General features: G+C 34.9%; 43 protein-coding genes and 8 tRNA genes (1 of these 51 only partly in view). 33 read left to right on the top strand and 18 right to left on the bottom strand.

Going from position 1 to position 47179, the window contains the following annotated elements; all coding sequences use genetic code 11:
• The first annotated feature begins 401 nt into the window (after positions 1-401).
• The 13 genes from rpsF (at position 402) to ACP5SP_RS00775 (ending at position 6877) form a co-directional block, all read left to right on the top strand.
• The gene (gene rpsF, locus ACP5SP_RS00835) at positions 402-770 is read left to right on the top strand and encodes a 30S ribosomal protein S6 (protein ID WP_424587096.1); all 369 of its coding nucleotides are present in this window, start codon (positions 402-404) and stop codon (positions 768-770) included.
• The gene (locus ACP5SP_RS00830) at positions 763-1161 is read left to right on the top strand and encodes a single-stranded DNA-binding protein (RefSeq protein ID WP_424607132.1); all 399 of its coding nucleotides are present in this window, start codon (positions 763-765) and stop codon (positions 1159-1161) included. Before rpsF ends, ACP5SP_RS00830 begins: the two co-directional genes overlap by 8 nt.
• 11 nt (positions 1162-1172) lie before the next feature.
• Positions 1173-1421 (top strand): 30S ribosomal protein S18, encoded by a 249-nt coding sequence (rpsR, locus tag ACP5SP_RS00825; RefSeq protein WP_416084937.1) that lies wholly within the window; start codon positions 1173-1175, stop codon positions 1419-1421.
• 4 nt (positions 1422-1425) lie between these two features.
• Positions 1426-1869: a 50S ribosomal protein L9 gene (rplI, locus tag ACP5SP_RS00820; RefSeq protein ID WP_416084938.1), complete on the top strand. Its 444-nt coding sequence runs from the start codon at positions 1426-1428 to the stop codon at positions 1867-1869.
• Positions 1869-3185: a replicative DNA helicase gene (gene dnaB, locus ACP5SP_RS00815; RefSeq protein WP_424587098.1), complete on the top strand. Its 1317-nt coding sequence runs from the start codon at positions 1869-1871 to the stop codon at positions 3183-3185. Before rplI ends, dnaB begins: the two co-directional genes overlap by 1 nt.
• A gap of 57 nt (positions 3186-3242) precedes the next feature.
• Positions 3243-3318, top strand: a tRNA-Lys gene (locus ACP5SP_RS00810).
• 2 nt (positions 3319-3320) lie between these two features.
• Positions 3321-3395, top strand: a tRNA-Glu gene (locus ACP5SP_RS00805).
• Between the two features lie 18 nt (positions 3396-3413).
• Positions 3414-3488, top strand: a tRNA-Val gene (locus ACP5SP_RS00800).
• A gap of 47 nt (positions 3489-3535) precedes the next feature.
• A tRNA-Asp gene (locus ACP5SP_RS00795) sits at positions 3536-3612 on the top strand.
• A 23-nt stretch (positions 3613-3635) separates the two neighbouring features.
• Positions 3636-3710: transfer RNA gene (locus ACP5SP_RS00790), tRNA-Gly, on the top strand.
• Between the two features lie 24 nt (positions 3711-3734).
• Positions 3735-3809: transfer RNA gene (locus tag ACP5SP_RS00785), tRNA-Thr, on the top strand.
• 26 nt (positions 3810-3835) lie between these two features.
• Positions 3836-5836 carry a sodium-translocating pyrophosphatase gene (locus ACP5SP_RS00780; RefSeq protein ID WP_424587099.1) on the top strand — a complete coding sequence of 667 codons (2001 nt, stop codon included), beginning with the start codon at positions 3836-3838 and terminating at the stop codon, positions 5834-5836.
• A 90-nt stretch (positions 5837-5926) separates the two neighbouring features.
• On the top strand, positions 5927-6877 hold the full coding sequence (locus tag ACP5SP_RS00775; protein ID WP_428075858.1) for an LCP family protein: 951 nt from the start codon (positions 5927-5929) through the stop codon (positions 6875-6877).
• A 774-nt stretch (positions 6878-7651) separates the two neighbouring features.
• Here the strand turns inward: ACP5SP_RS00775 and ACP5SP_RS00770 are convergent.
• Positions 7652-8569 (bottom strand): DMT family transporter, encoded by a 918-nt coding sequence (locus ACP5SP_RS00770; RefSeq protein ID WP_424596372.1) that lies wholly within the window; start codon positions 8567-8569, stop codon positions 7652-7654.
• A 120-nt stretch (positions 8570-8689) separates the two neighbouring features.
• Between ACP5SP_RS00770 and rplS the strand changes: the two genes are divergently transcribed.
• From rplS to ACP5SP_RS00750, 4 genes are read left to right on the top strand one after another with little or no spacing between them, the layout of a single operon-like run.
• Positions 8690-9088, top strand: a complete 399-nt coding sequence (gene rplS / locus ACP5SP_RS00765; RefSeq protein ID WP_416084402.1) for a 50S ribosomal protein L19 — start codon at positions 8690-8692, stop codon at positions 9086-9088.
• Positions 9089-9622: a signal peptidase I gene (gene lepB / locus ACP5SP_RS00760; RefSeq protein ID WP_424586464.1), complete on the top strand. Its 534-nt coding sequence runs from the start codon at positions 9089-9091 to the stop codon at positions 9620-9622.
• Entirely contained in the window at positions 9606-10214 is a 609-nt protein-coding gene (locus ACP5SP_RS00755) for a ribonuclease HII (RefSeq protein WP_424586465.1), read from the top strand. The genes lepB and ACP5SP_RS00755 overlap by 17 nt, the downstream gene beginning before the upstream one ends.
• Positions 10195-10533, top strand: coding sequence for a YraN family protein (locus ACP5SP_RS00750; RefSeq protein WP_424586466.1), 339 nt, complete (start codon positions 10195-10197; stop codon positions 10531-10533). Before ACP5SP_RS00755 ends, ACP5SP_RS00750 begins: the two co-directional genes overlap by 20 nt.
• Here ACP5SP_RS00750 and ACP5SP_RS00745 read toward each other — a convergent pair.
• Positions 10534-10608: transfer RNA gene (locus ACP5SP_RS00745), tRNA-Gln, on the bottom strand.
• Between the two features lie 41 nt (positions 10609-10649).
• Between ACP5SP_RS00745 and ACP5SP_RS00740 the strand changes: the two genes are divergently transcribed.
• Positions 10650-12314: a ribonuclease J gene (locus ACP5SP_RS00740; RefSeq protein WP_424586467.1), complete on the top strand. Its 1665-nt coding sequence runs from the start codon at positions 10650-10652 to the stop codon at positions 12312-12314.
• 3 nt (positions 12315-12317) lie between these two features.
• Positions 12318-12401: transfer RNA gene (locus tag ACP5SP_RS00735), tRNA-Leu, on the top strand.
• Between the two features lie 2 nt (positions 12402-12403).
• On the opposite strand, the gene ACP5SP_RS00730 is transcribed toward ACP5SP_RS00735, so the two are convergent.
• A complete protein-coding gene (locus ACP5SP_RS00730) occupies positions 12404-13204 on the bottom strand; it encodes a metallophosphoesterase (protein WP_424586468.1) in 801 nt (266 codons plus the stop codon).
• Between the two features lie 110 nt (positions 13205-13314).
• Here ACP5SP_RS00730 and lexA point away from each other — a divergent pair, with 110 nt between their 5' ends.
• Entirely contained in the window at positions 13315-13908 is a 594-nt protein-coding gene (gene lexA, locus ACP5SP_RS00725) for a transcriptional repressor LexA (protein ID WP_416084407.1), read from the top strand.
• Here the strand turns inward: lexA and ACP5SP_RS00720 are convergent.
• The 7 genes from ACP5SP_RS00720 to ACP5SP_RS00690 are packed head-to-tail and all read right to left on the bottom strand — an operon-like array spanning position 13901 to position 20794.
• On the bottom strand, positions 13901-14692 hold the full coding sequence (locus ACP5SP_RS00720) for a PD-(D/E)XK nuclease family protein (RefSeq protein WP_428075855.1): 792 nt from the start codon (positions 14690-14692) through the stop codon (positions 13901-13903). The genes lexA and ACP5SP_RS00720 overlap by 8 nt on opposite strands.
• The gene (locus ACP5SP_RS00715) at positions 14658-16616 is read right to left on the bottom strand and encodes an NB-ARC domain-containing protein (protein ID WP_428075853.1); all 1959 of its coding nucleotides are present in this window, start codon (positions 16614-16616) and stop codon (positions 14658-14660) included. Before ACP5SP_RS00715 ends, ACP5SP_RS00720 begins: the two co-directional genes overlap by 35 nt.
• Positions 16595-17260, bottom strand: coding sequence for a hypothetical protein (locus ACP5SP_RS00710; protein ID WP_424586471.1), 666 nt, complete (start codon positions 17258-17260; stop codon positions 16595-16597). The genes ACP5SP_RS00715 and ACP5SP_RS00710 overlap by 22 nt, the downstream gene beginning before the upstream one ends.
• Positions 17261-17269: 9 nt before the next feature.
• Positions 17270-17782 (bottom strand): cysteine hydrolase family protein, encoded by a 513-nt coding sequence (locus ACP5SP_RS00705; protein WP_428075851.1) that lies wholly within the window; start codon positions 17780-17782, stop codon positions 17270-17272.
• The gene (bcp, locus tag ACP5SP_RS00700; protein ID WP_416084412.1) at positions 17779-18252 is read right to left on the bottom strand and encodes a thioredoxin-dependent thiol peroxidase; all 474 of its coding nucleotides are present in this window, start codon (positions 18250-18252) and stop codon (positions 17779-17781) included. The genes ACP5SP_RS00705 and bcp overlap by 4 nt, the downstream gene beginning before the upstream one ends.
• A gap of 20 nt (positions 18253-18272) precedes the next feature.
• Positions 18273-19223 carry a P1 family peptidase gene (locus tag ACP5SP_RS00695; protein ID WP_424586473.1) on the bottom strand — a complete coding sequence of 317 codons (951 nt, stop codon included), beginning with the start codon at positions 19221-19223 and terminating at the stop codon, positions 18273-18275.
• Positions 19223-20794, bottom strand: coding sequence for an OPT/YSL family transporter (locus ACP5SP_RS00690; protein WP_428075849.1), 1572 nt, complete (start codon positions 20792-20794; stop codon positions 19223-19225). Before ACP5SP_RS00690 ends, ACP5SP_RS00695 begins: the two co-directional genes overlap by 1 nt.
• A gap of 134 nt (positions 20795-20928) precedes the next feature.
• Here ACP5SP_RS00690 and ACP5SP_RS00685 point away from each other — a divergent pair, with 134 nt between their 5' ends.
• The 8 genes from ACP5SP_RS00685 to htpX are packed head-to-tail and all read left to right on the top strand — an operon-like array spanning position 20929 to position 29329.
• Entirely contained in the window at positions 20929-22098 is a 1170-nt protein-coding gene (locus ACP5SP_RS00685) for a hypothetical protein (protein WP_424586475.1), read from the top strand.
• A gap of 13 nt (positions 22099-22111) precedes the next feature.
• On the top strand, positions 22112-24148 hold the full coding sequence (gene ligA, locus ACP5SP_RS00680) for an NAD-dependent DNA ligase LigA (protein ID WP_428075847.1): 2037 nt from the start codon (positions 22112-22114) through the stop codon (positions 24146-24148).
• Between the two features lie 2 nt (positions 24149-24150).
• The gene (gatC, locus tag ACP5SP_RS00675) at positions 24151-24432 is read left to right on the top strand and encodes an Asp-tRNA(Asn)/Glu-tRNA(Gln) amidotransferase subunit GatC (RefSeq protein ID WP_416084417.1); all 282 of its coding nucleotides are present in this window, start codon (positions 24151-24153) and stop codon (positions 24430-24432) included.
• Position 24433: 1 nt separating this feature from the next.
• The gene (gene gatA / locus ACP5SP_RS00670; protein WP_428075844.1) at positions 24434-25861 is read left to right on the top strand and encodes an Asp-tRNA(Asn)/Glu-tRNA(Gln) amidotransferase subunit GatA; all 1428 of its coding nucleotides are present in this window, start codon (positions 24434-24436) and stop codon (positions 25859-25861) included.
• Positions 25854-27305 (top strand): Asp-tRNA(Asn)/Glu-tRNA(Gln) amidotransferase subunit GatB, encoded by a 1452-nt coding sequence (gene gatB, locus ACP5SP_RS00665; RefSeq protein ID WP_424586478.1) that lies wholly within the window; start codon positions 25854-25856, stop codon positions 27303-27305. The genes gatA and gatB overlap by 8 nt, the downstream gene beginning before the upstream one ends.
• The gene (locus ACP5SP_RS00660) at positions 27302-27814 is read left to right on the top strand and encodes a nitroreductase family protein (RefSeq protein ID WP_424586479.1); all 513 of its coding nucleotides are present in this window, start codon (positions 27302-27304) and stop codon (positions 27812-27814) included. The genes gatB and ACP5SP_RS00660 overlap by 4 nt, the downstream gene beginning before the upstream one ends.
• 41 nt (positions 27815-27855) lie before the next feature.
• Positions 27856-28404: a LemA family protein gene (locus tag ACP5SP_RS00655; protein WP_416084421.1), complete on the top strand. Its 549-nt coding sequence runs from the start codon at positions 27856-27858 to the stop codon at positions 28402-28404.
• Positions 28405-28429: 25 nt separating this feature from the next.
• Positions 28430-29329, top strand: coding sequence for a zinc metalloprotease HtpX (htpX, locus tag ACP5SP_RS00650; protein WP_416084422.1), 900 nt, complete (start codon positions 28430-28432; stop codon positions 29327-29329).
• A gap of 79 nt (positions 29330-29408) precedes the next feature.
• On the opposite strand, the gene surE is transcribed toward htpX, so the two are convergent.
• From surE to ACP5SP_RS00630, 4 genes are read right to left on the bottom strand one after another with little or no spacing between them, the layout of a single operon-like run.
• Entirely contained in the window at positions 29409-30188 is a 780-nt protein-coding gene (gene surE / locus ACP5SP_RS00645) for a 5'/3'-nucleotidase SurE (RefSeq protein WP_428075842.1), read from the bottom strand.
• Entirely contained in the window at positions 30185-30904 is a 720-nt protein-coding gene (locus ACP5SP_RS00640) for a glycosyltransferase family 2 protein (RefSeq protein WP_416084424.1), read from the bottom strand. The genes surE and ACP5SP_RS00640 overlap by 4 nt, the downstream gene beginning before the upstream one ends.
• 39 nt (positions 30905-30943) lie before the next feature.
• Positions 30944-32269 (bottom strand): type I glutamate--ammonia ligase, encoded by a 1326-nt coding sequence (glnA, locus tag ACP5SP_RS00635; RefSeq protein ID WP_424586481.1) that lies wholly within the window; start codon positions 32267-32269, stop codon positions 30944-30946.
• 52 nt (positions 32270-32321) lie between these two features.
• Positions 32322-33224 (bottom strand): asparagine synthetase A, encoded by a 903-nt coding sequence (locus ACP5SP_RS00630; RefSeq protein ID WP_424586521.1) that lies wholly within the window; start codon positions 33222-33224, stop codon positions 32322-32324.
• Positions 33225-33530: 306 nt separating this feature from the next.
• Between ACP5SP_RS00630 and ACP5SP_RS00625 the strand changes: the two genes are divergently transcribed.
• Positions 33531-34535, top strand: a complete 1005-nt coding sequence (locus ACP5SP_RS00625) for a DUF5666 domain-containing protein (RefSeq protein WP_424606457.1) — start codon at positions 33531-33533, stop codon at positions 34533-34535.
• Here ACP5SP_RS00625 and ACP5SP_RS00620 read toward each other — a convergent pair whose 3' ends face one another.
• The 3 genes from ACP5SP_RS00620 to gyrB are packed head-to-tail and all read right to left on the bottom strand — an operon-like array spanning position 34536 to position 39950.
• The gene (locus ACP5SP_RS00620; protein ID WP_424586483.1) at positions 34536-35552 is read right to left on the bottom strand and encodes an AI-2E family transporter; all 1017 of its coding nucleotides are present in this window, start codon (positions 35550-35552) and stop codon (positions 34536-34538) included.
• Between the two features lie 4 nt (positions 35553-35556).
• Positions 35557-37992: a DNA gyrase subunit A gene (gene gyrA, locus ACP5SP_RS00615; protein ID WP_416084428.1), complete on the bottom strand. Its 2436-nt coding sequence runs from the start codon at positions 37990-37992 to the stop codon at positions 35557-35559.
• A gap of 8 nt (positions 37993-38000) precedes the next feature.
• On the bottom strand, positions 38001-39950 hold the full coding sequence (gene gyrB / locus ACP5SP_RS00610) for a DNA topoisomerase (ATP-hydrolyzing) subunit B (RefSeq protein WP_428066194.1): 1950 nt from the start codon (positions 39948-39950) through the stop codon (positions 38001-38003).
• Positions 39951-40142: 192 nt separating this feature from the next.
• Between gyrB and ACP5SP_RS00605 the strand changes: the two genes are divergently transcribed.
• From ACP5SP_RS00605 to hemW, 3 genes are read left to right on the top strand one after another with little or no spacing between them, the layout of a single operon-like run.
• Positions 40143-42587, top strand: a complete 2445-nt coding sequence (locus ACP5SP_RS00605; protein WP_424586486.1) for an ATP-dependent Clp protease ATP-binding subunit — start codon at positions 40143-40145, stop codon at positions 42585-42587.
• Positions 42580-44376 (top strand): translation elongation factor 4, encoded by a 1797-nt coding sequence (gene lepA, locus ACP5SP_RS00600; RefSeq protein ID WP_424596391.1) that lies wholly within the window; start codon positions 42580-42582, stop codon positions 44374-44376. The genes ACP5SP_RS00605 and lepA overlap by 8 nt, the downstream gene beginning before the upstream one ends.
• Positions 44357-45517 carry a radical SAM family heme chaperone HemW gene (hemW, locus tag ACP5SP_RS00595; RefSeq protein ID WP_424586488.1) on the top strand — a complete coding sequence of 387 codons (1161 nt, stop codon included), beginning with the start codon at positions 44357-44359 and terminating at the stop codon, positions 45515-45517. Before lepA ends, hemW begins: the two co-directional genes overlap by 20 nt.
• Here hemW and ACP5SP_RS00590 read toward each other — a convergent pair.
• Positions 45510-46274, bottom strand: coding sequence for a DUF4388 domain-containing protein (locus tag ACP5SP_RS00590; protein ID WP_428075838.1), 765 nt, complete (start codon positions 46272-46274; stop codon positions 45510-45512). The genes hemW and ACP5SP_RS00590 overlap by 8 nt on opposite strands.
• A gap of 99 nt (positions 46275-46373) precedes the next feature.
• On the opposite strand from ACP5SP_RS00590, the gene rapZ reads away from it, so the two are divergent.
• A protein-coding gene (rapZ, locus tag ACP5SP_RS00585; protein ID WP_424586522.1) for an RNase adapter RapZ crosses the window boundary here: on the top strand, positions 46374-47179 show its 5' portion. It continues 67 nt past the right edge of the window; the window shows 806 of its 873 coding nt (coding positions 1-806); it begins with the start codon at positions 46374-46376; its stop codon lies beyond the right edge, outside the window.

The following is a 47179-nucleotide window of genomic DNA, read 5'->3' as shown; positions in this document are numbered from 1 at the left end:
CTCAGTCGCTTATGCTCCTTCGAAGTGACAATCATTGGAAGAGGGCATATCTACCTTCGAACTTCCCCAAAAGAGGAGATTTCTCCTCGCTACGTTCGTCGAAATGACAATTGATGGAAGGGGGCAAATCCCCCATTGAACTTTCCCCTAAAAACAGTATTTATTTTTGGGGGGTATTGCGAGGGACGTGGGAGGTAATAAGTTTGCAAATAAGAAAGAAGTGTTTATAGATTTTTGTATAGATTATCCTAATTTGGAAAGTTAAACGCAACTCAATTTAATCTTCTTCTCTCCTTATACTTGATTAACATATCAAAATCTGTATAATAGTTTTGGTATGGAATACCTTCCTTGTAGGGATTGCCCTACAAGGCATAAATTTAATGTCCAGGAGGTAAAAGATGAATTACTACGAAGTGCTTTACATTGTAAGCGCTAATCTTTCAGATGAAGAAAGAGCAGCGCTTGTATCAAAATTCCACGAATTTGTTGAAAGAAACGGTGGAAGTTTAAAAAGTGAAAGTGAATGGGGTTTAAAGACCCTTGCTTACCCAATCTTAAAGCAGGATAGAGGTTATTATTATCTTGCTTATGTTAATCTTCCTGCAAGTGCCGTAAAGGATCTCTACTATTTCTTTAGGGTTACTGATGGTTTTTTGAGAGCAATGATTGTAAAGAAAGTTGAGAAAGAAGTTGAGTCCGCTCCAAAAGAACCCGAAGTAAAAGAAGAACAAGCCGGTGAACCCGAAGAGGTACAAGAAAATGTCTGATGTAAATAGAGTTTTTTTAACTGGGCGTCTTGTTGCAGATCCTGATATCCGTTATACTCCAACGGGTAATGAAGTTGCCCAATTTAGGATTGCCGTAAACTTAAAATACAGAGGCAAGCAGGATCCGACAAATTGGCAGGAAGAAACATCATTTATAACGATCGTTGCTTGGAATAGGCTTGCAGATAAGGTTGAGAAGACTATGAAAAAAGGCGATCTTATTTTTGTTGAAGGTAGACTTCGAATTCGTGAATACGAAGTGGATGGAAACAAAAGATATGCAACAGAAATTGTTGCAAGAGATATAAAACTCATCGTAGCAAAGGGCGCAAAGGAAATTGAACTTGAAGAGGCTACTGATGAGTCAGAACCTGATGTACCATTTGCATAGAGGAGGCAAAGATGGAAACACCAAAAAAAGTTGCAAAAAAGGGATATTTCTTTAGACAGAAGAAAAAAGTTTGTGTTTTTTGTGCAAGGAACGAAGAGATAGATTATAAAGATGTTGCTAAACTTTCAAAATTCATAAGCGAGAAGGGTAAAATTCTTCCAAGGAGAAATACGGGGCTTTGTGCAAAACACCAAAGAGAACTTGCAAGAGCTATTAAGCGTGCTCGTATAATGGCACTTTTGCCCTTCGTAAGAGTGTAAGATAATGAAAGTTAAAGTCCTTTTATTACAGAATGTAAAGGGCTTAGGAAACGCAAAGAGCATAGTCGCTGTTTCAAAGGGCTATGCTCTTAATTATTTGGTTCCTAAGGGTCTTGCAAAAATTGTCGACGATGATACCGCAGAGACAATTGTAGATGTCGGAAAAAATATTGAAGAGCGAAGGATTACACAGGCAAAAAATGACAAAGAAATTTTAGAATCAAAGGAACTTGTTTTTAAGGTAAATGCAGGAGCAGGAGATAAACTCTTTGGCTCGATAACCGCTCAGGATATTGAAGATAAAATTAAAAAGGTATTTGGTCTTGAAATCGATAAAAAGAGGATTGTCTTAGATACTCCCATTAAAAAGCTCGGTGAATATAAGATTCCTGTAAAACTTTATAAAGAAATTCAAGCAGAGTTAAAAGTAAAAGTTGAAAAAGAATAATGGCTGAAGAAATCAAGAGGTTGCCCCCTTATAGTATCGAAGCAGAGCAGTCAGTAATTGGCTCAATGCTTATTGATGATGAAGCAGTCCTTAAAGTGCTTGAAATTTTGCGCCCCGAGGATTTTTATCGCCCTGAGCATGAAGAGATAATGAGGGCAATTTTTGAATTAACAACTGAAAATGTTCCCATAGATATTGTTTCTGTTACAGATAAGCTTAAATCTATGGACAAACTCGATTTTGTTGGTGGAACAACTTACATTATGCAAGTTGCATCATCTGTTCCAAATGCAGCAAATGTTGAATACTATGCAAAGATTGTAAAGACGAAGGCACTTTTAAGGGAGCTTATTAAGGCTGGGGCTGAGATTTCTGAACTTGGTTTTAATGAGTCAATGGATATAGATGAAGTTTTAAATCTTGCAGAGCAAAAAATTTTTAACATATCACAGAGGAAATCCCAATCGTATTTTCTTAGGGTAAGAGATTTTCTTCATGAGCACTTTTCAGAAATTGAAAACAGGCATAAAAAAAGGTTAGGGCTTTCTGGAATACCGAGTGGCTTTCCATCCCTTGATAAAATTACAAGCGGATTTCAAAAATCAGACCTTATTATAATTGCAGCTCGCCCAAGTATAGGAAAAACTTCTCTTGCGCTTAACATAACAGAACATATTGCAATAAAATCAGGAAAACCTGTTGGTTTTTTCTCACTTGAAATGTCGAAAGAGCAACTTATAGAGAGGATGTTAGCAGCTGAGGCAAAAGTTGATATGATGAGGTTAAAGACGGGTTATCTTAGAGATGAGGATTGGCCGAAGTTAACCGAAGCATACTCTAACCTTTATGAAGCACCAATCTATATTGATGACTCACCTGATGTAACGCTTAATGACATAAGGACAAAGTCAAGGAGACTAAAAATTGAAGCAAAAGTTGAGGTTATTTTTATAGATTATCTTCAATTAATTCGATCTGAGCAAAAAGTTGAAAATAGAGTGCTTGAAATATCACAAATAACACGTGGTCTTAAAAATCTTGCAAGGGAACTCGATATTCCACTGGTTGTGCTTTCCCAGTTAAGTAGGGCTGTTGAGAAACGTGAAGATAAACGCCCAGTTCTATCTGATTTAAGAGAATCAGGTTCAATTGAGCAAGATGCAGATGTTGTTATATTCCTCCATGTGCCAGATGAAGACAATAAAGAGGAAATAGAACTCATTGTTGCAAAGCAGAGAAACGGACCTCAGGGAAGTGCACGTCTTCAATTCCTTCAGGAATACACAAAGTTTGTTGAAAGAGCTGAAGAGTATTAATTTGCCACTTGACAGAAATTAATATTTCTGTATTATATTATTGCTATACCCCTATGGGGGCCGTTAGCTCAGTAGGCAGAGCACCGGCCTTTTAAGCCGGGTGTCGCAGGTTCGAATCCTGCACGGCTCACCAGAGCCCTCGTAGTCTAACGGTTAGGACACCGCCCTTTCAAGGCGGCGATAGGAGTTCGACTCTCCTCGAGGGCACCATTTTTTATGGTGGGTTGTGGGCGGATGGCTCAGCGGTAGAGCACTTCCCTCACACGGAAGGGGTCACAGGTTCGAATCCTGTTTCGCCCACCACTTGGGATATTGCAAAAAATTGTAAGTTTAAATATAATACATTTAGCGGGGTCGTGGTGTAGTGGTCTAACACGCTGGCCTGTCACGCCGGAGACCGTGGGTTCGAATCCCATCGATCCCGCCAATTTTATGAAGATGATGAAAAAAGCGGGAGTAGCTCAGGGGTAGAGCACTGCCTTGCCAAGGCAGCTGTCGCGGGTTCGAATCCCGTCTTCCGCTCCATTTTTATTTTAGGTTATATTTGGTGCCGGCGTAGCTCAGTGGTAGAGCAGCTCACTCGTAATGAGCGGGTCGTCTGTTCAAATCAGATCGCCGGCTCCATAAGATAGAATAAGAAGGAGGCGAAAATGGGAATTTTTCTTGCAGGGATCTTTGGGGTGTTATCACTTGTGGTTGCAGTCATTTTATCAATCTCAATCCTTAAGCGTGATCAAGGAACCGAACGAATGAAAAAAATCGCAAAGGCAATCCAAGATGGTGCTCTTGCGTTTCTTCTTGAAGAATACAAAACAATGTATCTTTGGGTTGTAGTCTTTGCAATTGTTATTGGCGTTGTTATTTCTCCCTATGTTGCTATATTTTTTGTCCTTGGAACGATATTCTCAACGCTTTCGGGATTTTTTGGTATGTATATTGCAACAAGGGCAAGCGTGAGGACAACAAATGCCGCAATGAAAAGCACAGGCGAAGCTTTGTTTGTTGCATTTTCAGGTGGCTCTGTAATGGGACTAACGGTGACAGGGCTTGGAATAATAGGATCTCTTATAACATATTTAGTCTCATCAAAGTATTTTCCAGGGATTAGCCCACTTGTTGCAGTAACAGGTTATTCAATTGGTGCAAGTTTTGTTGCATTGTTTGCACGTGTGGGTGGGGGTATATACACGAAAGCTGCAGATGTTGGTGCAGACTTGGTTGGAAAAGTTGAAGCAGGCATTCCAGAAGATGACCCAAGAAATCCTGCAGTCATTGCGGATAATGTTGGCGACAATGTTGGAGATATTGCAGGAATGGGGGCTGATTTGTATGAATCTTATGTAGGTTCAATTACTGCTGCAATAATTCTTGGAGTTCTTGCACTTGGAAATAATGCAGCAACTTACATATATCTTATTGTGGGTTATGGTATTCTTTCGTCAATCATTGGGGTAGCTTCTTCACTTATTGCTTCCAAGCTTAATATTGAGCCTCAAAAAGCACTAAATCTTGGTTCTGTCATTGCAAATATTATTGCAATTATAATCTTTTATTTTGTTTCAAAAGATATCCCAAACGGTATTAGCTATTTTGTGTCAATAATAACGGGTCTTCTCATTGGACTTGCAATTGGTTTTATAACCCAATATTACACAAGCTCAAAACCAATTATTGAAATTGCAAAATCTGCCTCCGAAGGCGGTGCTGCAACAACAATTCTTTCTGGAATGGCAGTTGGTATGGAAAGTACATTTATACCCCTTCTTCTTATTGCAATAGGAATTATTATTTCATATCACTTTAGTGGGCTTTTTGGAATTGCTCTTGCTGGTTTAGGAATGCTTGCAACTCTTGGGATAAGCCTTAGCGTTGATGCATACGGACCTATTGCAGATAATGCAGGTGGTATTGCTGAGATGTCGCATCTTCCGCACGAAGTAAGAGGAAGGACCGATACCTTAGATGCTCTTGGAAATACAACTGCTGCAATGGGAAAAGGTTTTGCAATTGGTTCTGCAGCGTTAACCGCTCTTGCACTTTTCTCCTCATACATTCAGACGATGGGTATGTCCTCGCTTGATATAATGTCTCCTTATACAATTTCAGGAATGTTTGTAGGAACTTCACTTCCGTTTTTGTTTTCTGCACTTGCAATTATGGCTGTTTCAAGAACGGCAGGTTATATGGTAGAGGAAGTGAGAAGACAATTTAGAGAAATCCCCGGACTAATTTCTGGTAAGGCAGATCCTGATTATAAAAAGTGTGTTGCAATATCAACTAAAGGTGCTTTAAAAAGTATGATTCTTCCGTCTTTAATTGCGGTTATTTCTCCTTTTGCGGGTTTAATCATTTTTATGTCTTACGGAAAAGAATTTACAGGTGGGCTTCTTGCAGGGGCAGTTCTGTCTGGCGTTATAATTGCAATTTATATGGCAAACGCTGGGGCTTCTTGGGATAATGCAAAGAAATACATTGAGCAAGGAAACTTTGGAGGCAAAGGTTCTGAAGCACACAGGGCAAGTGTTGTGGGAGATACAGTTGGTGATCCTCTAAAGGATACAGCAGGTCCATCAATTAATATTTTAATTAAGTTAATGACTACAATTTCTCTTTTGTTTGGACCATATATTGTTAAATTAATTTTAAAGTGAGAAAATTCATAATTTTCTTAAAATTTTTGATTATAATAATACTTGTAATAATTTTAGCAGCATTTTTTGATTGAAAGGAAGTTTGAAAAGATGGATGTAAATACAAAAAAAATTATAAAGCAGATTATAATTGTAGTACTGGTAGCGTTTTTATCGGTTTTGGGGTATTATGTTTATATTACGGCAAAAAATTTGAGTTTAATTAATGAACACTCAAAAGGAGAAATTCCGCTTGATACTTCAAAGCCAACAAACATTCTCATTTTAGGGACTGATAGGCGGACCAAAAATGAAGCAGGTCGCTCTGATGTAATGATTCTTGTTCACCTTGATCCTGTGAATAAAAAGGTAACTTTGCTTTCAATTCCAAGAGATTCAAGAGTGTTAGTCCCAGGGCATGGATATGATAAGATTAACTCCTCGTTTAATTCTGATTATTTTGACGATGGTGGTGTAGATCTTTCGATTAAAACTGTTGCAAATCTTCTTGGTATTGATAGTAAAGATATCCCGTATTATGTAATTGTTAATTTTGAAGGATTTGCAAAGGTAATTGATGCAATTGGTGGTGTTACTATCGATGTAAAAGAGCCAATGCATTATCACTCCTGGGCAGGTGATGTAAAAATAGATTTAAATCCGGGAGTGCAACATCTTGATGGCGTCAAGGCACTTGAATATGCAAGATTTAGGTATGACCAATGGGGAGACTTTGGAGTTGACGAGGAAGGTAATATTCATGGTCGAGTTGAGAGGCAACAAGAACTTATAAAAGCAATTATTGACCAAACTAAGGATATACGTAATATCTTTAAACTTCCTCAAATTGCACAAGAAATTGGAAACGCAGTTGATACTAACTTGACTGTTGCACAGATTACCAAAATTGGTCTTACCTATAAGGATCTTACAAGCAAGGATTTACAGATTGTAAATTTTCCTGGTGTTCCTCAAATGATTGATGGAATTTCTTATGTTGTGCCAAATTATGATAAGTTGAAGGAGATTGGTGCAACCTATTTTAAATTATCAAATCAGTAATTTATAAAAGTAAAATGTGATTTAGTAAATATTTTTGATGATTTTAAAATCGTTTATGGCGGGATTTACCCGCCTATTTTTTATTTAAGTATTGCCCTAAAGTAAAAGGAATTTTTCGGGTAGAGTTCTGGGAGGGATACCCTAATTAGAGGGGGACTTGCGATTCTCCCCCTCAAAATGTTTGTCATTCCGAAGGCTTGAGCCTGAGGAATATCTCCTCAGTTTTGGGGGAGTTTTGAGGGGGAGGTGTGTTGCCCCCTCAAAATGGTTGTCATATCGAGCGAAGCGAGATATCTCCTCTGTTTATATTGGAGAGATTTACAAGTCTCCCCTTAAACTTCCCCAAAAAGAGGAGATTTCTATTAATCGAAGGGGTAAAAGTCCCCCTTCGAACTTCCCCAAAAAGAGGAGATTTCTCCTCACTACGTTCGTCGAAATGACTCGTTGTGTCATTCTGAAGCCGATTTTTCCGTGTCATTCCGAAGTGGCGTAGCCACGAGGAATCTCCTCTGTTTCGGGGGAGTATTGAGGGGGGTTGTTGCCCCCTCAAAATATGGTGATTTTTCCTCATTTTGATGAGTATAATAACGAAAGAAAAATCAGCACTTCCCCACATACCTTTTACCAATACCTGAGATTATTTTTAAAAGTTATGTTCCTCTATCTTATTACCTATGCTACTAGATACTTTGAGAAACATTCAAGAATTATAAATAGTTAAATATTAACCTTTTTAACACCTAACATACATTCTTAAATCTAAAAGTGATTCTTTTATTTGTTTTCAAAAGACTCTTGTCTTTTGATTTCCATTTTTAATGGATTTACAAAGAAAAGACCAAGAATAATTGTAATTCCTCCAATTATCATAACAATGTTCATTGGCTCTTTTAAAAAGATAATACCACTTATACTTCCAATTATGGGGTTCAAATATATAAATGTTGCGGTTGTCGAAGCCTCTTTATATTCTAGTGCCTTAAACCAGACTGCATAGCCTATAAGAATGCATAACACTCCCAAATACAGAACAGCAATCAGTGTTTGCGAATTCATGGTCAATATTTGTTTAATATATCTAGCTTTAACAAAAGGAATAAGCGCTAATGTTCCGAAGAATAGTCCTAATGTATTTACTTCTATTGGCTTGAACTTATTGTATAGGGATTTTGAAGTTACTGTTGCAAGTGCCCATGAGGTTACAGACGTTAAACTTAATAAAACTCCAAATGAATTTTTTATTTCAAATTTATGGGAAATACCGTATGTAAGCGTTATAACTCCCACAAGAGAAATTATTAATCCAATTATCCTTTTTTGTTCAAGTTTTTCTCTGAGAATAATTGAAGAAAGCACTCCTGTAATAACAGGACTAAACCCTGCAACAAGAGCTGCAACAGATGCGTTTATCATTGTTTCAGCTGTGTTTAAAAATATGTGATATGCTGGCACAATAAGTAGCCCCACAAGTAATATTTTGAGAAAATCATTAATCGATTGAATCTTTTTAATACCAGTATAAAAGTCTTTAAACAAAAACAGAAAAGGGAAGATTATAAAAAACCTTGCGATTACAAGTGAAATAGGTTCAAGTTGTCTTTCTGCAATTTTAATGAAAGTATATGAGTTTGCCCATACAAGAAAAAGCAAAAATAAACTCAAATTAACCCATAAACCAGTTTTCTTTTCCATGTAACCTCCAAAAAGCATTTTATGGATATTATAACAAAATTTTCAAAAATTTGTTGCAAAAGTATTTGAAATCTGTATAATATTTTGGTATATTTGAAAATGTGAAAGGGGTTGATTTATATGAAGGAAATTTTGAAGGAAGTTGAGAAGGAATATTTGAAAGAAAGGCCTAATTTTAATGTTGGTGATACTGTTCGAGTTCATACAATTGTTAAAGAAGGCGGAAAAGAAAGAGTCCAGGTCTTTGAAGGAATCGTTATTGCCAAAAGAGGCGGCGGCATTAATGAGACATTCACAGTTAGAAAAGTTTCTTATGGTGTTGGAGTAGAAAGAGTATTCCCCTTACATTCTCCTCTTATAAAGAAGATCGAAGTTAAAAGAAAAGGTGATGTAAGAAGAGCAAAGCTTTATTACCTTAGAGAGCGACTTGGAAAAGCACAGAATGTAAAAGAGAAAATTGAAACAGCAAGTAAAGAAGAACCCACTCAAAGTATAAACGAGGAAAAGACTGAGCAATAAATGAGTGACTTTAATAAAGAACTTCGTAGTTGGATTATTTTAATATTAATTGCATTTTTAATTTCTTTTTTACTTAGAACTTATGTTATTCAACCCTTTAGGGTTCAGATGACTTCGATGGTTGCAACACTTGAGCCGGGGGATCTTGTACTTGTAGAAAAGGTTACATATAGATTTTCGAAACCTCATAGGGGGGATGTTGTTGTTTTTATCCCCCCAAATAGTCCAAACGATAGATACATAAAGAGAGTTATTGGTCTTCCAGGTGAGACAATTTCTATTAAAAATGGCACGGTTTATATTGATCATAAACCTTTACATGAGCCATATTTGAATTCTCCTACGAGAGATATGGAACCAGTTAAAGTTCCAAGTGATTCTGTATTTGTTATGGGAGATAATAGGTCTGTTAGTCTTGATTCAAGATACTTTGGTCCAATTAAGATTTCAAGTATTATAGGTCGAGCAATTCTTGTTTATTGGCCTATAAATCATTTTCAATTCCTACTTGCATACAGTGGGGAACATCCTTAGGATAGGAATCGATGAAGCAGGACGTGGACCACTTGCAGGTCCTGTCGTTTCTGCTGCTATAATAATTAATCAGAAAATTGATAACGTGAACGATAGTAAGAAACTTGCCCCTAAAAAGAGAGAGTTTCTTTTTAATCAAATTGTAGAGAAAGCAACTGCATTTGGTATTGGTGTTGCATCTTGCGAAGAAATAAACAATTTAAATATTCTGAATGCAACTTATCTTTCAATGAAAAGAGCGCTTGATAATTTATTTTTAAGTTTTACAAGTAAATTTGGTAAGTTAGATCCAAAAGATGTTCTAATTTTAGTTGATGGAAATAGAACAATTCCTGATTTACCTTACAAACAAAAGGCCATTGTTTCTGGGGATAGTGTTATTTATGAAATAAGCTGTGCTTCTATACTTGCGAAGGTATACAGGGACAATATTATGATTGCCTTCTCTAAGGAGTTTCCTCGTTATGGATTTGATAGAAATAAAGGCTACGGGACAAAAGAGCATATAGAGGCAATTGAAAACTTTGGGATTTGTCCAATCCATAGGAAAAAATTTTTAAGAGGTATCAACAATGTCTCACTCTTTGGGTAAAGAGGGAGAGGAAGTTGGAGCAAAGTACCTTTTGTCAAAAGGTTTTAAAATTCTTAAACGAAATTTTAGAACACCGTTTGGTGAGATAGACATTATTGCAAAGAAGGGTAAAAAGTTATATTTTATTGAGGTTAAAACGAGAAGCAGTAAAGAGTTTGGTAGTGGAGTTGAGGCAGTAAGCAAAAGAAAGTTGAATCATATTATTAATTCGGTTAATTTTTACATCAATGGTAAAAATGTTGATTACGAAATTGGAATTTTAGATATACTTAAATTAGAAGATAAATTTGAAATAAATTATTTTAGAGATATTTTTTAATGGCTGGGGCGGAAGGATTCGAACCTTCGGATGACGGATCCAAAGTCCGTTGCCTTACCGCTTGGCTACGCCCCAACGCCTTTATATTTTAATGATTTTTAAGGAGAAGTCAAGAGATGAAAAATGAATTTAAAATTATTCCGTTAGGCGGAATTGGTGAAATTGGCAAGAATTCAACTTTGCTTGAATATAAAGGTGATCTTGCCCTTATTGATTTTGGATTTAAATTTCCACCGCCTGATCTATTTGGTGTAGACTTTATAATCCCTGATTATAATTATGTTTTGAAAAACAAAAATAAGTTAAAAGGAGTAGTGCTAACACATGGTCATCTTGACCATATCGGAGGCTTAAGATTCTTGCTTGAAGAAGCTAAACCTTCCGTTATTTTAGGTTCTGACTTAACACTTGGACTTGTGAAGGAAAATATTCCCCCAAAGTTAAAAAGCACTTTGAATTTTGAAGTTGTAAAACCAAGGCAAACTGTAAAAGTTGGGAATTTTGAATTCACATTTTTAACTGTAACACATAGCATACCTGGGAGCTTTGGTGTTGTTGTTAAAACTGAAGAAGGAAGGATATTCTTTACAGGAGATTATAAGTTTGATGCTACTCCAATAGATGGACGACAAATGGATATCGAAAAACTTGAGGAATTATCTAAATCTGGAATTGATGTTTTGTTTTCAGATTCAACAAATGCTGATGAAAGTGGTCTCACAGGTTCTGAATCGATTGTTGGCCAGAGTCTTTACAAGATAATTGAGCAAGCTCCGGGAAGAGTAATCGTTGCAACTTTTTCTACAAATATCCACAGGATACAACAGGTAATTGATATCTCAGAAAGACTTGGTAGGAAAGTAGCATTTGATGGAAGGAGCATTATTGAATCAGTAAAAATTGCTTCGAAACTCGGCTATCTTAAGCTGAAGGATAATGTTGAAGTTGAGTTATCAGATATTAATGCACTACCCAAAAAAATGATAACAATAATCACAACAGGTACACAAGGTGAACCAATGTCGGGACTTGTCAGGATTTCAAATGGCGAGCATAATGGTATTAAAATAACTAAAGGAGACATTGTTATAATTTCTGCAGATCCTATTCCAGGAAATGAAAGACTTGTTTCGGAAGTCGTGAACAAATTATTTAAATTAGGTGCTTTTGTCTATTACAGAAAAGAAGATGGAATTCATGTTTCTGGACACTGTTCCCAAGAAGACATAAGGTTTATGATAGATCTTGTAAAACCCAAGTATTTTGTTCCTGTTCATGGTGAATATAAGCATCTTGTATATGCAAAGAAAATTGGTGAAGAGGAAGGGATTCCCTCTCAGAACATAGTTCTTCTTGAAAATGGACTGGGTGTTGCACTCGCTGATCACAAGTTAAGAAAACTACCAAGAATTTCAACCGGTGAAATACTTGTTGAAGGGAATATGAAGTTTCCTGTGAAAAACGAAGTTGATCTTGCTCATATTGGTGAGAGGAAAGAGCTTGCAACAAAGGGGGTACTTCTCATAATTGTATTTTTAAAAAAGAATAGGGAATTTGCACGTCCAATTCATATTGAAACTCGTGGATTTGTCTTACCAAGAGGTCAAGAAGGTGATATAATTCGTGAGATTAAAGTAGAAGTAGAAAGGATAGTAAAAACCTTTGCAAAGAAGGGTGATTTTGGTAATATATCTAAGGAAATCGAGCGAAGCGTAAAGAGTATACTAAAAAAGACCGTAAAACCACCTATGGTAATTTCCTCAGTGCTTACTGAGAAGTAGTTTGCGGGAGTGGCGGAACGGCAGACGCGCTGGATTCAGGTTCCAGTAGGGCGACCTGTGAGGGTTCAAATCCCTCCTCCCGCACCATTTTATTTTTTGCTTTTGAGTTTTATGACTGTAAGCTCTGGTGGACAAAGGAATCTAAAAGGTATGACTGATGTTCCAATGCCTCGATTTACATAAATTGATCCGTGTTGAGTAGTGTAAAGACCTTTAATGTATTTTGTTGATGTTGGAGCAAGTTTTCTTGCGATAAATGGGATACCAATTTGTCCGCCGTGTGTATGTCCACATAAAATTAAGTCAAATTTTAGATCGTTAGAGAATTTTGTTTCAATATCTGGAGAATGCGATAGAGCCAGAGTAAATTTGCTTAAATCCACTCTAAATAGCGCAGAGTTTAGATCATAGTGTCCTGTAATGGTATCGTCGATACCTACTATATAGAAACTTGTGTCTTTGAATGAATAATAAACATTTTCATTTTTTAGTAATGTAATATTGTTATTTCTTAAAAGATTTTCAATTTCATTGGGTGCACTTTCATAATCCCAATTTCCAAGCACTGCGTATGCAGGACCATCATAGTTTGATCTGAATGAATTTAGAAATTGATCCAAGAAATTTAGATACTTTTTATCATCAATAAAATCTCCGGTAAAAACAACTATATTGGGTTTTATTGTAATAAGTGATTTTATAATGAACTCCTCCTTCATGCCGAAATCCTTTAGATGTAGATCTGATATTTGCACAATTGTAAAATTGTCGAGTGAGTTTTCAATTTTGCTTGAAGGAAAATTTATGATTGTAATCTTTACAACGTTTGGCTCAATGAATAATCCGTAAACAATTGTAGCAATAATTAAAAATATAATGAAGTATTTCATATTTAATTTTACCTTTTGTAAAATTTTTGCAAAATGAGTAGATTGATTTTTATATTATTTGGACCTTGACAAGTGAAGAAATGTTCGTACAATATAACGAGGTGGAAAGAATGGACAAAAAACTTACAAACAAGCAGAAGAGGGTACTTGATGCATTAATCGAACTATTGAGTGAAGGAATTATGCCTACTTATCGAGATCTTCAAGAAAAACTTGGTTTACGCTCGATTGCAACTGTTTACGATTATGTTAAAAGACTTGAACGCCTTGGCTATGTGAAAACTGAGGGAAAGGCGCGTTCAATAAAAATTGTTGCTCCCGTGATGAATAAATTTCCACTTGTCGGTGCAGTACATGCTGGAGATCCAACTATTGCTGTTGAGGATATTCAAGGATTTCTTCCATTTCCTGTCGACCCAAGATTACATCCACATGCCTTTGTCCTTAAGGTCAAGGGGGATAGTATGATTGAAGCTCATATTGAAGACGGAGATCTTGTAATTGTTGATCCTGATTCGCCTGTTTCAATTGGAGACATTTGTGTTGCCATTATTGGAGATGAAGCAACTGTTAAAAAAGTTGAAAAAATGAAAGATGGCTTATATCTTGTTCCTGCAAATCCAAAATATAAGCCAATCTTTATAACTCGAGATGTGAAAATTATTGGAAAAGTTATAGGACTCTATAGGGGAATTTCTAAGTGAATTTGCAGAATGAATAGTTTCTCATACTGCAGAATTTACAAAATTTTCTGTTCGTTGAAAGTTCTATCTTTCCTTGTTCAAATTTATTCAAAAAGGTGTTAATAAGATTTTTTATAACTTCAAGCGTCGTTTCTATCTCGCTTTTGGTATAACTTTCTGTGATGATTTTTCCATCTTCAAAGTACATTATGTGTGGATCGGCTTCAATACCAAGCGTGTCCTTCACTGCCTTATAATATAATGAAATTTGAAATGTGTCTCTTTCGAAATCATCTTTTCCTGTCTTATAATCGATTATTTTTATCTTGTTCCCGATTCTCAAAAGTACATCAAATCGGCCCCTTATAAAAGTTTGATCCGTCAATTTGAATTTGAAGGGCTTTTCTGAGTATATAAATAAGTCTTTTAGAGATATATTGTTCTCTTCAACTATGGTCGAGAGAAGTACCGAAAAGTCTTCAAGGTATTTCCAAACAATATCAAGTGTAGACCTGTTGTCTTTGTTGACTTCTCTGAAAAAGACCTCATATATTTTGTTCTTAATATAAGTCTCAACATTTTTGTTATTTAAATCAATTTCATCAAACAATCCTTCACTTGTGCTCTTAGCAAAATAGTTTAAAGTCTTATGTAGAAGCATTCCTGTATACGAAAGTTTTTCGAATTTAAAGTTTACTTTATACCCTTTAAGCTTTAATTCAAGTGCTTTTTCGCACTTTGATAACATTAATACATCAGAAACTGACAGTTCATAGACTCTTCTTTGCAATAAAAATTTCTCCATTTTGTTGTTCTTTAACATAAAGACTTTCTATCATCTTAAGTTTTTGGACAACTTCTGGTATAAGGTGTGCATATTTTTTATCCATATATTTTGACAATCTTGCAACGTTTATTTTTCCTTCAATAAAATCACTTTTTATCTTTGAAACAATTTCTTCAACAATATTATTTGCTTCCCCAGTATATTTTTCTTTTGTTTGTTTCTTCATCGTGAGAGGCGCTATAACTTTTCCTTTTTTAGGGATTTCTCCCAAAAATTGTTTAAGTAATTCTTTTGCAAAATCTGAAACCTCTTTAGTATCTAACTCCAAATCTCCTGATTCTGTAAGACTTATGAGTTTTTGAACTGCCATTAATTTTTTCCCTTCTTCGAAATTGTAGTATCTTATTGAAATATCGTTTTGTTTTATCAACTCCATTGATTTTGTTCCAGATCTAAGCTGCATCTTTTCATCTCTTATAAAGATTGCTCTGTTAAGCTTCCTCTTTTTTAATGAACTTGCGAGTTTTCTTACAGTTGAATAATAGTTTTTGGAGTTATCAATGCCAACTGACATATCATTTACTTGTATAACAAGTTTCTTTCCACGAGGGTAAAGATTAATTCCACCCAATAAAGTTACAAGTAACTCACCAAAAGCTTCTTCAAAGTCATCCTTATTGTATATTTGTGATTTAAGAATATTTTCAAACTCGTTTTTTAGGCTCCTTTTCTCTATTATCTTGCCCTCAAGGATTTCATCTGCAAGCTCGATTACTTTCCTTGGTGATTTCAGTTTATGTTCTTTTATTTTTGAAAGTATATCTTCTTTATTAAATGGGAAATAAGGATCGTTAATTTGTTCTCCCAATTTCGAAAAGTAGTAAGCGTTTCTCTTTTTTATTATTTCCAGTCCTTCTTCTGCTCTCATTCCCTCAAGGGATGCAACATTTGCAAATCTATCTTTAAGATGTTCTGGTAAAAATGAATTCCATTTTCTGAAAACAGCCGTTTGTGCACTTAAAAGTAGAAGTACATTTTTTGTATTTGAAACAAGTCTGTAAAGATCTTCAAGGAAATTGATTATCCCTTTTTCATCAAGGTGTTGATCAAAATGCTCTATTTGGTCGATTGAAAGAAGTATTGGGAATGGTGATACAAGAAAAATTGATTGAATAATTTCAAAAGCAATGTCTTCATTTACTACAAATCCTGATGTAAGATTTAGTGTTTTTGCATCTTCATTAGTTAGGCTTCCTTCATTTACAAGATCTCTCAACAGAGGATATTTTTCTTCATCAATAAGTGCTTCAATTATTGCTTTAAGGTATTTTTTGCCTATGGTATAATTACTTTCAGCTTTAATGTATTTTAAGGTTTCTTCTGAGATAACTTTTACAAGTCTATTTTGGGCATCTTTTGGCAATGACATAAAGTTCTCATAGAAAACTGCAGGAAGGAGTGTTTTCTTGGGCTTTTTTATCTCTCTTAGAAGTACCTGTATTTTTGGTTCTTCTTGTAAATTGTAGTCTTTCAATCCGATGTGAATTATTTCTCCTCTTATATGATTTATGGGTTTAGCTTTTAGTTCAGAATGCTTTCGCTCAAAACTTTCAAAGATACTTCGTAAAAGCGATGAATATGTTGAATCAATTTTTACGATAAGTGGGTTGTATAGAGCAAAGAGAAATCTTTCAGTTTCTGCATGTCTATAGATCCTTGCAAGAAGATGCGATTTTCCGGAGCCTGGTTCTCCTTGTAAGATTAAAATATCTGGTTTTTTAGATTCTTTTACTTCCTTTAGTTCTTCTATAACTTTGTCAAATGCAGTTTTATTTATGGTTTCAACGTCAATAATATCGTTACTGAAGGGGTCTTTTATAATATTTTCTTTAAAAGGATGAAGGCTTTTAAACTTCTCTATTAATACTCTCTTTTCATCCATGTTATAAAGTAAAAAGTTCTCCCCTCAAACTTTATTCCTCTATTTGTATCAGGAAAATCTTTTGGATTGTCTATGGTCTGGAGATAAATAATTTCTTTACTATCGAGATCTAAAAGGATTTTGTCAATATCTTCATCTGAAATATTAAATTGTTTTTTAACTTCGTCTTTAAAAACAGGAATTGGTACAGAGTCACCAAAATTATAAATTGCATTCAGGTTATCATATATCATCCTCAATGTATCAACATCAACTTCGCCTACTTTTTCGTGATCTGGCTCTTTTAGATAAATAAAGACATCATTAATATAATCATAGGCTCGATCAATTTCGTTTTTAAGTTGCGAAATGAGCCCTTTTAGTTCGTCAATTGCTTTCTCGACCTTATTTTTGAATTCTATAAAATCCTTTAACTTTACAAATTCCTCTTGAGAAACTGCTGTTTTAGCATGAAGTTCTTGCAATTTTTCTTTTGCATAGAGTCTCTTTTTCTTTTCGACTACTTTGCCTTCATCTATAAGTGTTTTAACAAGTGACTCAACTATATCTTTTTCCTTTGTCTTTTTTTTGTAGATTTCACTTCTTGTGATTCCATTATTTCCGCTATCAATAATTATTTTCAAAATCCCTTCTTTTGTAAACACACGATCCTCCTAAATAATTGTTATTTTTAAAACATTTTCAAAGTGTTTCTTCATGTATATTTCGTCTTCCTCGGTTATTCCTTTTGTTCCTTTCCAAGGTATTACCACCTTGTAACCTCTTAAAACTGCATCAGATGCCGTATAATGCACACATATATTTGTTGCAACGCCAACAATGTAAACTTCGTTAACGTTTAACTTCTTAAGTGTTTCTTCGAGGTCTGTCTTGAAAAACCCAGAGTAAGTTTTCTTTTTTATAATAATGTCTTCTTTATCAGGCTTTAATTCATCAACTACTTCTGCACCAACTGTTCCTTCAACGCAGTGTTTAGGCCAAATTTCAAATTCTTTATCAAACGTGTCATGGGAATCTGCAAGATAAATTATAGGCAATTTTTCTTGTTTAAACTGTGTTTTTAAATCTTGAATATAAGGAATAATTTCCTTTGCTCCGTTTATTTTTAAAGCTCCCCAATCATACACAAAGTCTTTAAGCATATCAACTATAATTAGTGCCCTCATTTTAAACCTCTTAATTTTTTAACCTCTTCAATCACTTCCTTAACATGGTTAGGAACTTTTACTTTCCTCATAATCTTTTTTATTACACCGTTCTCATCAATTATGAAAGTAGAGCGTTCTATTCCCATATATTTTTTCCCATACATACTCTTCTCTTTATAAACCCCGTATTCGGTTGAAACTTTGAATCCTTCGTCGGAGAGTAGAACAAAAGGAAGATTTTCTTTCTCTTTAAACTTTTTTATTGTAAGAACTTTGTCTCCACTTATACCAATTACTTCTCCGTTTAATTTCTTAATCTCCTCATAGTGGTCTCTAAAGTCCTGTGCCTCTTTTGTACAGCCAGATGTAAGAGCCTTTGGATAGAAATATAATATTACAATTTTTCCTCTAAAATCGCTAAGTCTTACTAAATTTCCTTCTGCATCTTTTAATTCAAAATCTGGAGCAATTTTTCCTTCTTCAACCATTTAACCCTCCTTTCAATATATTATACTTTAAAGTCTTCAAATGCAATAATGTTTTGAATAGTCTTTGCGTATTTTATTGCATTGATAATGGCATTTTCTAAAACATTTTCGAATAAGACCCCAAGTGTTAGTAAATCTTCAAATTCAATTTCATTAGTTGAAAGGGTGAAGATTGTGTCACCATCAAAGATTGTATGGGATGGTTTTATTCTTCTTGCAATTGCATCATGAGAAATGATAGCAAGTCTTTTTAATTTTGATTTTGATAATTTGACATTTGTTGCAATTACACCTATTGTTGTATTCTTAAATGGTACTTCATTAGTTTGAGTCTTCAGAATAAACTCTTCAGTGTTTATAAATCCATTTTTGCCATCGTTTAGTGCACCAGCTATGATTTTGTTATCAAAGTCATAGATATCTCCAAGTGCATTTACTACAACAAGAGCACCAACTACAATATCTCCGATTTTTATGCTTTCAGTTCCCAATCCACCCTTCATTGCAAAATTCATGCCTCTTATTTTACCAACTGTTGCACCCACACCTGCACCAACATTACCATTTGCATTGAAGTTATCCGTCGCGTTTTTTGCTGCCATATAACCTGCTTGAATATCTGGGTAAACAGGTTTTCCTATGGCAAGGTCAAAAATTATTGCACCGCTTACTATTGGAACCTTTTTTACTCCTGTATCAAAACCGATATTTCTCTCTTCAAGGTATCTTGAAACTCCACTTGCACCTTCAAGACCCATTGCACTTCCGCCTCCAATATAAATAGCATTAACATACTCAACGAGGTTTTCGGGTTTTAAAAGGTCTGTTTCGCGAGTGCCGGGGGCACCCCCCCTTACGTCCACACCGGAAGATGCCCCTTTCTCTATAATTATTGTAGTTGCCCCTGTCAGATTTTCCAAGTCTTCGTAATTACCAACAAGAACTCCTTTAACATCGGTAATACTTCCCATCACAGCCTCCATATAAACTTAATAATGGCAACAATTGTACCTGCAAAACCTTCGCCACCTAAAAGTCCAGAAGAAATAAGTGTAAAGTTTTCGCTTTGTTTTGGAAAGAACTTATCAATTACAACTCTCAAAACACTTCCAAGAAATGCGGTAAGAGAAATAATAAACGGAAGATACACCCCAATGCCAAGTATCATTGTTGGGATGTTAAAGAAATAGAGGGCAAAGCCTGTTATGAGACCAAACATGAAACTTCTTGGATTGGAAAGTCCTTGTACCATCTGGGAAACCGCATATGCCTGTGGTGCAACAAGAAATGTTCCTGGTCCTACCTTTCCATACGCAAAGTGGAGAATAAACATTGCTATTGTTCCAAACACTGCTCCCACTATGGCACCAACAAGTTCTGATATAATTTGTGCTTTTGGATTTGTTCCAATAATTGACCCTGCTTTAAAATCCTGAAGGTTATCACCTGCAACACCACTTGCAACAGCAACAATTGCAACGATAGCAAAGAGAGGAAGGTAAGAAAGAGAATTACCACCAATTACAAGTTTTACAAAGAGAAGGATTATTATTCCAAAAATTTCCATTGGCACAATGCCTGTTGCCCCGTCAGTGTAGGCAGCCATTACAACTGATAGTGCTGCGCCAACAAGCGTTAATAAACTTGCAATAATTCCAAGTTTGAGGAATATAAGTTCAATTCCAAGAATAGATAAAAGTACAACAGAGATAATCTTGTAGGATATGTTCAGTTTGCTGAATGCATTTTTGAAAATACTCAAAATTTTAGGTGTTATATCTTTTATTAGGAGAGCAATACCGCCGCCTATAATAAGCCCAATGCCCAAATTGTTTTTGAAAGTTATAGCGGCATTTATCCCTTGAAGTGCCGAGGAAAGGAAAATAGGGATAAGAATATTTCCAATAATGCTTCCTATGAACCATACCCCCATATAGATAATTCCGATAATATAACCAATGCCAAATGCCATTGGTGACATAAATAATCCGATTCCGTAATTTTCAAGACCTCTGAAAATAATTGCTTGTGGAATTTTCGAAAATCCATCTCTTAGAAAGGTAAAAATTGCTGAAGCACTAAGTGATGAAAATACTATTTTTGATTTTTTTCCTCCCTCATCGCCTGCAATAAGTGTTTGTGCAGTTGCAACCCCTACAGGGAAAGGTAAATTCGACTTTTCAATAAAAAATTCTCTAATGAGTGCAACCATAAAAACTCCAATTACTGAGCCTATTAGGGATACAAGGAACACATAGGTGAAACTTATCTTTGTTTGTTCGTTAATCATCCAGATACCAGGAATTGTAAAGGCAATACCACCTGCAACCATTGCACCTGCTGACATCCCTGTATGTGCTACGTTTATCTCCTTTAAATTTGTGTTTTTTAAGGCCTTTAAAATGGCCATTGATAAGATAGCAACAAAAATGGTAGGCCAAGGTAATGCACCAATTCGAAGTGCAACGTAGATAGAACTCATAGAGATTACAGCACTTCCTAATGCTGCTAAAATAATAGTCCTCAGTTTTAATTCTTGCATTAAAACTTCCTCCGTCCAAATTGTTTTTTTCACATAAACCCGCCATATTATAATAAAAATCATATAAATCCTTATGTTATCAAGGAATTAAGTTTATATCTTGACTAAAAAGGAAATTCACATAAAATTGAAGCATGAAGAACAAAAATAGAGTAAATATTAAGAAGATTTCTAAATTGCAACTTTTAGTTGCCGTTTCAATTATTTTAGTTTTGGTATTTGCAGGTTTAATAATCTATAGGCTTTTTTTCATTAAACAGATCGTATTTAATGAAAAAACTTTAAAAACTCTTCAAGAACCTCCTACTGCTGCTACTTCTTATCAGAATGGAATTCTTGTGGGAAATACTCAGGGATACGTAGCCCTAATTGACAACGAGGGTAATACGAAATTTTCAAAAAAAATTGATAGTAAAATTTTTGGATTTGTTGTAAATCCTTCTGATGGTTCTATTTACGTTGCAGGAGTTAAATTTCACGTATTGGGTAAAGATTTTAAGGAGATTTATAGTTTGGGTTTTGATAACTATATCCCAAGGGATCCATTTGTTACATTTCTAAATAATGGCAATGTAAAATTGCTCTTTCAATCTCTGAAAGATCTTTCTTATATGATTATAACTATTGATAAAACAGGAAAAGTTCTTACAAAAGATGTTGTTCCTGACATGGGGCAAAATTCTCAAATCTCAATTGATTCCTCTGGTAATGCAGTTTTTGTTCTTGAAAGTGGAGATATTTATCTTCTTGACGGTTCAAGAATTGCAGCAAAAGCATCAATTACTGAAAAACAAACAAGTTCAATTAGTAATGTCTTTGGATATTTTGTGGATGGAAACATTGTTGCAGGATATAAAACATTATTAATTGATCAGACTCAAAATAGTGGAAATAATTCGAGCCTTCCTGTATATTTCTATAATAGTTCTCTTTCCATGCTTGCAAAAACGAATTTTGATTCAAGTATACATAATATTTTTGTTAGTAAAAATAAAGTAGTTTTTTCTACGGGATCCGGTTTTTACTTTTATGACACAAGAGGCAAACTTTTAAATAGCATACAAAAAGTTGATTTTACTCCTTTTGAGTATCTTGAAGGCTCGCAAATACATGCATATGTTTACAAAAATGTAAACCAGCAAGGGACAGTGTTTTATCTAGTAGTGGTAAAGGATTCACAAGACCGAGAAATAGGGCGATTCATAAAGGCCTTTTCGATAGATAATCCCATCTTTGTAGTCTCTTCGAATTCTCAAAATGTTTATATAATTGAGGGGGTGGATATAAAGCTGCTCACAAGATAGGAGGTGGGTGTAAATGAAAATTGACGTCTCTCATTTAACAAGGGAGCAAGCTGAAAAAAGGCTTAAAGAGCTAAGAGATTTAATAAATTATCATAATTATCGTTATTATGTACTTGATTCTCCTGAGATTACAGATGCTGAGTATGACAGGCTATTTCAGGAATTGCTTGCAATAGAAGAGCGTTTTCCAGACTTAGTTACTCCTGATTCACCATCTCAAAAGGTTGGTGCTCCACCTCTTAAAGAGTTTCCAGAAGTTATTCATACTGTCCCAATGCTTTCTCTTGGTAATGCATTCGATGACAATGATTTAAGAGAGTTTGATAGAAGAGTTAAAAGAGAGTCAGGTTTAAATCAAATTGAATACGAAACTGAGTTAAAGATGGATGGTCTTGCAATATCAATAAGATATGAAAATGGAATTTTAGTGAAAGGTGCAACTCGAGGGGACGGAGTAAGAGGGGAGGATGTTACCCCTAATGTGAAAACCGTAAGAGGTGTTCCCTTAAAGCTTCTTACTGATACCCCTCCTTCTGTTATTGAAGTACGTGGAGAAGTAATTATGTATAAAGAGGACTTTGAGAAACTCAACAAAGAAAGAATTGAAAAAGGTGAACCTCCGTTTGCAAACCCGAGGAATGCAGCAGCAGGCTCAATAAGACAACTTGATTCTCGTATAACAGCACAAAGAAAACTTCATATGATTGCTTATGGTGTTGGGGAAATTGTAGGAGTCGAATTCAAAACACAGTTTGAACTTCTTCAGTATCTTAATAAAATTGGTTTTAGAATAAGTCCTGAAGTAAGGGTTCATAAGGATATCGAAAGTGTAATACAAGAAGTAAAAAGGCTAACTTCCGTAAGGGATTCTTTTCCATTTGGTGCAGACGGTGTAGTTGTTAAAGTAAATGATATTGAACTGCAAAAAAAATTAGGGGCAACATCCCATGAACCACGTTGGGCAATTGCGTATAAATTCCCTGCAGAAGAAGCAGAAACAATTGTTAAAGATATTATTTTTAGCGTGGGAAGAACTGGAGCTGTAACACCAGTTGCAATTTTTGAGCCTGTTGAAATTGATGGATCAGTTGTTTCGAGAGCTTCTCTTCATAACGAAGATATTGCAAGGGCACTTGATATTAGAATTGGAGACCATGTTATTGTTCATAAGGCAGGTTCAGTTATCCCCGAGGTTGTAAGAGTTGTAAAAGAAAAGAGAACAGGTAACGAAATACCTTTTAAGATGCCTGATAAATGTCCAGTTTGTGGTGGTCCGCTTGTAAGAGAAGAGGGTTTTGCTGTAACTCGTTGCATAAACGTCAGATGTCCTGCGCAAGTTAAGGAACGTATAATCCATTTTGTTTCAAGAGATGCAATGGATATAGAGTCAATTGGTGAGAAACTTGTAGACCAATTGGTCGATAAAGGACTTGTTACAGATTATGGTGATCTTTATTATCTTACAAAAGAAAGACTACTCACGCTTGAAAGAATGGGGCCAGTACTTGCCGAAAAAATTTTGAGAAATATTGAGGAAAGCAAGTTGCGACCTCTTTCAAATCTAATATACGCACTTGGTATATTTAATGTCGGTAAGAGAACAGCAGAACTCCTTGCAGAACACTTTAAATCACTTGATAATTTAATGAATGCGAAAGTTGAAGATATATTACAAATTGAAGGGATTGGGCCTGTTACCGCAAAATCTATTATTGAATTCTTCAGCTCCTCTGAAAACAGAAAAGTTATTGATAAACTTATTAAGGCAGGTGTAAACACAAGCGAAACACTTGTAGAAACTTCAAAGGAAGGACCATTAAAAGGGCTTACGTTTGTTTTTACAGGAACACTCAAAGATTTTACAAGAAATGAAGCAAGCAAAATTGTTGAAAGCCTCGGGGGTAACGTTTCAGATACCGTAAGCAAAAAAGTGGATTACCTCGTTGTGGGAGTTGATCCTGGATCAAAGCTTGAAAAAGCCCAAAAACTTGGCATAAAAATCATAAATGAAGATGAATTTAAGAAATTGATTGGATATGGAGGAAAATAGTTATGAAAATTGAGCTTGAAAGAATTGAAAAACTTGCGGCTCTAAAACTTGATGAGAATGAAAGAGGTTCAATGCTAAAAGATCTTGAAGATATAATAAATTACTTTGAAAATTTAAAGGAAGTAGAGACAGATAGTATTGAACCAATGGTATATGGTGAAAAGATTGAATTAGTTCTGAGAGATGATATTGTTGAAGATAGTTTGCATCTAACGGATCTTAAACGTCTTAGAGAACTTTTTGGAGATGGTTTTTTCAGAGTAAGGAGGATTATAGGAGAGTAATATGGATATAACAGCTCTTAGTGTTTCTCAAATTGTTTCGAAAATAAAGACAAAAGAATTAAAAGCAAAAGATGTAGTTCTCACATATTTAACAAATATTGACCGACTTGACAGCGAGATTAAGGCTTATCTAAATGTTTTCCACGATTATGCATTAAAGAGGGCAGAAGAGATTGATAATAATCCTAATAAAAAGGGTTTGCTTTTAGGCGTCCCGGTTGCTGTAAAGGATAACATCTCTGTGAAAGATTTTGAACTTACAGCAGGCTCCAAAATTCTAAAAGGCTATATTGCACCTTTTGATGCAACTGTTATTGAAAAAATAAAAGAGGAAGGAGCAATAATAATTGGCAAGACAAATCTTGATGAGTTTGCAATGGGATCTTCAACTGAAAATTCTGCTTTTTTTAAAACTAAAAATCCTGTTAATACAGAGTATGTACCTGGAGGTTCTTCTGGTGGATCTGCTGCAGCAGTTAAGGCAAATGAAACTCTTATTGCTCTTGGCTCTGATACAGGAGGTTCTGTAAGGCAACCTGCGTCTTTTTGCGGCGTTGTAGGGCTTAAACCAACTTACGGAAGAGTTTCAAGATATGGACTTGTTGCATTTGGTTCATCTCTTGATGTAATAGGTCCAATTGGAAAAAGCGTTGAAGATGTTGCAATAACTTTATCAGTTATTTCAGGATTTGATTTGCGTGATTCAACAACTGCAAAAGTGCCCGTTCTAAATTTTGAGACTTACCTTACAGGCGATATAAAAGGGAAAAAGGTCGGTTTAATAAAAGAGATACAGAATTTTAAAATTCAACCTGAGGTTGAAGAAGCTTTCAGGAAATCATTGGAGATATTTGAGAAAAATGGTGCAGAAATTGTTGAGATTTCTATGCCTCATCTTAAATATGCACTCTCCGTTTATTATATTGTTGCTCCGTCTGAAGCATCAGCAAATCTTGCACGTTATGACGGTGTGAGGTATGGATTTGAAGGTAATGCTGATAACTTGAGAGATTTTTACGAAGACACAAGAACTAAAGGGTTTGGTAGCGAAGTTAAAAGAAGGATTCTTATTGGCACATTTGCGCTTTCAGAAGGTTATTATGACCAATACTATTTGAAGGCATCAAAAGTCAGGAGAATAATTTTTGAGGAGTTTAAGAGGGCGTTTGAAATTTGCGATGTCATTCTTACTCCAACTTCTCCCACAACTGCATTCAGGTTTGGTGAAAAGGCAACACCTCTTGAAATGTATTTAAGCGATGTCTTCACAATCCCAGTTAATTTGGCCTACCTCCCGGCTATATCTGTTCCATTTGGGGTTGATTCAAAAGGACTTCCCATAGGCATTCAAATGATAGGGAAATGGTTTAAGGAAGAGGAGCTTCTTAATACTGCTTATGTTCTTCAAGAGGAGGCAAAACATGTTTAAGCCGACAATTGGACTTGAAATTCACATTCAACTTGCGACAAAGTCAAAAATGTTTTGTAGCTGTTCAACCGAATTTGGTGACCCGCCTAATACACATGTGTGTCCTGTATGTCTCGGGCTTCCAGGGGCACTTCCGGTTATAAACAAAGAAGCTATAAGATATGGTGTAAAACTTGCACATGCCTTGAATATGAAAATAAATCTCAAATCGACATTTTACAGAAAGAATTACTTTTATCCAGATTTGCCAAAGGGTTATCAGATAACACAATATTCTCTTCCTCTTGGTTTTGATGGCTTTCTTGAAATTCCAATGGAGGGGAAAATTAAAAAAATAAGAATTGAACGAGGTCATATTGAGGAAGATTCTGGAAAATCAATTCACATTGGCGATATAACAGAGTCAGAATATTCCTTTATAGATTTTAATCGATCGGGCGTACCCCTTATGGAGATTGTAACTCAACCTGATTTTGAATCTGGAGATGAAGCATACGAATTCTTAACTCTTTTAAGAAGTATAGTAAGGTATCTTGGTGTCTCTTCTGGTGATATGGAAAAAGGAGCCCTTAGATGTGATGTTAATGTTTCTGTGTCAAAAGATGAAAACAAGGGAACAAAGGTTGAAATTAAAAACCTCAATTCCTTTAGAAGCGTAAAGCGTGCAATTGATTTTGAGGTTGAGCGCCAAATTAAGGCAATTGAAAGCGGTGAGCGTATCATAAGAGAAACCCGCCACTTCGATGAAAAGGAAGGGACTACAAAGCCCATGAGGGTAAAAGAGGAGCTAAACGATTATAGATATTTTCCTGAACCAGACCTTCCCCCTCTTGAACTTTCAGAAGAATTTGTTTTGGAAGTTAAAAATGAAATTCCAGAATTACCAAATAAAAAGGCCGTTAGATATATAGAAACTTTGGGTCTTCAAGAGGATTATGCAAGGACAATTGCTTACAATAAGAAATATGCAGATTATTTTGAAGATATTGTAAATAAAGTTGGGCATCCTAAGGAAGTTGCAAACTTTTTCCTTGTTAATATTCTTGGCTTCCTTAATAAAAAAGGAAAAGATGTTGATGAACTTACATTTGGTAGTAATGAGTTTAAGGAACTTTTTTCTTACCTTGATTCTGGTCTCATATCAACGAACATTGCAAAAAGCGTAATAGAAGAAAGTATCGAAAAAGGCATATCCGTGAAAGAGATTGTTGAAAGTAAAGGATTAGTCCAGATTACAGATGAGAACGTAATAAAAGAAATTGTTGTTAAAGTTTTAAAAAATAATCCAACACCAGTAAGTCAATATCTTTCTGGGAAAAAGCAAGTTTTTGGTTTTCTTGTTGGTCAAATAATGAAAGAGCTTAGAGGAAAAGGCAAGCCAGAACTTGTTAATAAAATTTTGAATGAAGAGTTATTAAAATTAGAAAAAGGTGATGAGCCATGATTTTAGAAGCAATATTAAAAAGAAGGTCTGTAAGAAACTATCAAGAAAAAGATGTTGAAGAAGAAAAGTTGAAAGAAGTTCTTGAGGCAGGGCGACTTGCACCTTCTGCCTGCAATATTCAACCGTGGAAGTTTGTTGTTATAAAAGATAAAGAGACACGGAAGAAGATGGTTTCTGCGTGTGCAAATCAAAAGTTTGTAGGCGAAGCGCCAGTTTTGATTGTAGGTTGTATTACTGAAAGAGGATATCTCATGGGAGGATGGTATGATTCGAACATCCTCGATTTAGGAATTGCACTTGACCACATGACATTGCAGGCGGCACATTTAGGACTTGGTACTTGTTGGATTGGAGCTTTCAATGAAGGCGAAGTTAAAAAACTTCTCAACATTCCTCAGAACGTTCGCGTAGCTGCTATTTTAACACTTGGATATCCAAGAAACGGAAATATTTTCGAAAAGGATAGGAAATCTTTAGAAGAGGTTGTATCGTTTGAAAAATTTTCATAATAATTTCATAATTTGTGATATAATTTCAAAGGAGGTGTAGAATGGGTTTAATAATTTTAATTGCAATTTTAGTTTTGATCGTTTTGTGGTTTATTGCAACTTACAACGGATTTATTAATCTTAAAAACCGTGTTGAAAATGCATGGGCACAGATTGATGTTCAGCTTAAAAGGAGGTATGATCTCATTCCAAATCTTGTTGAGACTGTTAAAGGTTATGCTGCACATGAAAAAGAGATCTTTGAAAAACTTGGTGAATTAAGAGCTAAAGCGATGGGTGCAACATCAGTAAAGGATATAGGAGATGCCAATAACCAAATTAGTGCAACTTTAAAAACTCTTTTTGCAATTGCAGAGAATTATCCAGAATTAAAAGCAAATGAGAACTTCCTTAAACTTCAAGAGGAACTTACTAATACTGAGAACAAGATTGCTTTTGCAAGACAATTTTACAATGATATTGTAATGCAGTACAACGCAAAACAACAGCGTATTCCAGATATGTTTGTTGCAAGAATGATGAATCTTACACCAAAAGAATATTATCCTGTTATGGAGGAAGAAAGACAAACAGTAAAAGTCCAATTTTAGTTTAGAAGTTTTGTGAGGTTAGAATATGGAAAGAAAAACCCTGTATGAATTACAGGCTGAAAATGTAAGAAAAACATACCTATTTATGATGATATTTTCGCTAATACTTTTTGCAATTGGTTATTTCTTTGTTTGGTATTTTAACGGTGGAACATTCGGAATTATTCTGCTTGTTGCGTTTATTTTTCTTTATAACTGGATTGCATATGAGAATTCTGACAAAATTGCTCTTGCATCTGTTAATGCAAGGTTAGCTTCTGAAAACGAATATTACGTTTTGCATAATGTTGTTGAGGAAGTTGCCATTGCAGCAGGAGTTCCGAAACCAAAGGTGTATATAATGGACGAACAACAACCCAATGCTTTTGCAACTGGCAAAGATCCGAACCACGCAGCAATATGCGTAACAACTGGGTTGCTTTCAATGGTTAATCGAGAGGAACTTCAAGGAGTAATTTCTCATGAGATGGCCCACATCAGAAACAGGGATATTCTTCTTATGACAGTTATTGGTGTTGTGGTAGGGCTTGTTCTTATTCTTAGAGATATACTTTTTAGAAGTATGTGGTGGGGAGTTGGTGGAAGGAAGCGTGATAGAGATAATGAAGGCTCTGTGATAATTTTAATTGTTGGGCTGATTTTGTCGATCCTTGCTCCAATTATTGTTGCTTTAATTAGAGCTGCTGTTTCAAGGCAAAGAGAATTTCTTGCTGATGCAACAGGAGCCTATATCATAAGAGATCCAGAGGCGCTTGCAAGTGCTCTTGAAAAAATTGGGTCATACGGGAAGCCAATGAGAGCAGCTTCTCAAGCTACTGCGCATATGTTTATCTCTAATCCCTTTGGAAATATTAATCAACTATTTGCAACACATCCGCCGATTGAAGAGAGGGTAAGAAGACTTAGAGCGTTGGTTATAAAGTAGTTTGTCTCTCTTTTGTAAATTAATTATGGGGCTTTCAATAGCCCCATTGTTTTATTGTGGATGTCTTATTAATCAAAAATTATATCGTCAGTTTCGGCAAAATTTTCTTGAGTTTTCCTATAAGAGCATAATTAGTTAAATCAATTTTTATTGGTGTTATTGAGACATATTTATTTGCAACAGCAAATGAGTCTGTATCTTCTTCTAATTCATGAGGAGGCCTATCTCCTCCAATCCAATAAAATGTCTTTTTCTGTGGATTTACATATTTTTCGAGATAATTTTCATACTGAGTTTTGCCTTGCCTTGTAATTCGAAATCCATTTAACTCGTTTATTGGTACATTTGGCACATTTACATTAAGAATTGAGCGTTCTTCAACGATTCCTTCAAATAATTCTGGTGTTTGAAGAATTTTTGTAGCAACAACTGCTGCTGTTTCAAAATAACCATCATCACTATGAACATCTAGAGAAATTGCCATAGCTTTAAAACCATTTGCAAGTCCTTCAAGAGCACCAGCAACTGTCCCTGAGTAAAGAATATCTCCTCCAAGGTTAGCACCATGGTTTATTCCTGAAACAACAAAGTCTGGTGGATCATCTTTCATTAGATCCTTTACGCCTACAAGAACACAATCTGTTGGTGTACCATCAACAACAGTAATACCTTTAAAGCCTTCTTCGATTTCTACCTCTTTTATGAGGAGAACATCGTTTATTGTTAATGAATGACCTGCAGCACTCTTTTGTCTGTCTGGTGCCACTACCACAACTTCCCCCAAGTTTCTTAAATGCTTCGCAAGGACCCTAATGCCTTTTGCATAAATGCCATCATCGTTTACAAGAAGTATCCTCATCTTATCACCTCGTAATTTACTTTTCTTTTGTACCTTTCTGGCAATATCCCCCAGTATATAAATAGCATAAGTTGTTTTATGTATCCAACACTGTCGAAACGCCTTGTTGAAGTGTAAACTTTGTTTGTCCAAATGAAAAAGAATTTTCCAAATTTTTCTGCACTTTTCATCATCTTCCAATCTTCTGTATATTGTAGATTTTCATCATACCATACTTTGTAGAATACATCTTTTCTTACAATTTGAATGCTTAGTGAAGCATGTAATAATATGTGAGAAATGTCGTAAAACTTGAACCAGAATTTTGCATACAATGAATTTTTTTGTGGAAGTAATGAAGTTGTTCCGACAACATAATTTTTAGAAGAGTTTTTAATAAGGAAGTCATTCAGATCGTCCAAAAATCCTTTTTTAAGATGAGTATCTGCATCTAAAAATATAAGCCAGTCGCTATTTTCTTTTATTTTCTTTGCTCCAAAATTTCTTGCAACCGAAACTCCCTTTTTGTCGATTGAAAATACCTTAAAGTTTTCACACTCATATTTTTTTGCTATTTCATAGGTTTTGTCACTTGAGCCATTTTCAACGACAACAACCTCATAAAAATCATTGGGATATCCAATTTCTTTAAGATGTTTTAGTGTCTCTTCAATATATTTTTCCTCATTATGTGCAGGAATTACAATGGAAAATTTAAGTAAAGTTTTGTTATCCATATATCTTATTATACAGAAAATTTATTTATTTTGTTTTCCTTAGTATTGGGGCAAAATATTTTTTATTTCCCAGTCTGTTACACTTGTTCTATAATCGTCCCATTCTCTTTCTTTTGCCTCTATGTATTTTTCAAAGATCTTGTCTCCTAAAGCACTCCTTACAACCTCATCTTTTTTGAGCGCTTCTATTGCTTCTTTTAAAGTTGAAGGGAGAGTCTTAAATTTGTAAGGATTTCTTGAGTTTTCTTCGAATATGTTTATTTCGTTTGCTGGCTCACCTGGCTCAATACTATTTTCTATACCGTCGAGTCCTGCTTTCAGAATTACTGCAAAGAGTAAATAAGGATTTGCAGTTGGATCAGGGCTTCTAAACTCGATTCTTTTTGTTCTTTCATCTGCCTGAGGCACTCTAATGAGAGTACTTCTATTTTTTACTGCCCATGAGACATAAACTGGTGCCTCAAAACCTGGAACAATTCTTTTATATGAGTTAACCGTTGGGTTTGCAATTGCTGTAATTGCATCTATATGTTTAAAGATGCCTCCTATAAAATATCTTGCAACTTGAGAAAGTTCAAATTCTTTTGATTCATCAAAGAAGAGGTTCTTTCCGTTTTTATCTATAAGAGAAATATTTGTATGTGCTCCTGATCCATTAACACCGAAAATTGGCTTTGGCATGAAAGTGGCATACAATCCATTTATGAGAGCAATTGTCTTTGCGACTATCTTAAATGTAATGATTCTATCAGCAGTCGTTATTGGATCTGAGTATTTGAAATCAATTTCATGTTGCGAGGGTGATACCTCATGGTGCGATGTCTCTATTTCAAAGCCCATTTCTTCAAGATTTTTTGCAATTAAGGCTCTCGTTTTTTCTCCCACATCTTCTGGAAGCATTTCAAAGTAACTTCCCATGCTTACAAGTTCTGTAGATGGAGAGCCATCTTTAAGTTTAAAAAGGAAAAATTCTTCCTCAACTCCATTCTGCATAATATATCCTTTTTGTTCGCTTTCCTGTAATACTTTTTTAAGCCTATAGCGAGGGTCCCCCTCGAAGGGCGTGTTTTCATTTATATAAACATCACAGACGATTTTTGCAATTTTGATATCGTTGTGCAAAGTCCAAGGAAGTATGGAAAAAGTTTCAGGATTAAGTTTTAAAAGCATATCCGATTCTTCAATTCTTGCAAAACCCTCTATTGATGAACCATCAAACGCAATTCCATTTTCTATAGCATGCGGAAGCATTTTGGATGAAATCTCAACAAGTTTCGGAAATCCAAGCATGTCTGTAAATTGAAGCCAAATCAAATCGATTTTCTTTTCATGGACTTCTCTAAAAACTTCCTTTATACTAGTCATATATGCCTCCTTAAATTAAATGCATTATATGAAAATTGTGAGCTGTGTCAAGCTATAGGGCAATTTCCCCTGGAAGTTTTGCAAAAAGTCGTGCCTCCTTTATACTTTCAAGTCCAAGTATGAACCTTGTAAATCGCTCGATTCCAATTCCACATCCTGCAGATCTCGGTAATCCCTTTTTTACTTCTTTTAGGTACCAATCCCAGTCTTGAAGATTCATATTTTTGAACTTCATTCTTTTTATTATTCTCTCATACTCATACTCTCTTTCTCCACCAGACATTCCTTCCCCAAATCCATAAGGATAAATTAGATCCATATCAATAAGTGTTTTTCCATCATCGCTCAGTCTATCGTAGAATTCTCTCTCTTCAATTGGTATATCAATTAGGAAAAACGGGTCGTTTCTTTCCCTTGAAAGTATCATTTCAAAATCGTTTCCGTACTTTTCTTTTGCTTCGAGAAATTTTATTCGCTCAAATGGTTTCTTTGGAATGTGAAACTTCGGGTTTGTTGCTTTTATAAAATCCCCAAATTTTTCTTCTAATTTTTTCATTGTGTAAATTATAAGATCCTCAACTAAATCAAGAATATCTTCTCTGGTTGCATCCTTTATCTCAAGATCAAGTTGAACAAATTCTATAAGGTGTCTTCTTGAGTCTTTTTTGTCTTCTCTTTCAAGTCGAACGTTTGGCGAGAAAATGAAAATTTTTGGGTATTCCCTTAGTGCAAGTTGTTTGTGAAAAATCATAGATTTTGTAAGTGAATAGTATCCCCCACCATATGGAATTCTTGCATCGTAAACTGAATGGTTCAAAGGATCGGTTAGAGGTGAAATAATAACAGGTAAGATTTCCACAAAGCCTCTACTTCTTAAAAATTCTCCCATCCTAAAGATTGCTTCGCTTTGCACTTCTAAAGTTTCTTTTTTCATACTTTCCTCCTCAAAATTTATTTTTAAATTAAAAAAGGCCGGCTTTTTGCCGGCCTATGGGTAAAGATTAGCAATAGCTACCCAAACCGACCGGCGCCGGGCGAGTTATTATTATTGTTATTATTGATTGCTACTACTAATCTAACCCTTTCCATATTTTTGAGGTATTATAGAACACTTTTTCTCTTTGTCAATAGAATTTTTGTGTGTTAAGAAAAATTAATATTTAAAAAAATAATATAAGACATAAAATTAATTAGTAGGTATCGTTTTGGTTTTGTAACATTTTCGACAGATAAAGCATATTATATAGTGGAGGTGATGGGAATGAAGAGATTTGTAGTGTTTGTATTGGTTTTATTCTTGATTGTAACACTTATGCCATTAAAAGCTCAAGCTAAGGCAACTTTACCTAAAATTGAAATTGTAAAAGGTAGCATAAGTGCTATTTCTGATAACACTATTACCATTGATAAAAAGGTTATTAAAATTAAAGATGATACCGCTTTAAGGTTGAACGGGATAAAGGCAACTATAAGCGATATTAAAGTAGGTATGCATGCGATCGCAGTATGTGAAACAATTGATAAAGACCTTGTTGCAAGACTTGTTTTAGTATTTAATGGAAACCTTTCATCAAAAACTTTCACAGTTGTAGGTGAGATTACATCAATTACACAAAACGCAGTTGTTGTAAGTGGAAAAACAATTATTGTAAATGACCAAACAAAAATTAGACTTCAAGGAAAATTAGTAAGTTTTTCGGAACTAAAAGTTGGTGATAGAGTGGTTGTTCATGGTGATTATTCGCAGGATGTGTATATTGCAAAAGAGATCCTTATTCTTAACCATAAGGAATTTGAGATGCGTTCATATATAACTGAGATTGGTCCCAATTTCTTAAAGATAAAGGACTTTGATTACCAAATCTTTGTAAATGATAAAACTTCAATAACTAAAGTGGGCAAAGGAAAAATTTCCTTTTCTGATTTAAAGGTCTCCGATCCAGTTCAAATTCATGTGAGACTTGATAAGGTAACTGGAAATTATTTTGCAACCTCGATTGTTGTGCTTTCTTTTAAGCCAAACACAGCCGTTGCGATAGCTGGGACCGTATCCTTTATAGATCTTGAAACCAAAACAATAAAACTTTCTGAGCTTCCACTACTCACCTTTAAATTCCCTCAAGACTATAAAGGAAAAGTAATGATAACAGACCTAAATGTTAATGATAAAATCCTTGTTCTCGGAAAATACATTGATGTAAACACTGTTGAAATTACAAATATTATAAGATTTAAAATAAAGCTTTCTGTCCCTAAAAAGCCATAACTAACTAAAAATTAATCTTATATTTCGTAAAATCAGAAATGTGGGGGTTGCGATAAGTACTCCAAGAGGGCCGAAGATCGCACCCCCTATTGATATCATAAGAATTATAATCACCGGAGGAACTTTTAATTTATCTCCTACAATATGTGGGATAATGCCATTACTAAACAAACCTTCAACTATTGAAAACATCACAACAAATGCTAAGAATGTTTTAAACCCTTGGGTAAGTGATAATACAGCGCCTGTTAGGAAAACAACAGTAGGGCCGACATATGGCAGCATCTCTAAGAATGAATCAATTACACCAATAAAAACTGCATATTTAACTCCAACAATGTAACTTCCAAATCCCATAAAAAATCCTATAATGATTGAGATAATAACAAGTGTTGAAAAATATGTCCTCATTTCATCGTTTGTTCGATCGAGGAAGTGCTTTATTTTTATTCTAAACTTAGGGTCGAATCTTCTTAAGGTTATTCTATAAAGGGCTTTCGAATCTTTCATAAAAAAGTACGCAAGCAAGAAAGAAATTACAAGAGATCCAACATTAGAAAGTTTTGTTCCAATTTGCTTGGCAAAATTTGTTATAAAGTTTAGTATAACGCTCTGAAGCGTTGAAGTTGTATTTGCAATTATATTTTTGATAAAAACACTTTCTACTTGAGCATTTAATGCTCTGCCTATATTTTCAAAGAATGAAGTAATGTTTTCTTGCAAATTGGGAATTTTATGAGCAAGTTCAAGAAGCTCTCGAATTATAAGCGGTATAAGAAGATATCCAAGCAAAGTTAACAAAAAGAAAAACAGAAGAAGCGTTAAAAAAGAAGCAAGAGATCTTGGAAGTTTTAGCTTTTCAAAGAAATTTGTAATTGGAAGGAGTACATATGCAATAACTGAGCCAAAGATAATTGTAGGAATTACATCCCTTACTAGATACAAAAGATATATTAAGATAACTGCAATCACTAATACAAGGCTTGTAAATAGTGCATTTTTTATTTCTTTATTCATATCATCATTCTAACGCTATTGCCGAAACTGTGTCCTCTCCTTCTTTAAATCTTACAAGTATAACACCTCTTGTATTTCTACCCAACTCTTTTACATCCTTCAATTCTATTTTAATCACATTTCCAGATTTTAAAAGCAAGTATAAATTTTCCTCATCGTGTATTACCTTTACTGCAACAAGATTTCCTGTTTTTTCGCTCAATTTAATGCACTTTACGCCTTTTGCACCTCTTTTTGTTTTTCTTATCTCCTTTACGCTTAAAATTTTTCCGTATCCCTTCTCTGTAACAAGTATCACCTTATCGGTCTCTTTAAGTATTTCTGCATCAACTACATACTCATCTTCTTTTACTTTCATTCCTATAACACCAGAGGAAGCTCTTCCCATTTCTCTTACTGAACTTGTGTCAAATCTCACTGAAAGCCCAACATTTGAGATCATCATAACTTCTGCTTCTTCTGTAAGGGGTATAACTGTTTCCAGCTCATCCTCATTCTTGAGTTTAAGAGCAATTTTTCCTGCCGAAGTAATATAGGCAAATTCTTCCATCTTTGTTTTCTTTACAAGTCCTTTTCGAGTTACGAAGAGCAAACTTTTAATTTTATTGTCCTTTTCTATTGAGATTACTTTGCTAATATTTTCGCTTGGAGATAGTTTAAGAAGCCTGTGTATTGGAGTGCCTTTGCCAGTTCTTTCAAGTTCTGGGATTTCAAATGCTCTGAGTGAATATACTTTTCCAATATTAGTGAAAAAGAGCATTGTACTTTTTAGTGTTGTTGGAATTATTTCAATTGGATAATCCTCTTGTGAGACTGATTGTCCGATTACCCCTTTTCCTCCGCGTCTTTGTACTTTGAATACATCTTCTCTCATTCTTTTAAGATAACCGCCACGTGTCACAATAATGATCACATTTTCATCTGGTATGAGTTCTTCTTCATCGATTGTCTCATAGAAGTGTTGAATTTCTGTTTTTCTTGTATCTCCAAATTTGTTTCCAATTCTTCTTAAATCTTCTTTAATCTCGTTATAGAATCTTTCTTTGCTTGTGAGAATCTCGTTCAAATTTTTTATAAGTTCTTCCGTTTCTTTTATATCCTTATCAATCTTCTCAACTTCCAAGCTTGTCAATCTTGCAAGCCTCATGTCAAGAATCGCCCTTGCTTGTTCTTCAGAAATTTCAAGAAAATTAATTAATTTATTTCTTGCTTCTTCGTTATCTTTTGATTCCTTTATGAGAGGTATCACTGCATCAATTTTAAGGATTGCCTTCCTAATTCCACTTAGTATTTCAAGACTCTTACTTGCCTTTTCGAGTTTAAACTGAGTTTGTCTTCTTAAAACTTCTCCTCTAAATTGTAAAAACTCATTAAGAAGTTCTTTAAGTGTAAAAATTTTTGGTTGATTGTCAATTATCCCAAGTAGAATAACTCCATACTTTATTTCATATCTTGTAAATTTAACAAGTTCTGCCTCAAATATTTCTGGTTTTACATCTTCGGAAAGTTTTATGACAATTCTAATACCCTCTCTATCGGATTCGTCTCTTATGTCTTCAACGCCTTTTAACTTCTTCTCTTTCGCAAGATTTGCAATTTCTTCGACGAGTTCAGCCTTATTTACCTCATATGGGATTTCTGTAATGACAAAATATTTTCTTTTATGTTTGCCTTCTTCAATTCTGTATTTTCCTCTTATAGTAATCGATCCTTTTCCTGTCTCGAAATATTCTTTTATACCTGAAGTGCCGAGAATCGATGCCCCTGTCGGGAAATCAGGTCCTTTAATGAAATGTCTTAGCTCTTCAGTTGTTACCTGATCTCCTTTAAGAATTTCTGTATCTATGAGATAAATAAGAGCATCTATAACTTCTTTTAAGTTATGAGGTGGAATATTTGTTGCCATTCCAACTGCAATTCCAGAAGAACCATTAATGAGAAGGTTTGGTATTTTTGCAGGAAGTACTACTGGTTCTTTAAGAGTATTGTCGAAGTTTGGCACAAAATCAACCGTATTCTCATCGAGTCCTTCAAGCATCTCCATTGCAATTGGAGCAAGACGAGCTTCTGTGTATCGCATTGCCGCAGGTACATCTCCATCGATTGAACCGAAGTTTCCGTGTCCATCAACTAATGGATACCTCAAGGAGAAAGACTGAGCCATTCTTACAAGAGCATCATAAACAGATGATTCACCATGAGGATGGTATTTACCCAAAACTTCTCCTACGATTCTTGCACTTTTCTTATATGGCTTATTTGGGAGGCATCCAAGATCGTTCATTGCATAAAGAATTCTTCTATGCACTGGTTTTAGGCCATCTCTCACATCTGGAAGCGCTCTTCCTATAATAACACTCATTGAGTAGTCAAGATATGATTTTTTAACTTCTTCCTCAATTGGAACATTTATAACCTTTTCATGGAATAGATCTGCCATACATCACCTCAAATATCAAGATTAACAACTTCTTTTGCGTGATTCATAATGAATTCTTTTCTCGGCTGAACTTCGCTTCCCATGAGAAGTTCAAAGAGTTTGTCTGCTTGCTCTGCTTCCTCTATTGTTACTCTTTTGATTATTCTTCTTGTTGGATCCATTGTTGTTTCCCAAAGTTGCTGTGGATCCATTTCTCCAAGACCTTTGTATCTTTGAACCTCTGCTTTATTTGGGTCTTTTAAGTGTTCCATAATATGCTTCAATTCCTCATCTGAATAGGCATATCTTACTTCCTTATCGTAGGAAACTCTATAAAGCGGAGGTTGAGCAATATAAAGATAACCTTTTTCAATTAATGGCCTCATGTATCTAAAGAAGAATGTTAGAAGTAATGTTCTTATGTGAGCACCGTCAACATCGGCATCTGTCATTATTATGATTTTGTGGTATCTAAGGTGCTCTTCTCTAAAGTCTTCCCCTACTCCACATCCAAGTGAAGTTATTAAGTTTTTAATCTCCTCAGATGATAGGGCATGTGCCATATTAACTTTTTCGACATTTAGGATTTTTCCTCTTAAGGGAAGCACTGCTTGGAATTTTCTATCTCTTGCCTGTTTTGCGCTTCCACCTGCTGACTCTCCTTCAACGATGTAGAGTTCAGTTTGGGCAGGATCATTTAGGGAGCAATCGGCAAGTTTTCCAGGAAGTCTACCAGAAAAGTCTAATGCTCCTTTTCTTCTTACAAGCTCCTTTGCTTTTTTTGCTGCAATTCTTGCAGATTGAGCAAGGAGAACCTTTTTAAGAATTTGTTGAAGTTCGTCCACATGTTTATCAAAGTAAAGTGTCAATTGAGTCTTTACAATATTATAAACTTTATTTTTTACTTCAGCATTACCTAATTTTGTTTTTGTTTGTCCTTCAAATTGAGGCTCAAGCATCCTTACGTTAATTATCGCAACAAGACCCTCTTTAACATCATCGAATGTTAATGCCTCGTCTTTTATCATCTTAAGTTGAACGCCCTCGTCATTCAAGAGCTTTGTTAGAGCTTGCTTGAAACCTAATTCATGTGTGCCACCTTCTGTTGTTCTTATATTGTTTACAAATGAGTGTATCTCCGATGAAAATCCTGCATTGTACTGCATTGCAACTTCAACAAAAAAATGATCTTCTTCTTGACTAAAATAAATTGGGTTTTCAGGAATTACTTGTTCATCTTTATTTATGTCTTTTACAAGGTCTAAAATACCTTCTCTTGATTCATAAGTAACTTCTTCCCCTGTTTTCTCATTTATGAACTTTATTTTTAAACCTTTGTTTAAATACGCCAATTCTTTTAGTTTTTCTTTTATTATCTCCTCTTTGAATTCTACTGTCTCGAAAATTTCATCATCAGGGATAAACGTAATTTCTGTCCCTGTATTGTTGAAAAGTGAATTACCCACTTCTTTTAGAGGATAAAGCGGTTTCCCTCTTACATATTCCTGTTCGTAGATTTTTCCGTTTCTGTAAACCCTTACTTTTAGGTGCTTTGAAAGTGCATTTACAACAGATACTCCAACACCATGCAAACCGCCTGAAACATGGTATACTTTTCCTTCAAATTTTCCTCCCGCATTGAGTTTTGTAAGCGCAACCTCAACACCAGATATGTGAAGTTCCGGGTGCTCGTCTACGGGAATTCCACGGCCATTGTCAATAATGGTAATCGAGCCATCGCGTCCCATTTTAACAGTTATTTCGGTACAGAAACCGGCCATTGCTTCATCAATTGAGTTATCTACGACCTCAAAAACAAGGTGGTGAAGCCCTGATTCTGATGTTGAGCCAATATACATTGAAGGGCGTTTTCTTACATGTTCAAGCCCTTCAAGAACTTTTAAACTTTCTGCGTTATATTCAATTGTTTCGGGTCTTTCGGTTTTGTTTTCACTATTAAATTTTTCTTTTTCATCCATCTCTTAACCTCCAAACAATTTATTTTATCAAAAATTGCAAAAAATCCAAATCTCAATTTATTTAAGTTAAATTTTTTAATGAAGCGTAAACAAACATTTATTCGCTTGCATTTTCAAAAAACACGAATATAATTTCAAAATCCCCTTTTAAAATTTTAAAAATTCGCTACAATATTATTAGGAGATGATTTTATGAATTGGAACAATTTAACAGAAAGAGCACAAAAGGCGATTTTAATTGCCCAGGAAGAGGCTCACAATCTCGGGAATGATTATCTCGGGACGGAGCATCTATTGCTTGGACTTATCAAGGTTGAGGAAGGCATTGCATACAATGCGATTCTCAATATGGGCGTTGATCCAGAAGAGGTTGTTCTGAGAATTGAGAACTTCATTAAGGAAAACAGGAATTTTACTGGAAAGACAAGCGATGAGGTAATTCTTACCCCACGTGCGAAGAGAGTACTTGAACTTGCTGAGCGTGAGGCGATTAATCTTGGCGATAATTATATAAGTACTGAACATATTCTTCTTGCAATTCTTCATGAGGGCGGTGGTGTAGGAGTAAAGATTCTTCAGGACTTAGGAGTTGATATACAGAAGTTTGAGGAAACAATTTATTCAATGATTGGCGAAAAGTCAACAAGAGATGCAATGAAAACTTCTGAATTTAGAGAAACAAAGACACCAACTTTGGACCAATTTTCAAGAGATCTCACTTATCTTGCTTCTCGTGGCGAACTTGATCCTGTCATTGGAAGAGAATCTGAGATTGAGCGAGTCATTGAAATCCTCATGCGAAGAAAGAAAAATAATCCTGCAATCATTGGAGATCCAGGAGTTGGAAAAACCGCAATAGTTGAAGGCCTTGCGCAAAAAATTGCAGATAACGATGTTCCTGATTTACTTAAAGGGAAAAGAATTGTATCTTTAGATCTTGCATCTGTTATTGCAGGGACAAAATACAGAGGCGAATTTGAAGAACGAATGAAAAAGATCCTTAAAGAAGTTGCAAAGACAAATAGGAATGTAATTCTTTTTATTGATGAATTCCATACGCTTGTTGGAGCAGGAGCAGCTGAGGGTGCAATTGATGCATCTAATATATTAAAGCCTTCATTGGCAAGTGGTGAGATTCAAGTTATTGGTGCAACGACCCTTAAGGAATATAGAAAATATGTGGAAAAAGATCCTGCACTTGAAAGAAGATTCCAGCCTGTTTATGTTAAAGAGCCTTCAATTGAAGAGGCAATTCAAATATTAAAAGGTATCCGTGAGCGATATGAAAAATTCCATGGAGTGAGAATCCCAGATGAAGCAATTGAACTTGCAGTCAAGCTTTCGGTAAAATACATAAACGACAGATTTCTTCCAGATAAAGCAATAGATGTTATTGATGAAGCCTCTGCAAGGTTGAAACTTCAACTTTCGAAAAATTCTGAGATAAAGGAACTTGAAAGAAAAATTAAAGAAATTAAAGATAGAAGATTCCAAGCAATAAGAGAAAAAAGGCTTCTTGAAGCTGAAAGACTTAGAGAAGAGGAGAAGAATCTTCTTAATGCTTTGAGGCTCATAGCAAGTGAAAAGGAAACAGAAATTCCAATATTAAGTGAAGAGGATGTGCGTAAAGTGATAAGCCTTTGGACAGGAGTGCCAACTGAAAAAATGGTTAAAGATGAAAAAGAACGTCTTGTCCATATGGAAGAAGAGTTGCATAAGCGAATTGTTGGTCAGGAAGAGGCTGTTAGAGCAGTATCGCGTGCAATAAGACGTGCTCGATCTGGTTTGAAAAATCCTAATAAACCAATTGGCACATTCCTGTTCCTTGGACCAACCGGAGTTGGTAAGACTGAGCTTGCTAAGACTCTTGCAGAGTTTCTTTTTGGAAATGAGAATTCACTTATTAGACTTGATATGTCTGAATACATGGAGAAATTCTCAGTTTCAAGGCTCATAGGATCTCCACCTGGATATGTTGGGTATGAAGAAGGTGGTCAATTAACAGAAGCAGTTAGAAGAAGACCATATTCTGTTGTTCTATTTGATGAAATTGAGAAAGCACACCCTGACGTCTTCGATATTCTTTTGCAAATAATGGATGAAGGAAGGCTAACTGACTCACAAGGAAGAACTGTCGATTTCAAAAATACTGTCATAATTCTTACTTCTAACTTTGGAACAGAGAGCCTTAAAGAAAAAAGCGTTGGTTTTGAATTAGGCAATACTATCGAGTCCTTTGAGGAAAAAAAGAAGAAATTATTATCATCCCTTAAAGGATTATTTAAGCCTGAATTCTTAAATAGGCTTGATGATATTATTGTTTTCTATCCACTTACGCTTAAAGAGATTGAGAAAATTGTTGATATTATCATGAAGAGAATTGAGAAAAATGCTTCTGAAAATAATATTGGAATCGAACTTACAGAAAAGGCTAAAGAATACCTTGCAAAAACTGGCTATAGCCCTGAATATGGCGCAAGGCCATTACAGAGACTTATAGAAAAAGAAGTTGAGGATCCAATTGCTGTAAAAATCCTCCAAGGTGAAATTAAGGAAGGAAGTCTTGTTGTTGTTGATTACAAAGAAGACGAGGGTATTATTTTCGAAATAAAAGAGAAAGTTCCATCACATGGATAAAATTCGTAATTTCTCAATCATTGCACATATTGATCACGGAAAATCTACACTTGCTGATAGATTTTTAGAAAAGGGTGGGCTTGTTGTTAAGGGAGAGCAAATTCTCGATAGTATGGAACTCGAAAGAGACAGAGGTATAACTATACGAGCCCACCCCGTTAGCCTTGATATAGAGGTAGAAGGCAATAAGTATCTTTTTAATCTCATTGATACGCCAGGACATGTGGACTTTTCTTACGAAGTTTCAAGAAGCCTTAAGGCATGTGAAGGAGCAATCCTTCTTGTTGACGCAACGCAAGGAGTTGAAGCACAAACCATTGCAAATACATATCTTGCCTTGGAGAATGACCTTATAATAATTCCTGTGATAAATAAAATTGATGTAAAAGATGCAGATATCGAAGGCACTGCAAAAGAAATCGTTGATATTCTTGGTTTTAAAGAGGATGAGATTCTCAAAATTAGCGCTAAAACAGGCGAAGGTGTAGATGATCTAATCAAAGCAATCATAGAAAGAATACCAGGACCTCAAGGTGATCCAAATGCACCGCTTAAAGCACTTGTATTTGACTCTCATTTTGATACCTATAAAGGAGTCGTCGTATACGTGCGTATTAAGGATGGGACAATAAAAAAGGGTGATAGAATTAGATTCATGTCTAATGGAAAAGAGTTTGAGGTTGAAGAGGTTGGGATCTTTAGACTTAAAATGGAGCAAACTGATATGCTTTCCGCAGGTTCTGTTGGATACTTTACTGCTCTTATAAGAGATCCCCTTGATGTTCAAATTGGCGATACAGTAACACATTCAGAGAATCCTACAAAAGAACCAGTTCCTGGATTCAGAAAAAATGTCCCAATGGTTTTTGCAGGTATATTCCCACTTAACACAAACGAGTTTGAGGAATTAAAGAAGTCTCTTGAAAAACTTCACCTAAATGACCCAGCATTTACTTTTGAGCCAGAGTCTTCAGAAGCGCTTGGATTTGGTTTTAGATGTGGTTTTTCAGGACTTTTACATATGGAAATAACAATTGAAAGATTGAGAATAGAATTTGGACAAGAAATTATAGCAACTATCCCAAACGTAGAATATGAAGTTGTTTTAAGAGATGGTCGTACCATTACAATCGATAACCCTGCCAAATTTCCAGATCCTTCAAATATTCTTGAGATAAGGGAGCCAATAGTGGATGCTTCAATAATGATTCCACCAGATTACATTGGTAATGTAATGGATTTAATTACAACAAGAAGAGCAGTTTATAAAGAGATGCTCTATCCGGAAGAAAAAAGGGTAATTATTCGTTTTGAGGTGCCATTGCAGGAAATAATTACTGACTTTTTTGATACTTTAAAATCTGTTACACGAGGCTATGGAACACTTGATTACGAATTCGTTGGCTTTAGGAAAGCCGATATTGTTAAAGTTGATATTTTGATAAATAAAAAGCCTGTTGATGCTCTCTCCTTTATGGCACACGAGGATAAAGCTTATTATATTGCTCGATCAATGCTTGAAAAGATGCGAAAAGTTATTCCAAGACAGATGTTTGAAGTAAGCTTACAGGCTGCCATTGGAAGTAAAATCATTGCGAAGGAACGAATAGTGCCGTATAGGAAAGATGTACTTGCCAAATGTTATGGCGGAGATGTGACTCGAAAGCGAAAACTTCTTGAAAAGCAAAAAGAGGGAAAGAAAAAGATGAAGATGGTTGGAAATGTTGAAATCCCACAGGAAGCATTCTTCTCGATCCTTTCGGTAAAGAGTGGAGAAAAAGAAGAATAGAGTTTTTGAGGGTTTTGGGCTTTATATACATTTTCCATTTTGCATAAAAAAGTGTTCTTATTGTGACTTTGTATCATATCAGTTTCATAAGGAACTTTCACAAAAATACTTTTTATACCTTAAAAGAGAAGTTGAACTTTTCTTAGAAAAATTCCCAAAGGAATCTATTAAAAGGGTGCAAACAATTTATATTGGCGGTGGCACACCCAGTCTTATAGAGGCTGAGCAGTTATCTAACTTTTTGAGTTTTTTAAAGTGTCATTTTGACCTCTCAAATCTTAAAGAGTTTACAATCGAAGCGAATCCCGAAAGTATTGAAAAAGAAAAGTTTAAAGCATTCAAAACCCTTAAAATAAATAGAGTAAGTATTGGCGTTCAATCTTTTAATGACGAAACACTAAAAATCCTCGGAAGGGTTCATGATAGTAAAACTGCAATAGCAAAGTTTGAACTCTTACGTTCACTTGGTTTTGATAATATTAATATTGATCTTATATTTGCCTTACCTAACGAATCGTTTGATACCGAGATTAATTCTTTAAAAAAAGCTATTTCTTTGAAACCAGAGCATATTTCTTATTATGCACTTATGCTTGAAAGAGGGACACCTTTAAATAGGATGAAAAGAAAGTTCAAATTTCCCGATGAAGAAACTTGGTTAAATGAATATAAATATGGAGAAAGGTTATTGGAAGACAACGGATATATTCACTATGAGATATCAAACTACGCAAGAAAATCCTTTGAATGCGTGCATAATATTTCGTACTGGAGAAGTTTTCCATATTTGGGGTTTGGAATATCAGGGGGTGGCTTTTATAATTCCATTCGTTATGTGAATGTTAGGAGTTTTGATAAATATTTTAAAAGACTTGATGAGGGAAAATTACCATATTCTTTTCGGAAGAAACTTTCCGCTTTAGAATTGAAAAGTGAGTTTATTTTTATGGGTCTTAGGCTTCTTGAAGGTGTATATTTTGACGATTACTATTATAGATTTGGGAGTTTTCTTCTTGAAGACTTCAAGGAAAATATTGAAAAATTGAGCAATCTCAATTTACTGAAAGTTCTAAAAGATAAAATTGCACTCACCGAAAAGGGAGTACAGTATGCAAATGTTGTATTTCGTGAATTTATTTAGTTTTCTTACGTAAAGAAATTTTTCCGTTACTTACTAAGTATCTTAAAATTTGTCTTCCTTCTCTGAGTGTAATTCCCATCTCTTTGCATATTGTTTGAAAATCCTTACGTCCATCAATTTTATTGTAAAAGGTTATATTCCTTTCACCGTAAATCGGGGTATTGACTGCATACCATCCAGTTTCTTTTACGGGAATGACAAGGTCCTCTTCTTTTAATATATCCTCTTTTTCAAAACTCATTGTGATAAGACCCTTATCAAAAAGGGAAGAAAGGATCTCAAGAGTTTTCATTTCTCCCATGGGGGAATTCATAAGCAATCGCAAAAGTGTTGTTGGTTCTCTTACAAGTGCAAGTATTTTCCATTCCTCAGGTGTGAGTTTTACTTCTTCTGATTGTGATTCACCTATGTCGAATACGATATCGTAATTTGGAAATCTCTTTTTTAGTTCTTCCCAGCGTTTTAAGATGTTATCTATGTCCTTCGCGAGAACCTGAAGTTCTTTTGCTTTTTCACCTTCTTTTACATCGTCCGTCTTTATGAACTCAAATTTGCCTGATCTCAAACCTGCAGCCTTCTCAAAAGAGGAAATTGGATCTTTATCTCCTTCAGCATTAACAATGACTCCGTCTTTAAAGTAGAGAAAAACATTAGTTGAGTCTCCAATGATTGCAAGTTTTCCTGTCCCTTTCATTGATTGAACTAAGTTTAATATACCTTTAAGATCAAGCTCACTTAAATCCCCAGTTAAAGCCATTTTTAGCCTCCCTTTTTAATATTTAAATTTACTGTTTTTATTATATTGTATTTTTATAAAAACTCAAATGGCGTGTATAATATTTTGATGAAAGATCGAATAAATTTTGTAATTATAACTGGATTAAGCGGAGCAGGTAAAACTAAAACAGTGGGTGTAATGGAAGATTTGGGTTACTATTGTATTGATAATCTTCCACCAACTCTTATAAATGACTTCATAAAAATTGCTCAAAGTACAGAGGGAAAGATTAATAAAATATGTGCAGTAATTGATATAAGAAGCAAAGATTTTTTGAAGCAATTTCCACAAATCGTAAGAGAATTAAAAAAAAGAGAAGATATAAACATTAAAATTATATTTCTTGAGGCATCAGTTGAAACGCTTGTAAAAAGGTTTTCAGAAACAAGAAGAAAGCATCCTTTTGATGAAACTACTTCGGTAACACTTGAGGAAAAAATCAAAGAAGAGATGAATTGCCTAATGCCTATAAAGGAAATGGCAGATATTGTGTTAGATACTTCAAATTTCAAAGTCCAGGATCTTAAAAGAAAAATTATAGAAATTCTCACATTGCCTAAAGAAAAAGCTCTTCATATTACAATTATTACGTTTGGGTACAAATATGGTGTGCCGCTTCAATCTGATCTTGTGTTTGATCTCCGCTTTATTCCCAATCCCTTCTATGAAGAAGAACTTACATTAAAGTCTGGACTTAACAAAGAAGTTCAAGATTTTGTTTTGAGTTTTGACGAGACAAAAGAATTTTTAAATAAACTCATGGACTTTTTGCTATTTCTAATTCCTTACTACATAAAAGAGGGAAAGTCCTACCTTACGATTTCGCTTGGTTGCACAGGAGGTCATCATAGGTCTGTTGCAGTCGGAGAAATTTTATCTCTAAA

This window comes from Caldisericum sp. (assembly GCF_049967455.1).
GTDB lineage: Bacteria > Caldisericota > Caldisericia > Caldisericales > Caldisericaceae > Caldisericum > Caldisericum exile_A.
Note: the sequence above shows the minus strand (reverse complement) of the source record. Positions and strands in the feature narration are given on the sequence as shown.

Bases quoted from the DNA above. Each gene is read 5' to 3' on its own strand.
- ACP5SP_RS00620 (WP_424586483.1), bottom strand. From the start codon at position 35,552: ATGAATAAAGAAATAAAAAATGCACTATTTACAAGCCTTGTATTAGTG.
- ACP5SP_RS00730 (WP_424586468.1), bottom strand. From the start codon at position 13,204: ATGAAATACTTCATTATATTTTTAATTATTGCTACAATTGTTTACGGA.
- ACP5SP_RS00685 (WP_424586475.1), top strand. From the start codon at position 20,929: ATGAAGAACAAAAATAGAGTAAATATTAAGAAGATTTCTAAATTGCAA.
- ACP5SP_RS00770 (WP_424596372.1), bottom strand. From the start codon at position 8,569: ATGGAAAAGAAAACTGGTTTATGGGTTAATTTGAGTTTATTTTTGCTT.
- lepA (WP_424596391.1), top strand. From the start codon at position 42,580: ATGGATAAAATTCGTAATTTCTCAATCATTGCACATATTGATCACGGA.
- ACP5SP_RS00775 (WP_428075858.1), top strand. From the start codon at position 5,927: ATGGATGTAAATACAAAAAAAATTATAAAGCAGATTATAATTGTAGTA.
- dnaB (WP_424587098.1), top strand. From the start codon at position 1,869: ATGGCTGAAGAAATCAAGAGGTTGCCCCCTTATAGTATCGAAGCAGAG.
- rpsR (WP_416084937.1), top strand. From the start codon at position 1,173: ATGGAAACACCAAAAAAAGTTGCAAAAAAGGGATATTTCTTTAGACAG.
- ACP5SP_RS00590 (WP_428075838.1), bottom strand. From the start codon at position 46,274: ATGGCTTTAACTGGGGATTTAAGTGAGCTTGATCTTAAAGGTATATTA.
- ACP5SP_RS00605 (WP_424586486.1), top strand. From the start codon at position 40,143: ATGAATTGGAACAATTTAACAGAAAGAGCACAAAAGGCGATTTTAATT.
- ACP5SP_RS00655 (WP_416084421.1), top strand. From the start codon at position 27,856: ATGGGTTTAATAATTTTAATTGCAATTTTAGTTTTGATCGTTTTGTGG.
- surE (WP_428075842.1), bottom strand. From the start codon at position 30,188: ATGAGGATACTTCTTGTAAACGATGATGGCATTTATGCAAAAGGCATT.
- ACP5SP_RS00750 (WP_424586466.1), top strand. From the start codon at position 10,195: ATGTCTCACTCTTTGGGTAAAGAGGGAGAGGAAGTTGGAGCAAAGTAC.
- ACP5SP_RS00740 (WP_424586467.1), top strand. From the start codon at position 10,650: ATGAAAAATGAATTTAAAATTATTCCGTTAGGCGGAATTGGTGAAATT.
- ACP5SP_RS00715 (WP_428075853.1), bottom strand. From the start codon at position 16,616: ATGGATGAAAAGAGAGTATTAATAGAGAAGTTTAAAAGCCTTCATCCT.
- rplI (WP_416084938.1), top strand. From the start codon at position 1,426: ATGAAAGTTAAAGTCCTTTTATTACAGAATGTAAAGGGCTTAGGAAAC.
- lexA (WP_416084407.1), top strand. From the start codon at position 13,315: ATGGACAAAAAACTTACAAACAAGCAGAAGAGGGTACTTGATGCATTA.
- gyrA (WP_416084428.1), bottom strand. From the start codon at position 37,992: ATGGCAGATCTATTCCATGAAAAGGTTATAAATGTTCCAATTGAGGAA.
- ligA (WP_428075847.1), top strand. From the start codon at position 22,112: ATGAAAATTGACGTCTCTCATTTAACAAGGGAGCAAGCTGAAAAAAGG.
- ACP5SP_RS00720 (WP_428075855.1), bottom strand. From the start codon at position 14,692: ATGGAGAAATTTTTATTGCAAAGAAGAGTCTATGAACTGTCAGTTTCT.
- htpX (WP_416084422.1), top strand. From the start codon at position 28,430: ATGGAAAGAAAAACCCTGTATGAATTACAGGCTGAAAATGTAAGAAAA.
- ACP5SP_RS00695 (WP_424586473.1), bottom strand. From the start codon at position 19,223: ATGGGAAGTATTACCGATGTTAAAGGAGTTCTTGTTGGTAATTACGAA.
- ACP5SP_RS00640 (WP_416084424.1), bottom strand. From the start codon at position 30,904: ATGGATAACAAAACTTTACTTAAATTTTCCATTGTAATTCCTGCACAT.
- ACP5SP_RS00705 (WP_428075851.1), bottom strand. From the start codon at position 17,782: ATGAGGGCACTAATTATAGTTGATATGCTTAAAGACTTTGTGTATGAT.
- gatA (WP_428075844.1), top strand. From the start codon at position 24,434: ATGGATATAACAGCTCTTAGTGTTTCTCAAATTGTTTCGAAAATAAAG.
- glnA (WP_424586481.1), bottom strand. From the start codon at position 32,269: ATGACTAGTATAAAGGAAGTTTTTAGAGAAGTCCATGAAAAGAAAATC.
- gyrB (WP_428066194.1), bottom strand. From the start codon at position 39,950: ATGGATGAAAAAGAAAAATTTAATAGTGAAAACAAAACCGAAAGACCC.
- ACP5SP_RS00660 (WP_424586479.1), top strand. From the start codon at position 27,302: ATGATTTTAGAAGCAATATTAAAAAGAAGGTCTGTAAGAAACTATCAA.
- lepB (WP_424586464.1), top strand. From the start codon at position 9,089: ATGAGTGACTTTAATAAAGAACTTCGTAGTTGGATTATTTTAATATTA.
- rpsF (WP_424587096.1), top strand. From the start codon at position 402: ATGAATTACTACGAAGTGCTTTACATTGTAAGCGCTAATCTTTCAGAT.
- ACP5SP_RS00780 (WP_424587099.1), top strand. From the start codon at position 3,836: ATGGGAATTTTTCTTGCAGGGATCTTTGGGGTGTTATCACTTGTGGTT.
- rplS (WP_416084402.1), top strand. From the start codon at position 8,690: ATGAAGGAAATTTTGAAGGAAGTTGAGAAGGAATATTTGAAAGAAAGG.
- ACP5SP_RS00830 (WP_424607132.1), top strand. From the start codon at position 763: ATGTCTGATGTAAATAGAGTTTTTTTAACTGGGCGTCTTGTTGCAGAT.
- ACP5SP_RS00690 (WP_428075849.1), bottom strand. From the start codon at position 20,794: ATGCAAGAATTAAAACTGAGGACTATTATTTTAGCAGCATTAGGAAGT.
- bcp (WP_416084412.1), bottom strand. From the start codon at position 18,252: ATGGTTGAAGAAGGAAAAATTGCTCCAGATTTTGAATTAAAAGATGCA.
- ACP5SP_RS00625 (WP_424606457.1), top strand. From the start codon at position 33,531: ATGAAGAGATTTGTAGTGTTTGTATTGGTTTTATTCTTGATTGTAACA.
- gatB (WP_424586478.1), top strand. From the start codon at position 25,854: ATGTTTAAGCCGACAATTGGACTTGAAATTCACATTCAACTTGCGACA.
- gatC (WP_416084417.1), top strand. From the start codon at position 24,151: ATGAAAATTGAGCTTGAAAGAATTGAAAAACTTGCGGCTCTAAAACTT.